The sequence below is a fragment of the Pseudomonas sp. IT-P395 genome (assembly GCF_949767675.1).
Taxonomy (GTDB): domain Bacteria; phylum Pseudomonadota; class Gammaproteobacteria; order Pseudomonadales; family Pseudomonadaceae; genus Aquipseudomonas.
Genome location: NZ_CATKPW010000044.1, coordinates 284,856 through 342,526, shown reverse-complemented (window position 1 = coordinate 342,526; position 57,671 = coordinate 284,856). Strand labels below are relative to the sequence as shown.

The window sequence follows — 57,671 nt, the reverse complement described above, 5'->3', positions numbered from 1 at the left end:
GCGGTTCGATTACCGTCGATGAGCGGACCAACAACATCATCGCCTACCAGACCCAGGATCGCCTCGACGAACTGCGGCGAATCGTGGCACAGCTGGATATCCCGGTGCGTCAGGTAATGATCGAGGCGCGAATTGTCGAGGCCAACGTCGATTACGATAAAAGTCTGGGTGTGCGCTGGGGCGGGTCGATTCAGAACAAGGGCAACTGGAACGCCTCCGGAGTCAACGGTTCGTCGACCACCATTGGTACACCCGGCAGCACCAGCACCAACTCACCGTTCGTCGACATGGGTACCGTGGGCAATACTTCAGGGATTGGCATTGCCTTCATCACTGACAATGTCCTGCTCGATCTTGAGCTGACAGCGATGGAGAAAACCGGCAACGGTGAAATCGTCTCGCAACCGAAAGTGGTCACCTCCGACAAGGAAACCGCCAAAATCCTCAAAGGCACTGAAATTCCGTATCAGGAAGCCAGCTCCAGTGGTGCGACTTCGGTGTCGTTCAAGGAAGCCTCGCTATCGCTGGAAGTGACGCCGCAGATCACCCCCGACAACCGCATCATCATGGAGGTCAAGGTCACCAAGGACGAGCCGGATTACCTGAACAAAGTGCAGGATGTGCCGCCAATCAAGAAAAACGAGGTCAACGCCAAGGTGCTGGTCAACGACGGCGAAACCATCGTGATTGGCGGTGTTTTCTCAAATACTCAAAGCAAGGTTGTAGATAAGGTGCCATTTCTTGGCGATGTGCCGTATCTTGGCCGCCTTTTCCGGCGTGATGTGGTTTCGGAGAAAAAATCCGAGCTGCTGGTATTTCTCACACCACGTATCATGAATAACCAGGCGATTGCTGTGAGTCGTTGATTCTGTGCGAAATTTGATTCTTGTAGGACCGATGGGCGCTGGCAAAAGCACCATCGGCCGGTTGCTGGCCAAAGAGCTGCGCCTGCCGTTCAAAGATTCCGACAAGGAAATTGAACTGCGCACGGGCGCCAATATCCCGTGGATCTTCGACAAGGAAGGCGAGCCCGGCTTTCGTGACCGTGAGCAGGCGATGATTGCCGAGCTGTGCGCGTTCGACGGCGTGGTCTTGGCGACCGGCGGTGGCGCCGTCATGCGCGATGCCAATCGCAAAGCCCTGCATGAGGGTGGGCGAGTGGTGTATCTGCACGCCTCCGTCGAACAGCAAGTCGGCCGCACGGCGCGCGACCGCAATCGGCCGTTGCTGCGCACCGCCAATCCGGAGAAAACCCTGCGCGACCTGCTGGCGATCCGCGATCCGCTCTATCGGGAAATCGCCGATCTGGTGGTGGAAACCGACGAACGGCCGCCACGCATGGTGGTGCTCGACATTCTTGATCGTCTGGCGCAGCTTCCACCCCGTTAAAGCATCGTTCGAAATGCGCTATCCTCGGCGTCCTGTCACAGCCCGTCGAGGTTGTGGCGGATGGCGTGCGAGCGGCGTCATACCCGCTGTAGGCCGCAGACAACCAATAATTCAGGGCAGGACGCCTGCTTCCATCTTCACTGTGGGGACACATGCAGACACTCAAGGTCGATCTAGGCGAGCGCAGCTACCCGATTCATATTGGCGAAGGTTTGTTGGATCAGCCCGAGTTGCTGGCTCCGCACATCCATGGGCGGCAAGTGGCAATCATCTCCAACGAGACCGTTGCGCCGCTCTATCTTGAACGTCTGACCCGCAGCCTCGCGCAGTTCTCGGTGATCTCCGTGGTGCTGCCGGACGGCGAAGCCTTCAAGAACTGGGAAACCCTGCAACTGATCTTCGACGGTCTGCTGACCGCCCGTCATGATCGCCGCACCACCGTGATCGCCTTGGGCGGCGGTGTGATCGGCGACATGGCCGGTTTCGCCGCATCCTGCTATCAGCGCGGCGTCGACTTCATCCAGATTCCAACCACTTTGCTTTCTCAGGTCGATTCATCGGTGGGCGGCAAGACCGGTATCAACCATCCGCTGGGCAAGAACATGGTCGGCGCGTTCTATCAGCCGAACGTGGTGCTGATCGATACGGCGTCCCTGAAAACCCTGCCAGAGCGCGAACTGTCTGCCGGCCTGGCGGAAGTCATCAAGTACGGGCTGATCTGCGACGAGCCGTTCCTGACCTGGCTCGAAGACAACGTCGACGCCCTGCGCGCGCTGGACCAGAAAGCCCTGACTTACGCCATCGAGCGCTCCTGCGCAGCCAAGGCTGCGGTGGTCGGCGCCGATGAGAAGGAAACCGGTGTGCGCGCCACGCTCAACCTTGGCCACACCTTTGGTCACGCCATCGAGACCCACATGGGCTATGGTGTCTGGTTGCATGGGGAAGCGGTCGCAGCTGGCACGGTGATGGCGCTGGAGATGTCTGCGCGTCTGGGCTGGATCAGTGATGAGGAGCGCGATCGCGGTATCCGCCTGTTCCAGCGCGCCGGTCTGCCGGTGGTGCCACCGACTGAAATGACCGAGGCCGATTTTCTTCAACACATGGCAATCGACAAAAAAGTGATCGACGGTCGTCTGCGCCTGGTGCTGCTGCGCCGGATGGGCGAAGCGGTAGTGACCGACGATTATCCGAAAGAGGTTCTACAGGCCACGCTGGGAGCGGATTACCGCGCCCTGGCTCAGCTTAAAGGTTAATAAGATTCCGATGACTAGTTTGCATGCCGACGAGGCGTTCCTCGGCCATTTCCAGTTAAGTCACGACCCGTTCGCGCCACGCGTGCCGGGCTTCAAGTTCTTCCCGGCCCAGCGCAAACCGGTGCTGGGGCAGTTGCATCATCTGGCGCGTTACAGCCAGTTGCTACTGGTGGTCACTGGCCCGCAAGGCAGCGGCAAGACGCTGCTGCGCCAGGCGCTGGTCGCCAGCACCAACAAGCAGTCGGTGCAGAGCGTGGTGGTTTCCGCCCGTGGCGCCGGTGATGCCGCTGGCGTGCTGCGCCAAGTGGCGCAGGCACTGAACGTCGCTCAGGCCGATGTTGGCGCGATTCTGGAACAAGTGGTGCAACTCGCGTTGACCGGTCAGGAAGTCTATCTGTTGGTGGATGACGCCGAGCAGCTCGATGAATCCGCCCTCGAAGCGCTGATGGCGCTGGGTGCCGGCGCACCGGAAGGTCGCCCGCACGTGTTCCTGTTCGGTGAGTCGTCGCTGATCGCTCAGCTTGAGGCTTTGCACCTTGAGGAAGAGCGCTTTCACGTCATCGAGTTGCAGCCTTACACCGAAGAAGAGACTCGCGAATATCTCGACCAACGGCTCGAAGGTGCCGGCCGGGGTGTCGAACTTTTCACCGCAGATCAGATCTCTGATATTCACGAAAGTGCCGAGGGTTGGCCGGGCAACATCAACCAGGTCGCTCGCGATGCTCTGATCGAAGTCATGATTGCCAGCCGCTCAGCGGTCAAGCGTCCAAGTATGGGGTTCAACATGCCGAAGAAACACGTATTGGCCATTTCCGCCGTCGTTGTGGTCGCGGTCGCTGCCGCCTGGCTGATGCCGGGTCGCAACAAGGCGCCGACCACCGGTGCACCGGCCAATGAGCAGGCACAGTTGCCATTGGGCCAGGGCCCAGCCAATGGCGGCGCGCCGAACGTCGAGTTCGCCGGTAATACACAGCCGATGCCGTTGCCGCTGGTCGGCAACTCGCAACCGGTCATGCGCGGCCCGTTGGCCGAAGCGGCCGGCGGTATTACCGAAGGCGACGATGGTGTGCCACTGGAAGGTTCCAGCAATACCCCGCCGACCGTAACCACTTCCGCACCGCCTGCGGGCGTTCCGGCCGGTCCCGCGCCGACACCGGTTCCGTTGCCAGCCGCCAAGCCCACCCCGGCGCCGACGCAAGTTGCCACCGCCAAGCCTGCTCCAGCCGCGCCAGTCGCCAAACCGGCTCCAGCGCCAGCCAAGCCAGTCGCCGCTGCCAAACCGGCCGAGAAGCCGGTGACCGTTGCCAAAGCCGCCGGTGGCAGCTGGTACGCCGGTCAGCCGACCGGCAACTACGTGGTGCAGATCCTCGGCACCAGCTCTGAAGCGGCGGCGCAAACTTTCGTCAAAGAGCAGGGCGGCGAGTACCGTTATTTCAGGAAAGTGCTCAACGGCAAGCCTCTCTATGTGATCACCTATGGCAACTTCGCCAATCGTGATGCAGCCGTTTCTGCCATCAAGGCCTTGCCAGCGAAGGTTCAGGCTGGTAAACCTTGGCCTCGCACTGTCGCCAGCGTCCAACAGGAACTGGCAACAACTCGCTGAAGATTCGGCGGCCTTACCCAGGCCGCCTCTCCAAGCACCTCAAAATTTCTGCAAGTGCGCGCCGTCTCTACAGACCGCGTGCCTTGTGGTGTCTGCGTTACAGTAGTCTTTGAGTCGTTGCGGTCAAAATTAAAAAAGTTTTGACTAGCACAGCAGATCGCTTTAAACCTTTCACAAATGCGACATGAATTTGCGACATTTCGTCGTCAAATTTGTGAGCCTCTGTGTCGCTGTGTACAATGACCACCCTTTTGCCCCCGCCAAGCCGGCGTACGTTCGGCGCAGGACGCAAGTGGTTGAATTGAAAAGAAATTTGCCTCGAAAAGAGGCAGCCTGGTGAGAAAGTGTCTATGAAAGCAGGTCTGTACCAACCAGATGAATTCAAGGATAACTGCGGTTTCGGCCTGATAGCCCATATGCAGGGCGAGCCCAGTCATACCCTTTTGCAAACGGCCATCGAGGCCCTGACCTGCATGACCCACCGCGGTGGGATTAATGCCGACGGCAAGACCGGTGACGGTTGCGGTCTGCTGATTCAAAAACCTGACGCGTTCCTGCGAGCCATTGCCCAGGAAACCTTCAGCGTCGAGTTGCCCAAGCAATACGCGGTGGGCATGGTTTTCTTCAACCAGGATCCGGTCAAGGCCGAAGCCGCTCGCGAGAACATGAACCGCGAGATCCTCGCTGAAGGCCTGCAACTGATCGGCTGGCGTAAAGTGCCAATCGACACCAGCGTCCTCGGCCGCCTCGCTCTCGAGCGCCTGCCGCAGATCGAGCAGGTGTACATCGGCGGCGAAGGCCTGAGCGATCAGGACATGGCCGTGAAGCTGTTCAGTGCCCGTCGCCGTTCGTCGGTATCCAACGCCGTCGACTCCGACCACTACATCTGCAGCTTTTCGCACAAAACCATCATCTATAAAGGCCTGATGATGCCGGCCGATCTGGCCGCGTTTTATCCTGACCTGAGTGACGAGCGCCTGCAAACCGCGATCTGCGTGTTCCACCAGCGCTTCTCCACCAACACCCTGCCGAAATGGCCGCTGGCGCAGCCATTCCGCTTTCTCGCCCACAACGGCGAGATCAACACCATTACCGGTAACCGTAACTGGGCGCAGGCCCGTCGGACCAAGTTCAGCAACGATCTGATGGATCTGGAAGAGCTCGGCCCGCTGGTCAACCGTGTCGGTTCCGACTCCTCGAGCATGGACAACATGCTCGAGCTGATGGTCACCGGTGGTATCGACCTGTTCCGTGGCGTGCGGATGATCATTCCGCCGGCGTGGCAGAACGTCGAAACCATGGACCCGGATCTGCGTGCGTTCTACGAGTACAACTCGATGCACATGGAACCGTGGGACGGCCCGGCCGGCGTGGTCATGACCGACGGTCGCTACGCGGTGTGCCTGCTTGACCGTAACGGTCTGCGCCCGGCGCGCTGGGTCACCACCACCAACGGTTTCATTACCCTCGCGTCGGAAATCGGCGTGTGGGATTACAAGCCGGAAGACGTGATTGCCAAAGGCCGTGTCGGCCCTGGGCAGATCTTCGCGGTGGACACCGAAACCGGGCAGATCCTCGACACCGATGCGATCGACAACCGTCTGAAATCCCGTCATCCGTACAAGCAATGGCTGCGCAAGAATGCCCTGCGCATTCAGGCGACCATGGAAGACAACGACCACGGTTCGGCGTTTTACGACGTCGATCAGCTCAAGCAATACATGAAGATGTATCAGGTCACGTTCGAAGAGCGCGATCAGGTCCTGCGTCCGCTTGGCGAGCAAGGCTACGAAGCCGTTGGCTCGATGGGCGACGACACGCCGATGGCCGTGCTGTCCCAGCGTGTGCGCACGCCGTACGACTATTTCCGTCAGCAGTTCGCGCAGGTCACCAACCCGCCGATCGACCCGCTGCGTGAAGCGATCGTGATGTCGCTGGAAATCTGCCTCGGTGCCGAGCGCAACATTTTCCAGGAGTCGCCGGAACACGCCTCGCGCGTGATCCTCAGCTCGCCAGTGATCTCGCCGGCCAAGTGGCGCTCGCTGATGAACCTCGACCGCCCGGGTTTCGAACGGCAGATCATCGACCTCAACTACGACGAAAGCGTTGGCCTCGAAGCGGCCATCCGCAACGTTGCCGATCAGGCTGAAGAAGCCGTGCGCGCCGGTCGTACCCAGATCGTTCTGAGCGACCGTCATATCGCCCCAGGCAAGCTGCCGATCCACGCCTCGCTGGCGACCGGTGCCGTGCACCACCGGCTGACCGAAAAAGGCCTGCGCTGCGATTCCAACATCCTTGTTGAAACCGCTACCGCCCGTGACCCGCATCACTTTGCGGTGCTGATCGGTTTCGGCGCCTCGGCGGTCTATCCGTTCCTGGCCTACGAAGTGCTGGGCGACCTGATCCGTACCGGTGAAGTGCTGGGCGACCTCTATGAAGTGTTCAAGAACTACCGCAAAGGCATCACCAAAGGTCTGCTGAAGATCTTGTCGAAAATGGGCATCTCGACCATCGCTTCGTACCGCGGTGCGCAGTTGTTCGAAGCCATCGGCCTGTCCGAAGAAGTCTGCGACCTGAGCTTCCGTGGCGTGCCGAGCCGCATCAAGGGTGCGCGTTTCGTCGACATCGAAGCCGAGCAGAAAGCGCTGGCCAGCGAAGCCTGGAGTCCGCGCAAGCCGATCCAGCAGGGCGGTCTGCTGAAGTTCGTCCACGGTGGCGAATATCACGCGTACAACCCGGACGTGGTCAACACCCTGCAAGCCGCCGTGCAGCAGGGCGACTACGCCAAGTTCAAGGAATACACCTCACTGGTGGACAACCGTCCGGTGTCGATGATCCGCGACCTGTTCAAGGTCAAGACCCTCGATACGCCGCTGGACATCAGTGAAATCGAGCCGCTGGAATCGGTGCTCAAGCGCTTCGACTCCGCCGGTATCTCGCTGGGCGCACTGTCGCCGGAAGCTCACGAAGCCCTGGCTGAAGCCATGAACCGCCTCGGTGCGCGTTCCAACTCCGGCGAAGGTGGTGAAGATCCGGCGCGTTACGGCACCATCAAGAGCTCGAAAATCAAGCAGGTCGCGACTGGCCGTTTCGGCGTAACCCCGGAATACCTGGTCAACGCTGAAGTGCTGCAGATCAAGGTCGCACAGGGCGCCAAGCCGGGCGAGGGCGGGCAACTGCCGGGCGGTAAAGTCAACGGGCTGATCGCCAAGCTGCGTTACGCAGTGCCGGGCGTAACCCTGATTTCGCCACCGCCGCACCACGACATCTATTCGATCGAAGACTTGTCGCAGCTGATTTTCGACTTGAAACAGGTCAACCCGAAGGCGCTGGTTTCGGTGAAACTGGTTGCAGAAGCAGGCGTCGGCACCATCGCCGCCGGTGTGGCCAAGGCCTACGCGGACTTGATCACCATCTCCGGCTACGACGGTGGCACCGGTGCTTCGCCGCTGACTTCGATCAAATACGCTGGCGCACCGTGGGAACTCGGCCTCGCTGAAACCCACCAGACCCTGCGCGGCAACGACCTGCGCGGCAAAGTCCGGGTGCAGACTGACGGCGGCCTGAAAACCGGCCTCGACGTGATCAAGGCAGCGATTCTCGGCGCTGAAAGCTTCGGCTTCGGTACTGCGCCAATGATCGCGCTGGGCTGCAAATACCTGCGTATCTGCCACCTGAACAACTGCGCCACCGGCGTTGCGACGCAGAACGAGAAGCTGCGCAAGGATCACTACATCGGTACCGTCGACATGGTGGTGAATTTCTTCACCTACGTCGCCGAGGAAACCCGTGAGTGGCTGGCCAAGCTCGGCGTACGCTCCCTCGAAGAGTTGATCGGTCGCACCGATCTGCTGGAAATCCTCGAAGGCCAGACCGCCAAGCAAAACCACCTGGACCTGACGCCGCTGTTGGGCAGCGATCACATCCCGGCGGACAAACCGCAGTTCTGCGGCGTTGAGCGCAACCCACCATTCGACCAGGGCCTGCTGGCCGAGAAAATGGTCGAGATGGCTTCGTCGGCGATCAACGACATGAGCGGCGCCGAGTTCGATCTGGATATCTGCAACTGCGACCGTTCGATCGGCGCGCGGATCTCCGGCGAAATCGCCCGCAAGCATGGCAACCAAGGGATGGCGAAAGCGCCGATCACCTTCCGCTTCAAAGGCACTGCCGGTCAGAGCTTCGGCGTGTGGAACGCCGGCGGTCTGAACATGTACCTCGAAGGCGATGCCAACGACTACGTCGGCAAAGGCATGACCGGTGGCAAGCTGACCATCGTGCCGCCGAAGGGCAGCGTTTACAAAACTCAGGAAAGCGCCATCATCGGCAACACCTGTCTGTACGGCGCCACTGGCGGCAAGTTGTTCGCCGCCGGCACCGCAGGCGAGCGTTTCGCCGTGCGTAACTCCGGTGCCCACACGGTTGTGGAAGGCACTGGCGATCACTGCTGTGAGTACATGACCGGTGGTTTCGTCTGCGTGCTGGGCAAGACCGGTTACAACTTCGGCTCTGGCATGACCGGTGGTTTCGCCTACGTGCTCGATCAGGACAACACCTTCGTTGACCGGGTCAACCACGAACTGGTGGAAATCCAGCGGATCAGCGGCGAGGCGATGGAAGCCTATCGCAGCCACCTGCAAAACGTGCTGAACGAGTACGTCGCGGAAACCGACAGCGAGTGGGGTCGTGAACTCGCCGAAAACCTCGATGACTACCTGCGCCGTTTCTGGCTGGTCAAGCCCAAGGCTGCCAACCTGAAATCGTTGCTTTCCAGCACTCGTGCCAACCCGCAGTGATATGCGCCTGAAGAGTTTGATGAGGTTTTAACAATGGCTGAACGTCTGAATAACGACTTCCAGTTCATCGATGTCGGGCGCAAAGATCCGAAGAAGAAACTGTTGCGTCAACGCAAGAAAGAGTTCGTCGAAATCTACGAACCGTTCAAACCCCAGCAGTCGGCCGATCAGGCTCACCGCTGCCTGGGTTGCGGCAACCCGTATTGCGAATGGAAGTGCCCGGTACACAACTTCATTCCCAACTGGTTGAAGCTGGTGGCCGAGGGCAACATCCTTCAGGCCGCCGAGCTGTCGCACCAGACCAACACCCTGCCGGAAGTCTGCGGCCGGGTGTGCCCGCAGGATCGTCTGTGCGAGGGTGCCTGCACCCTTAACGACGGCTTCGGCGCGGTGACCATCGGATCGGTCGAGAAGTACATCACCGACACCGCGTTCGCCATGGGCTGGCGCCCGGACATGTCCAAGGTCAAACCGACCGGCAAACGTGTCGCGATCATCGGTGCGGGCCCGGCGGGCCTGGGTTGTGCCGACGTGTTGGTACGCGGCGGCGTGACCCCGGTGGTGTTCGACAAGAACCCGGAAATCGGCGGTCTGCTGACCTTCGGCATCCCCGAGTTCAAGCTGGAAAAGACCGTGCTGAGCAATCGTCGCGAAGTCTTCACCGGCATGGGCATCGAGTTCCGTCTCAACACCGAAGTCGGCAAAGACGTGACCATGGAACAACTGCTCGCCGAATACGATGCGGTGTTCATGGGCATGGGCACCTACACCTACATGAAGGGCGGTTTTGCCGGTGAGGATCTGCCGGGCGTGTATGACGCACTGGATTTCCTGATCGCCAACGTCAATCGCAACCTGGGCTTTGAAAAGTCGCCGGAAGATTTCGTCGACATGAAAGGCAAGAAGGTTGTGGTGCTGGGCGGCGGTGACACGGCGATGGACTGCAACCGCACGTCGATCCGTCAGGGCGCCAAGTCGGTGACCTGCGCTTATCGTCGTGACGAAGCGAACATGCCCGGCTCGCGCAAAGAGGTGAAGAACGCCAAGGAAGAAGGCGTGAAATTCCTCTACAACCGCCAGCCGATCGCTATCGTCGGTGAGGACAAGGTCGAAGGCGTCAAAGTGGTCGAGACCCGTCTCGGCGAACCGGACGCCCGTGGCCGTCGCAGCCCCGAGCCGATCCCGGGTTCCGAAGAGATTATCCCGGCCGATGCCGTGGTTATCGCTTTCGGCTTCCGCCCGAGCCCGGCGCCGTGGTTCGAGCAGTTCGAGATCCAGACCGACAGCCAGGGCCGCGTTGTTGCGCCTGAGCAAGGTCAGTACAAGCACCAGACCAGCAATCCGAAAATCTTTGCCGGTGGCGACATGGTGCGCGGTTCCGACCTGGTGGTGACGGCGATCTTCGAAGGCCGCAATGCTGCCGAAGGGATCCTCGATTACTTGGGCGTCTAAACCCGTCTAGCTGACTGCAATGCAATACCTGTGGGAGCTGGCTTGCCAGCGATAGCATCACCTCGGTCAATCTGACAAAACGAGGTGTCTGCATCGCTCGCAAGCCAGCTCCCACAGTGCTTTGTGTTGCTGCAAAAATCTGCATTCCAACGCAATAAATTGACCCGATAGACAAAAGGCTGACCTGCATCCGTGCCTTTTGCGTCGCGCTCTGAGAAAATGCCCGCACTTTTTTTCCGGATGCCGACATGACTGCCCTGAAGAACGACCGTTTCCTCCGCGCCCTGCTCAAGCAACCCGTAGACGTCACCCCTGTGTGGATGATGCGTCAGGCCGGTCGCTATCTGCCGGAATACCGCGCCAGCCGCGCCCAGGCCGGTGATTTCATGAGCCTGTGCATGAATCCGGAATTCGCCTGCGAAGTCACCATGCAACCGCTCGACCGCTATCCACAACTGGACGCGGCGATCCTGTTTTCCGACATCCTCACCATCCCCGATGCCATGGGCCAGGGCCTGTACTTCGAGACCGGTGAAGGTCCGCGCTTCAAGAAAGTCGTCAGCACCCTCGCCGATATCGAAGCGTTGCCGATCCCTGATCCGCACAAAGACCTCGGTTACGTGATGGACGCGGTCAGCACCATCCGTCGCGAACTGAACGGTCGCGTGCCGCTGATCGGTTTCTCCGGCAGCCCGTGGACACTGGCCACCTACATGGTTGAAGGCGGCTCGTCGAAGGACTTCCGCAAGACCAAGGCGATGCTCTACGACAACCCGCGAGCCATGCACCTGCTGCTGGATAAGCTGGCGCAGTCGGTGACCTCGTACCTCAACGGCCAGATCATGGCCGGCGCGCAAGCGGTGCAGATCTTCGATACCTGGGGCGGCAACCTGTCGGCAGCGGCGTATCAGGAGTTCTCGCTGGCTTACATGAAAAAAATCGTCAGCGGCCTGATCCGCGAGCACGACGGTCGTAAGGTGCCGGTGATCCTTTTCACCAAGAACGGCGGCCTGTGGCTGGAAAGCATTGCCGAGGCGGGCGCCGACGCCTTGGGTCTGGACTGGACCTGCGACATCGGCAACGCCCGCGCCCGCGTTGGCGACAAAGTTGCCCTGCAAGGCAACATGGACCCGACCGTGCTTTACGCCAAACCGGAAGCGATCCGCACTGAAGTCGGGCGCATTCTGGCCAGCTATGGCAAGGGCAGCGGCCACGTGTTCAACCTCGGCCATGGCATCACCCCTGAGGTTGATCCGGAGCATGCGGGTGCGTTCCTGCGTGCGGTGCATGAGCTGTCGGCGCAGTATCACGAGTGATCGCCACACAATAAAAAACGCCCGGCTAAATGCCGGGCGTTTTTGTTTCCGCGATCCAACGTCGGAAACAGATCAATTGTAGGAGTGAGCCTGCTCGCGATAGCGGTGTGTCAGTTCGACCGATGTGTTGGCTGACACACCGCTATCGCGAGCAGGCTCACTCCTACAGGGGTTTTGTGTCAGGCCTTAACACCCTGCAACGGTGGCAACTTCGCCAGCTTCAACGCCACCAACAACGCCACGAGCAACAACGCGCCGATAAACAAGCCGATCCCGTTCCAGCCACCCAGATGCCAGAACACCCCGCCCGCCGTCCCGGCAATGCTCGACCCGGCGTAATAGCTGAACAGGTACAACGATGAGGCCTGCCCCTTGGCCTTCGTCGCCCGCCGACCAATCCAGCTGCTCGCCACCGAATGCGCGCCAAAGAAGCCAAAGGTGAAAATCAACATGCCGACAATCACCAGCAACAGCGGCGTAAACATCGTCAAGGCAAGGCCGGCAAACATCAGCGCAATGGTCGCCCACAGCACTTTGCGTCGCCCCAGCTTATCCGCCAGCGAACCAATCTTCGCCGAGCTGTAGATCCCCGACAGGTACACCACCGACAGCAAGCCAACGAACACCTGATCGAGGTTGTACGGCGCGGCCAGCAAGCGATAACCGATGTAGTTGAACAGCGTGACAAACGCGCCCATCAACACGAACGCTTCAAGAAACAGCAACGGCAGACCGGCATCGCGAAAATGCATGGTGAAACCATCGAGCAGACTGCGCGGGTGCAGTGAGCGTGAGCGGAAGTTGCGCGATTCGGGAAGGATTTTCCAGAACACCGCTGCGGCAATCATCGCCAGACCGCCGATCACCAGCATCGCCGTGTGCCAGCTGACAAAATCGATCAGCACACCGGTGATCAAGCGCCCGCTCATCCCGCCAATCGCGTTGCCGCCGATGTATAAACCCATCGCCAAGCCAATGTGTTGCGGATGAATTTCTTCACTCAAATACGTCATTGCCACCGCCGCAAGTCCGCTCAGCGACAGCCCGATCAGCGCACGCATGATCAGCACGCCTTGCCAACTCGGCATCATCGCACTGGCCATGGTGCACAGCGCCGCTGCGAACAGCGCAGTCACCATCACCGGTTTGCGCCCGATCCGATCAGAGATCGGCCCGGTGATCAGCAGGCCGATGGCGAGCATGCCGGTGGCCACCGAGAGGATCAGGCTGCTCTGCGCGGCGTTGATTCCGTACTCGTGGGACAACAGCGGCATCATCGGCTGCACGCAATAGAGCAGGGCAAACGTCGCGAAGCCGCCGCTGAACAGCGCCAGCACCGTGCGCATGAACATCGGCGTGCCTTTTTCGATGTAGATCTCTTGCAGCTCGGCGACGACATCGTCGGCCGCAGCAGGCGGGACTTCATGGGCTAGGGGCGCGACAGCAGTTTTCACTTCAGACCTCGGAGGGCACGGCCATGCAGGCAATGAAAAAATCATATAGCTGGCTAATGTTTCTATCCAATATATTGTTCGACCTGTTTGATAGCTTTAACGACCTAATGGGGTTTCCATGGAATTGCGTCATCTGCGCTACTTCATCGCCGTTGCCGAAGAACTGCACTTCGGCCGCGCCGCACAGGTGCTTGGCATCTCCCAGCCGCCGCTGAGCCAGCAGATTCAGGCGCTGGAGCAAGAGGTCGGCGCGCGGCTGTTCGAACGCACCAATCGCCGGGTCGAGCTGAGTGAGGCCGGGCGATTGTTTCTGGAGGAGGCGCGGCTGGTGCTGGCGCAGGTCGATAAGGCGGCGGATGTCGCCCGGCGTGCGCAACTCGGTGAACTGGGCGAGTTGAAGATTGGTTTCACCTCGTCGGCGCCGTTCAACTCGACGATTCCACAGGCGATCTTTTCCTTCCGTCAGCGTTTTCCGGCGGTGCATCTCAACCTTCGCGAGATGAGTAGCACGCAAGTCGCCGAGGGTTTGGTGGATGAGTCGATCGAGGTCGGTATCATGCGCCCGCTGGGTTTGCCGGATTCGCTCAGCGTGGTGGAGTTGATGCGTGAGCCGCTGGTCGCGGTGCTTGGTTCCAAGCATCCACTGGCGCAGGGCAGTGAAGAAGGGCTGTTTCTCTCGGCGCTGGCGCTGGAGCCGTTCGTGTTCTTTCCGCGCAGCTACGGCAGCGGGCTGTATGCGCAATTGCTGAGTCTGGCGCGTGATGCCGGGTTCAGCCCGCACTTCGCCCAAGAGGCGGGCGAGGCGATGACCATTATCGGTCTGGTCGCAGCGGGGCTGGGGGTTTCGGTGCTGCCGGCGTCCTATCAGCGGATGCGCATCGACGGCGTGGTCTACCGACCGTTGCTCGATCCGGAAGCGGTGTCTGCGGTGTGGCTGGTGCAGCGCAAGGATCAGAAGTCACCGATGGCCAAGGCGTTTGTCGAACTGCTCACACGCAAGGTTGAACCATCAAAGGTGTGATTGCTGCGCAATCAAATCGCGAGCAGGCTCGCTCCCACAGGGAACGCATTCCAAGGTGGGAGCGAGCCTTCTCGCAAAGATGTCAGTCCAAGCCCCCAACCTTTCAGGGCAACCGCACCAAATCCCCCTTCAGTGCTACTCGCGTGACAAATATCCCCGCCCGGCACTCGTAGGTATTCAAATCCTTGCGCACATGCTGGTCGTAGTAACTGACGATATTCACTACCGCATTCGCCCCGACCCGCTTGGCATCAGCCTGTAACTTAATCAGATTTGACTGCAACACCCACTCGCAGGAATCGTGGTCACTCTTGTTGAAACCGTTGGTTTTCAGATCACTGACCACCCCACGCCGCAACAACTGCTGCGTGCCCTGCGGCCCATTGCCGAGCAGATAGAACTTCACACTGCCATCCAGCCGCCCGGCGCGAATCGCGTCCGACAGCACGGTTTCGAAGGGCATGTACATCAGGTTGGTGGCGTGGCTGGCGCTGGGCAGTAGCGCGAAAAGCGCAGCGGCGATCAGGGCTTTCACTTGCATGGTCATCTCCTTGACGGTGAAAGAGAACCGCGAGTGCTCGACCGACCGGGCCCGCCGTTCTGACAGGCGTATCGATGGCCTGCATGAGCGAGTGTAGATGCTGTGTGGCGAGTGTTCAGCTTGTGGAGCCGTGTTCACCACATTTGCGGTTACGAACTGTTTTAGCGAGTGTTTGTTTTCTTGCGCAGAATCGATTTCTTTAAGTGAGTGCCATGGATGCCACTTCGATACCAGCCCAAGGAAGGTAGTGTTCTGATCTGCGACTTCAGAGGTTATGAAGTACCTGAGATGGTCAAGGTCAGACCCGTTGTCGTGATACGAAAACACAGAACCAACAGTATGTTGGTGACGGTCGTACCGCTCAGTACCACTGCACCGGATTGTTTACTTGATCACCATTTCGAACTCTCCAGCCATCTTCAAGGCGCCAGCCCGATCTGTTGGGCGAAGTGCGATATGGTGGCCACTGTCAGCCTTTCCCGACTGGACCGGATCAAAAGCAGAGATCGTGAAGGACGGCGCGTCTATTTGATCTCACACCTTGAAACAGAAGAGTTCTGCGCCGTTAAAGCCGCAGTCAGGCGGGCGCTTGGGCTGTAATGGCAACAGAAGTGGCGCAGTGAGGCCAAACGCCAGCCGTTGTCCTGATTGATGATTCGGGCAATACTGCGAGCGTTCCCGCAAGGGGCTTGTGAGACTCTGAGGATCCTGGGCGACCAGCCATCGCAGAGCCGGACAGGTGATCGGCGATGACAAGCCAACCTGTTTGTGAAAGGGCGCCGAATGGCGCCCTTTGTCGTTTCTACAATCCCATCAATCCACGTGCGCCAAGTCCCCGCGCAATGCCACGCTCGACACCACCAGCCCGGCACGGCACTGGAATTTCTCGGTGTCTTTGTACAGATCGCGCTGGTCGACGCTGGCGATGTTGATCACCGCATTGGCGTCGGCTTTTTTCGCAGCGTTCTGCAGGGTGGCCAGGGCCGATTGCAGCGCCCAGAAGCAGGCGTCTTCGTCGGATTTGTTCGAGCCGTTGGTCTTGCGGCTGCTGCTCACGGTGTCGAGTTTGCGCACTTGCTTGGGCAGGGTTTCGCCGGCCAGGTAGAACTTCACGCTGCCGTCGAGCAGGCCGGCGTCGGTGGCGCGTTTGACGCCTTCGCGGAAGCTCAGGTAGGTCGGCTCGTCGGCGCCCTGTTTAACGATGCCCAGATCGTTGACGAACTCGATGTCGGGGTTGATCGACAGCTCTTTGAGCACGTTGTCGCGCAGGCGGTTGACCCAGCGGTTGTAGTTACCGTGGATCTTGCCGTCCTTGGCGTCGAGGCCGTAGCTGCTGCGGTAGTCGATTTCGAACGAAGTCGGGGTGAACGGGATGTCGACTTCGGCGTGATGGCGACCGCGTACAGTGATTGCCGCTTTGATCATGCCCGGACGTACCGACTGCACGACCCACTGGCGGTCATTGAGCGCGGTGACGATCGCGCGGCTCATCTGTTGCTGCGTGAAGCCGAGGTTGGACGAGAACTCTTCCCTGGCGTTGTAAACCGGTTTGCTGGTGCAACCGCCGAGCACAAAAAACAGTGCCAACAGAGCGGCGATGCGGTGAAACTGAGTCATTCCCTTCACTCCAAAAGGTGTTGCGGTCAGTGCCAGCGGCGGAAAATCAACGAGGTGTTGACGCCACCAAAAGCGAAATTGTTGTTCATCACGTAGTCGTGATGCATCTGGCGGAATTCACCGCGCAGGTAATCGAGCTTGCCGCAGTGCGGATCGACCTCGTCGAGGTTGAACGTGTGCACGTACAGATCGCGGTTCATCATCTCGATGCTGAACCATGACTCCAGCGCACCGCAGGCGCCGAGGGTGTGGCCGAGGAAGCTCTTCTGCGAGCTGATCGGCATGTGTTCACCGAACAAACTGCTGGTCGCCAGTGTTTCGGCAATGTCGCCCTGTTCTGTAGCGGTGCCGTGGCCATTTACATAACCGATGGCTTCCGTCGCGAGTCCGGCGTCTTCCAGCGCCAGTTCCATGGCGCGGCGCATGGTTACTTGCTCCGGGCGCGTGGTGTGCTGGCCGTCGGCGTTGCTGCCGAAACCGACAATCTCGGCGTGGATGTGCGCACCGCGCGCCAAAGCATGTTCCAGCTCTTCAAGCACCAGCATGCCGCCGCCTTCACCGATCACCAGACCATCGCGGCCCTTGTCGTACGGGCGTGGGCTGGTCTGCGGCGCATCGTTTTTCAGGCTGGTGGCGTAGAGTGCGTCGAAGACCATGGCTTCGGTCGGGCACAGTTCTTCGGCGCCGCCGGCGAGCATCAGGGGCAGGCGGCCGAACTTGATCGCCTCGTAGGCGTAACCGATGCCCTGGCTGCCGCTGGTGCAGGCGCTGGACGTCGGGATCAAACGCCCGGTGAGGCCAAAGAAGATGCTGATGTTGGCGGCGGTGGTGTGCGGCATCATCCGCACATAGGAGTTGGCGTTGAGGCCTTCGGCCACCGAGTTGAGCAGCATGTTGCCGAACGCTTTGATCTCGTCGGTGCTGCCAGTGGACGAACCACAAGCCACGCCCATGCGCCCATCCTTGATCGATTCGTCACCGAGAAGACCGGCGTCAGCCAGGGCGTTTTCCGCCGCACGAACCGCCAGCCGCGATACCCGGCCCATGCTGCGCAATTGCTTGCGGGTCCAGTGCGCAGGTACTTCGAAGTCATCGATCGGCCCGGCCAGGCGCGTGTTGAGTTCGCTGAAGCGATCCCACTCGTCCATGCGGCGAATTCCGCTGCGGTTGGCCGCGAAGTTGCCGGCGATGGTCTCCCAGTCGCTGCCCAGCGAGGTGATGCCGGCCATGCCGGTGACGACGACGCGCTTCATCAGCACAAGCCTCCGTTGACCGCCAGGACCTGGCGGGTGATGTACGAGGCTTCCGCCGACATCAGGAAATTCACTGCACTGGCGACCTCTTCCGGGGTACCCATGCGTTGCGCGGGGATCATCTTCATCAATTCTTCCACCGGCACGTTTTCGTCGAGCATCGCCGTGTCGATCAGGCCCGGCGCGACGCAGTTAACGGTGATTTTGCGCTTGCCCAGCTCGATCGCCAACGCCTTTGCCGCACCGATAACGCCGGCCTTGGAGGCGCTGTAGTTGACCTGGCCACGATTGCCGATCAGCCCCGACACCGAGGTGATGCAAACAATGCGACCGGCGGCACGGCGGCGGATCATCGGCATCATCACCGGGTGCAGAACGTTGTAGAAACCGTCGAGGTTAGTGCGCAGGACCACGTCCCAATCGTCGTCGCTCAGCGCTGGAAACGCGCCGTCGCGGGTCAGCCCGGCGTTCAACACCACGCCGTAATAGGCGCCGTGAGTTTCCACGTCAGCTTCAAGGATGGCCTTGCAGGTTTCCCGGTCGGCAACGTCGAATTGCAGAATCCGCGCCTTGCGCCCCAGCGCTTCGATTTGCGCCTGAACGCCTTGCGCCTCAGTCACGCCGCTGCGGCAATGCAGGACGATATCGTGCCCGGCCTGCGCCAGACGCAAGGCAATGGCCCGGCCGATGCCACGGCTGGAGCCGGTGACCAGTACGGATTCAGTCATCGTTCGACTCCTGTGTCTGTTGCAGATATTGATTGACCTGAGGCGGACGGAACACATTCAGGCGCGCGCTGGCATGAATGCCATCGCCATTGATATGGCATTCGAAGACACCCATGCCGTTGTCGTCTTCCAGCGAGCGCAGACCATGAATGGTCAGATCGGTGCCGGCGGGAAACGCTTCGACGTTGCACTCGAACTTGCGTGTGCCGAGCAGAAAGCCCAACTCCACCGGATTGCCTTTCTGCTTTGCGTGGCAACCGGCAAAAGCGGCGACGCTTTGCGCCATCAGCTCGATGCCGACCCAGGCTGGCAGGCTGCCGTCGGGCAGATTGAACAAGCCATCGGGCTTGACCGTGAGGCAGGTGAAAATCTGCTCATCGTCAAAGCTTGAGATGCTGTCGATCAGAATCATGTCGCCCGCATGGGGCAGCAGTTCGGCGAGCGGCCAGGCCGTCATGGGGCGTCTCCGATAATCAGGCTGACGTTGTTGCCGCCGAAGGCAAACGAGTTGCTCATCAGGTAGCGGGGTGCAATGGACGTCAGGCGCTCGCTCGCGGTCACCCACTGCAGCGACGGCAGCGCGGGATCGGCCTGCGCATCCCAGACGTGCGGCGGCAAGGCGTGAGCGGGGTTGTCGGCGCTCAGGCTCAGCCAGCAGAACGCCGCTTCCAGCGCACCGGCCGCGCCGAGGGTATGGCCGGTCATCGGTTTGGTCGAGGAGCAGGCGACGCCCTCAGGGAACAGCGTCGCAACCGCCAGACTTTCCATCGCGTCGTTGTGTTGGGTGGCGGTGCCGTGCAGGTTCAGGTAGCTGATCTGCGCTGCTTGCAGATGAGCGCGGCTCAAGGCTTTCTGCATTGCTTGCAGGGCACCGCGCCCGGTCGGCTCGGGGGCGGAAATGTGATGCGCGTCGGAACTGGCACCGGCGCCGAGCAAGGCAATGGCCGGGCCTTCGCCCTGTTGTTTGCTCATGACGAACAGCACAGCTGCTTCGCCGATATTGATGCCGCTGCGGTTGGCCGAGAACGGATTGCAGCGCTCGTCGGATATCGCTTCGAGTGACGAGAAACCGTTGAGGGTCAGTTTGCACAGGCTGTCGACGCCGCCACACAGCACCGCGTCGCACAGGCCCAGATCGAGCAGACGCTGAGCGCTCATCAATGCGCGGGCGCTGGAGGTGCACGCCGTGGAAATCACATAGGCCGGGCCGCTCAGTTGCAGCCAGTCGGCGAGGAAATTGGCCGGGGCGCCGAGCTCCTGTTGGCGGTAGTCGTATTCCGCCGGGAAACGCTGCTCGCGGATGTAGTGCGCCAGACCACGGCTGGCCTCGTCGATGCCCGAAGTGCTGGTGCCGAGGACCACGCCGATGCGCTCGCGGCCATAAGTCTGGATCGCCTGGTCGATCTCATTGCGAATCTGCAATGCCGCTTCCAGCAACAGCTGGTTATTGCGGCTGCGCTGATCGGCGAGTTCTGCCGGGATCGGCGCCAGTTCACCCTGGACGGCAGCGACCGGCAACTCACGCTCCGCCACCCAGCCGGACTCGCGGCGCATGCCTGAGCAGTCGCCGGCGAACAGGTTGCGCGCGACGGCATGTTTGTCGCGGCCCAGTGCGCAAATCACGCCGAGGGCATTCAGGTAAGCGGTCATGGTGTCGGTTCACCCAGCGGAGAAACGCGGTAGTGCGGGCCTTGGGGCAGGTTCAATTCGAAGCTCAACGGTTGTGAATAACGGATATCCCAGCGCGCCGGCAGAGCGCGTTGCTGTCCCTGTTGTTGCGCGGCGGGGTAATTTCGCAGCAGTTCGCCGGACGGGGTCAGGGCGAATAACAGCGCAGCAAACAATTCGCGGGCTTCCGGGTTCGGCGGCAACAGCCCATCGGCCTGCCAGTGGCCGTCGATCAGTTGCTGACGCGCTTGCGGAATACCCAGCGGATCCATCATCGACCAGCGGATGCCCGGGCCTTCGCGCTGGATCACCAGCAGCCAGTCCTGGCGTTGTTCGGCTTGATTGCGTTCAATGTGCAATTGCAGCGGCAGCGGGAGTGTCGGATTGCCCGCCGGCAACGGCGCCTGGCTGGCGCAGGCACTCAGGAGGACAAATACCACCAACATTAGCCACACCACAAACCTTGTGGGAGCTGGCTTGCCAGCGATGGCGCTGGCACATCGAGCATTTTTGTTGACTGACACACCGCTATCGCTGGCAAGCCAGCTCCCACAGGGTTTCGGGTGTGCAGGTCGATAGCTGTGCATCAGAAAGTACCTTGCAGCGGCTTGCGCGCTACCACGTTGACCAGCGTTTCCTCACGCTGCCCAAACGGTTTTGGTTTGCGTAAGCCAAACCGTTCCAGCAAGCCAAAATCCTTCGACCGGCTCCACCACAGATACGGGTACGAGACATTCTTCTCGGCAAACTCGAAACCCTGCCCGCGAATCATCTGCAGATACTGCGCCGCACTCTTTTGCACGTGCATCGGATGGCGGAACAACCAGCGGATCACCCAAGTATCAATGTAAGCCTCGGTGGACTCGGCGAACAGCAGATAGCCACCCGGTTTCAGCACCCGGTAAAACTCGGCCAAAGCCTTTTCCTGCTCGACCAGATGATGAAAGGTCTGGTGGCAGAACAGCAGATCAACGCTGGCGTCCGGCACATTGAGCGTCGCGCAGTCACTGCCGATCAGCTCTACATCGAGGCCCAGACGCGTCGCTTCTTCAGCGCTCAACTCCAGGCTGTGCGGATCGGCGTCAACACCGATCAAACGCTGTGGCGCGAAGGTCTGGCGCAGATGACCGAACGACTTGCCCTGTCCGCAACCAGCGTCCAGCAACACCGGATGTTCCGGCAGCGCTTCACTGAACAAACCACGCAAATCATTGATCGCCACCCGCAACACGTGGTGCTGCCAGGTGTGGCTGCGCAGGAACCAGAAACCAAAGCGGGTTTCCTCGACGTAGCTGTCGCTCAAGTAGTTCATGTGGCGTCCTTTGCACAGAGTTCGGAAATCATCTTCAAGCGGCGACGCGCTTCGCTGACGAACGGATTGCGCTCATCCCAGGCGTAGCCGGCGAGGATCGAGCAGATCATCCGACGGATTTCCGCCTGACTGTCTTCATAAAAAATCACGTCTTGAAACGTGCCGGCATACCAGCCCTCGACGTAGCAGCGGAAGGTGTCGACGCCGCGCTTGAGCGGCTCGGCGAATTCGCTTTGCCAGTCGACCGTTTCACCTTGTAACTGACGGTGCAGCACGGCGGCGGCCATGCTCGCCGAGCGCATGGCGATGGTCACGCCGGAGGAGAACACCGGGTCGAGAAATTCTGCCGCGTTGCCGAGCAGGGCGAAGCCCGCCCCGTGCAGGGTTTTCACATTGGCGGCGTAACCGCCGAGGGTGCGCGCCGGGGTGTCCCACACAGCCTTGTCGAGTACGCCGGCAAGGCTTGGGGTTTCGGCGATGAAGCTGCGCAGGCAGGCATCCAGATCGCTGTCGCGGCCCTTGAAGTGCTCTTCGGCCGCGACCACACCCACCGAGCAGCGTCCGTTGCTGAACGGGATCGTCCAGAACCAGACATCGCGATGTTCCGGATGCGTGGTGACGAGGATTTTCTCGCGGTCGAGTGTCGGGTTGTCGATGTGATCTTCAACGTGGGTGAACACCGCCTGACGCACCGGGAAATTCGACGGTGCTTCGAGGTCCAGCAGTCGCGATAACACGCGACCGTAGCCGCTGGCATCGAGGACGAAATCCGCTTCGACGCGATACTCGCTGCCGTCCTCGCGGCGCACGTCGAGCAACGGTTTTGTCCGGTCGAAATCGACGCTGACGATGGCATCGCCGTAGCGGATTTCCGCGCCTTGCAGCGCCGCTTGATCGGCCAGCAGTTTGTCGAAATCGGCGCGTTGCACCTGAAACGTGGTCGGTTTGCCGCCGGTAAAGGTGTCACCGAAATCGAAGGCGCTGTAACGCTCGCCCCAGGCGAATGCGGCGCCGGTCTTGCGCTGGAATCCGGCGGCGTTGACGGCGTCGAGCATGCCCGCCTCTTCGACGAAATCCAGGCAATGGCTGAGCAGGCTTTCGCCGATCGAAAAGCGCGGAAAATGCTGGCGCTCGATCACCAGTACATCGTGGCCCTTGCGCTTGAGCAGCGCAGCGGCGATGGCGCCGGACGGGCCGGCACCGATGATCACGACCTGACGGGATTCCATTTCAACGATTGGCACGTGAACTCCGGGGCAGGTGGGATTTGATATCCAGCGGCGCGCGATGCAGGCCGATAAGGGCCGGTAGCAGCGTCGCGATCAGGCCCATCAGCATCAGCGCGAAGTACAGCGCCGGGGTGATGAGTTGTTGTTGCAAGAGCAAATTGAGAAAGACGATTTCGCTCAGGCCGCGAATGTTCAGCAGCACGCTTTCGCGCCAACGGCTGGCGCCTTCGAACGAAGCGCCGGCCCAGCCGAGGCCGAGCCAGTTGCCAAGCAGTTTACTGGCAATCGGCAACAGCAGCAGCGCCGCCCATTGCAGCGGACCAAGGCTGGCGAGGGCACTGTGCACGTCGATCTGGACGATGCCGAACGTCAGAATCAGCGGGATCGCCAGCCACGTCTGCAAACGGTTCATCCAGCGCGCCGGCAACGGCAGCACCAGCGGCACTTTCAGCGCGGCCATGCACAGCAAATAGCCAATGCCGAAGATCAGCGCGTTGAGTTTGTAATGCTCGGCCATCACCAGCAACGCGAAGAAACCGAGGCTGTAGGTCAGTGGTCGGCGTACGCCGATGACGCGCAACAACAACGGCACACAGGCCAGGCCCAGCGGCAACAACAGACTGCTCAGGTGCAGACTGCCTTGGGCGAGCCCGAACAATGTCCAACAGGTCAGATCAATGAGGATCGCGGTCTGCACCAACCGGCGAGTGGCGGCCGGCGGATATTCGATGTGGCGCAGATACAGGTACAGCACCGGGATCGCGGTAATCGCGAACACCAGACCGATGGCCAGCGAGTTGAGCCACGGTTGCGTCGGCAGCAGCCAATACGCAGCGGCAAGACCACAGGCGAACGGCACGAGGAAACTCGGCACGGCGATTTTCACGCTCTGCCGATCCAGTTTCAGATCGATCACATCACTGAGAATGTGTCCGAGCAGCAGGGCAAAACTCAGGCTGTAGAGGTTTTTCAGCCAGTCTGGCGCGATCAGTTCGGCGCCACTGAGCTGCCAGCCCGGTTCGATCCAGAAGTACATCAGCAGCGGCAAGCCGAAGCTCGCCAGCAGCAACTGGCTGACAATCGGGATCAGGCCGAAATGGCGGCCAATACGAGTGGCCACGGCGAACAGCGCCATGGCCAGCAGCCAGAAAACGACGACCATCATGCCGCTGGCTCCGCGACGGCTGCCGTGTGTTCGTGGCGCCCGGCCCACGGTGCCAGCATGAAGCTGAACGCCAGACCGAGGCTCACCGACAGACCGAAGTTGCTCACCGCCGGCGTGCTGGAAACCGCCAGCAAACCAAACGACAGCCACGTCGTCACAGCCGCCAGCAAGGTGCCGAGCAGGCTCACCGCCGCGCCGCCGACTTGTTCACGCATGAGAATCGCGTAATCAACGCTGATCGCCGTCACCAGCAACAGGCCGAACAGGCTGAACAGGGTCAGCGGCTGACCGAGCCAGCCAAGGCTGGCCAGACTGCATAAAGCGGCGAGCAACGGCAGAGCGACGATGCGCAGCGCGCCGCCGAGACCGAACGGCAGCATCAGCACCAGCACGATCAGCGCGCAGGAGGCGAGTTTCAGTTCGGCAGCGCTGATTTGCGTCGCGGCAAAAACTTCGTTCAATTCCCCGAGGCGATCGACCAACACCACCCCTGGCAAATCCAGTGCCTGTACCCGCAGCAGCGCCGGGTTATTCAATCCTTGCAGACTGGTCATCGCCGCCACGCCGTCTTCCGTCGGACCGAGCCAGAGCGTGCGATAAGGCTCGCCGAGCGGGCCGGCCAATGCTGCGTCGATGTCCTCGGCAGGCACGGTCTGCAACTGTTGCAGTTCGTTTTGCAACGCGGCGAGCGGCACGCCGAGGTCGAGCAGTGGCTGCCAGTATTGCGGCAGTTTGTTCAGCGCCTGGCGCACTTGCTCTTGCTGGTTCGGCGGGCTCACCAATTGATCGAGGGCCAGATAGCCTTGCAGCTTGTCGAGGTTGACCAGTTGCTCCAGACGTTCGCTCAACGCGGCCTGACGTTCGAGCAATTGCTGCTGATTGTCGGCGCGCACGAGGAAAAACTGGCTGGTCGGCTGATAGCCGGTGATGCGCGCGATGGTCTGCGCTTCATCGGTCAGGCGTTGCGGCGCGCCGACCCACTGGCGAATGTCATTCTTGCTTTGCAACTGCACCAGACCGCCCACACAGAAGGCGAGCAGCAATGCCAGCAACACCGGCGTGCGTACGCGTTCGAGGAGTTTTTCGCGCAGCGCAACCATGCGCTCGGCCAGATGCAGCGGCCATTGCGCGGGGCGCAGTTCGACGTTTTTCAGCAACGCCGGCAACAGGCACACCGCCGACAGATAGGCACCGAGCAAGCCGGCGGCGGAGAACACCGCGATTTGCGTCAGCGCCGGGAACGGCGTCCACGCCAGCGCGAGATAGCCGATGGCGCTGGTGATCAGGCTCAGGGTCAGCCCGGACAGCGTCAGGCGCAACGCCGGCCAACTGCGCCACGGCTTCAGGCTCCAGCTCTTCGACAGATAATGCAGCGGATAATCCACGGCCACGCCGATCAGGCTGGAGCCGAGCACCAATGTCATCACATGCATATGGCCGAACAGCGCGACACAAGCCACCGCCCCGAACAACATGCCGACCAGCACCGGCACGAACGCCAGCAGCACGCGCCAGCGACGGAAAGCGAGCAACAGCAGCAACAGAATACCGATCGTGGCACCGCCGCCGACCCAGGTCATTTCGCGAGTGGCTTGCTGCTGACCGTTAGCCGCGTACAGCAAACCGCTGGCGGCGAGCAGTTGCACGTCGGATTTCGCCGCCTGTTCACGGCTATGTTGCAGCAGCGCGGCTACTTGCAGCGGCAGGTTCATGTCGAACGCGTTGCCGGTGGTGCGTGCCCGCAGCAGCACCCAGCTCTTGCCGTCGGCAGCGGCGATCAGCGCGCCGCTGCCGATGTCCAGTTGCACTGCACCGTGCTGCGGCTGGCTGTTCTGAATGCGCCCGGTCAGGCCAAGCCAGTCATCCTGACTCGGCACCAGACTGAAACCGCTGAACGGGTCGAACAGGGCTTGTACGCGTTGCTGAATGAAGGCGTCGGGGTGTTCGATCAGCAATTGCCGATCATCCGCCGAGAGCATCGCCAGTCGCCCTTGCAGCAGTTGTGTGCGCAGCGCTGGCAGGTCTGCTTGCAGGTTCCACTGCACCTTTTCGAACAACCCGCTGGCCTGCCATTGCTCACCCAGGGTTTGCGCCATGGTGACGGCTTGCTGGCGATCGGCGTGGCCGACCAGCACCAGCATCTCGCGGTTAAGTGGTTCTTGCATGCGCTGCTCGGCGCGCTGTTCAAGGGCGTCCGGGTGAGTGCCGGGCACCAGTTCCATCAGGTTCGCCGACAGCGGCGCACCGTCGCGCCATTGCCAACCGGCCAGCGCGACAAAGGCCAGCAGCAGGATCAGAAACAGCCAGGGCAGCCTGCGTTCACTCGGCAAAGTCATGTTGCTCCGCGTCGCTCAACGGTTGGCTGGCGTTGCTGTCCTGCATGCGCAGCACGGTGCTGTCGCCTTGGGTTTCCAGCAGTTCGATGGTCTGCACCAGCGCGCCGCCGTCGATGTTGATCTGGTTGAACACCTGCTTGAGCAGCAGCGAGCGCGGGGTCAGCGTGAGTTTCCACTGCTGTGCATCGCCGCTCAGCGCCAGTTCGAAGTCGCGTTGCAGGCCACTGCTGTCGCCTTGCAGCACGGCGAGAAACAAGCGGTTCTGCTCGGCACCGGCGCTCTTGTTCGGCAGCAACTGCCAGCCATTGCCGTCACGCCGGGCGATGCCCTTGGCGGTGATGCGGTAGTCCTGTTGCAGCGGGGTTTTCAGCAACCAGAGCAGGCCGTGGTTTTTTGCCAGAACGAAGCTGCCCTTGCTGATCAGCGGCTGGGGCAGGGCGCGCAGGTGTTTTTCCTGAATGAACTGGCCGTGGATCACGTCCGGCTTCGCCAGTTGTTCGCTCAGTTGTTGCAGGTCGAAAGCATTGGCCAGCGCTGACAGCGTCAGCAGCGCCAATACGCTCAGGCTTTTAACCCAAACATTCATCGCAGCATCCTTTCTACGGCGTCGGTGAAGACCTTCGGTGAGGCCAGCTGCATCTCGCGACTGCTGACTTCGACGGCGACTTGCACCGAGCTGGCGCGGGTCAGGCGTTCGCCGCTGTGCAGGTCAGTGATCAGATAATTGATCTTCAGACGGTTTTCCCACTCAACCAGGCTGGCGCGTACATTCAGGCGCTGACCAAACACCGCGCCGCGCACATAGCGCAGTTGCAGGTCGATGATTGGCCAGGCGTAACCCGACTCGACCATCTGCGTGTAGTTGTGGCCGATCTTGTCCAGCAGCGCGCAGCGCGCCACTTCGAGGTATTTGACGTAATGCCCATGCCAGACCACGTGCATGGTATCGACGTCGAAAAACGGCACGAGGATCTCGGTGTCGGCGTGAAGCACTCCGGCGCTACGCATGCAACCTCCAGTGTTGCGCGGCGATGCGTTGCAGGCACAGGCGCAATTCGCCTTCCAGTGCGCGGTCTTCGATGACTGGCGGGAAGTCCTTGGCCAGTTCCTCGTGCATCGCCGCCAGCGACGGCGGCAACGGTCGCGCGTCTTCGGCCTGAGCGCGCAGCCACACGCCTTGATTGGCGGCGAGCAGGGTGGCGGCGGCGACCTGTTCGGTCAGCTCCAGCACGCGGATCGCATCGCGGGCGGCGATGGTTCCCATGCTGACTTTGTCTTGGTTGTGACACTCGGTGGAGCGCGAGAAGACGCTGGCGGGCATGGTGTTTTTCAGCGCTTCGGCGGTCCAGGCGCTGGTGCCGATCTGCACGGCTTTGAAGCCGTGGTTAATCATCGCCCGATCCGCTGGCGCGCCGGAGAGATTGCTCGGCAGACCGTGGTTGTAACGTTCGTCGACCAGCAAGGCGAGTTGCCGGTCCAGCAGGTCAGCAACGTTGGCCACGAGGTTTTTCAGGCTGTCCATGGCGAACGCGATATGCCCGCCGTAGAAGTGCCCACCGTGCAACACGCGCTCGGCTTCGGCGTCGATGATCGGGTTATCGTTGGCGCTGTTCAGTTCGGTTTCGATGAACGAACGCAGCCAGTTCAGGCTGTCGGCCAACACCCCGAGCACATGCGGGGCGCAGCGCAGCGAATAGCGATCCTGCAATCGATGCAGCGGCGCAGTCGGCGCGTCGATCGCCAGATCCTTGCGCAGCCACGCGGCAACCTGCATTTGTCCCGGATGCGGTTTGGCGGCGAACAGGCGCTCGTCAAAGTGCTCCGGGTTGCCTTGCAGCGCGACCACGTTGAGCGCGGTGATGCGCGTGGCCAGTTGCAGCAGATAGTCGGCGCGGGCGAAAGCGAGGCAGGCAAGACCGGTCATCACCGCAGTGCCGTTCATCAGTGCCAGTGCTTCTTTCGGGCGCAGCACCAAAGGTGTCCAGCCCAGTTCGCGATGCACATCGGCCGCCTGACGGCGCTCGCCACGGAACATCACTTCACGCTCGCCGGACAGTGTTGCGGCAACGTAGGACAGCGGCGTCAGATCGCCGCTGGCGCCGACCGAACCTTCTTCGGGAATCAGTGGGAGGATGTCGTATTCGAGAAACGCGTGCAGACGCTCCAGCAGTTCCACACGCACCCCGGAGACGCCGTGACACAGCGACTGCAACCGTGCCGCGAGCACCGCGCGTGTGGCTTGGGCATCGAGCAGTTTGCCTAACCCGCAGCCGTGGAAGGTGTAGAGGTGACGCGGCAACGCTTCGACGTGATGCAACGGCACCGCGACCACGCAGGAGTCGCCGTAACCGGTGGTGACGCCGTAGATCACGCCTTCCTTGTCCAGCAGCGAATCGAGGAACCGCGCGCCCTTGGCGATGCGTTCGCGATAGTCGGCGTCGCTCTGCAACTGCACGGGTGCCTGACGGTTGGCCAAGGCCAGCACGTCTTCGATGCGCAAAGGGCGTTCGCCGAAGGTTACCGGCTCATGGGTTGGCGTGGTCATCGGTCTTCCAGAAAGGGTAAAAGTTGAACCATTGTTGCGGCGCTTCGAGGCAATAGTGACTCAGGCGCTGCGCATAGCGGGTGGCCCACTGATGAATGACCTGCTCGCGCTCGCTGCGCTTCCATACCACGGCGTCGGCGAAGGGCTCGAGGGTCAGGCGATAGTGACCGTCCGGTTGCTTGAGGCACATCAGCAGGTTGACCGGGCATTTCAGCAGACCGGCGAGCAGCCACGGCCCTTGCGGGAACGGCGCCGGATGGCCGAGAAAGTCCACGGTGACGCTGCGCCCGCCATGCAGCGGCACGCGGTCGCCGGCAATCGCCAGCCACTCGCCGCGCTCCAGCCGTTCGTGCAGTTGCAGCATGATTACCGGGTCGAGTTCGCTGACCTGAATCAGGCGCAGATTGGTCGCCCCGGCTTCACCGAGCAGGCGGTTGAATTGCTCGGCGTGCTTGGTGTGTACCAGCACGTTCATGGTGACCTTTTCGCCGATCTCCGCCAGTGCGCGGCACACTTCCAGATTGCCCAGGTGCGCGCCGACCAGCAGTTGCCCGCGACTGCCGCGCAACTGATTGCGCAGTAGCGCCGGGTCGATGATTTCGATTTGTTCGATACGCAGTTTGCCGTTCCATACGTCGAGCTTGTCGAGCATCGAATCGGCGAACGCCATGAACTGACCGAACACCCGCCAATGAGTAGGGCGCAACGCGTCGCGCTGACTCCATGCGGCCAGGCGCCGCTGGTATTGCCAGGCGCTGTGTCGCGCGGTGCGGCCAAACAGGAAAAAGTACAGGACGATGCCGTACAGCAACGGGCTGAGCAGGCGTCGTCCCAAGACCTTGGCGGCGAACGCGGTGAATTTCATCAGCAGGAAGCTGCCGCGCTCTTCGCGGTCAGCCCAGTGCTTTTTGTCGGCTTCGCCGGTCATGTTCGCCACCGCCGCCAGAGGATCACCGGGAAGCGCAGCAACATGCCGAGAAACAGCCGTGTGTGCATGCTGGAAATCAGCGCGTTGTCGTGGAACAAGCGGAAGTGCGACACACCGTCCAGCGGGTAGTGCACGCTGGTTTGCAGCCAGCGCATCGGCTGATTGCGCCACGACAGGCGCACGAGAATGTCCGAGTCGAAATCCATGCGCTTGCCGACTTTTGCCGAGTCGATCACCGCCAGCGTCGGCGCCAGCGGATAGACGCGGAAACCACACATCGAATCGCGGATCTGCAGCGACAGCGTGTTGATCCAGACCATCACGTGGGTCAGATAGCGCGCATACAAACGGCCTTTCGGCACACTCTCGTCGAACAGCGGATAACCGCAGATCATCGCCTCGGGATGTGCGCGGGACTCGTCGACGAAACGGGCAACATCGTGCAAGTCGTGCTGACCGTCGGCATCGACCTGCAGCGCATGGCTGAAACCCAATAGCGAGGCTTCGCGCAAACCGGTCATGACCGCGCCACCCTTGCCCTGATTGGCGGTCAGGCGCACCAGGTGCACGTTGTCGCGTTCCGCCAAACCGTCGAGCACCTTGGCACAGGACTGGGTGCTGGCGTCATCCACCAGAATGCACGGCAAGCCTTGCGCGAGCAGGGCGTCGACCACGGTGCCGATCGCGGTTTCGTGGTTATAAACCGGGATCACTGCACAAGGATTATGCATGCCGGTGATTCCTGTGGGAGCGAGCCTGCTCGCGATTGAGTGCGCAGCACTCACGAAGGTCAACCATGCTCTGCACCCAAAAGGATCCGCCCACTGGAGCAGGTCGCCGTGTCATTGCGATAAGCGAAATACAACTTGCCGCGCTCCAGATCAAACCGCAGATGCAGCTGAATTTCATCTCCGGGCCGCACCAATTGCTGGAATTTCAGCACTTCCATACCGGCAAACGGGCCGGTCAGGTTGAGCAATTGGCGACCCAGGTTCAACGCCCATTCCACCTGCACCACGCCGGGCAATACCGGCGCCTTGGGGAAGTGGCCGCTGAAGTAGGCAAGGTCCGGTGGCACGCTCAGTTGCAGGCTCCACTCGCCAGCGCTTTCGACTTGTTCCAGCACCTCGGGCGCTTTCGGTCGCGGCGCCATCAACAGCGCTTCGATATCGACCTGCGGCAGCTTGCCTTGGCTGTTCAACGGCAATTGCCGCACCAGCCGCCAGCGTCGCGGCAAAGCCAGCGCTTCGCAGTGTTGGCGCAAATGCTGGCGCAGGGTTTCGGTCAGGTTGCGGCGGCCGTGTTCCCGCAAGGCAAACAGGCCGGCCTCGCTAAGCACCAGCAGTGCACCGAGGGAGGCGCGATTTTCCTGCACCACGCCGAGACGTGCTTCGGCGACCCAGTCATGGGTCACCAGCGCTTGTTCGAGCATGGGCAGAGAAATGCGTTTTTCTTCGAGTTTGACGATCCGGTCCAACCGCCCCAACAGTTCGAAACGACCATCGGCGGCGATGCGCGCTGCATCAGCGGTGTGCTCGACGTGTCCGGCAGGCAGGTAAGGTGAAGCGATCAGTAGAGCGCCGTCGTTATCCTGGCTCAGTTCGACACCGGCGAACGGTTGCCACAGTTGTTCACCCTGACGCCAGGCAATGCCGCCGGTTTCCGAGCTGCCGAGAATTTCCGTCGGCCACTGCTGCAAGCGCTGTTGCAGACTCTGCGCGGCCTCAAGCGGCAACGCCCCACCGGAGGAAAACACCCGGCGTACGGCGCTCAGGGCTGGCCAGTCGAGGTTGTCGCCCATGCGTTTGAGCAGCGCCGGGCTGGCGACCCAGGCGAAGGCCGGGTATTCGCGGCTGGCGCGCTGCATATCTTCCGGGAAGGCCAGTTGCTGTCGCACAAAAGCGCGCCCGGCGCACAGCGGCCACAGCACGCGAAACAGCAAACCGTAGATGTGTTGGGTGGCGACGCTGCCGATGATGCAGGCCTCACCGAGGTCCGTGCCCCACAGTTGCTCCAGCGCTTCAACTTCGTTGGCCAGTTGGCACAGGGTCTTGTCGATGCGCTTGGGCTCGCCGCTGGAGCCGGACGTGCACAGGCTCAGACGGCACTGGTCGAGATCCAGTTCGGCGCCGGGCAATGGCGGCTGATTAAAGTCGCTCAGTTGCGCGTCATCGGCATGATCCGTCAGCCACAGATCGACGTCAGCGGACCAACGCTGGCGGGTTTGCGCTTGCAGGTCCGAGGGCAGCAGCACACTGACGCCGGCACGCCATGCGCCCAGCAAAGCGATGGCCAGTTCGGCGGCGTCCTCAAGATGCACAGCCAGGCGCTTCACGCCCTGCGCTTGCAGACCGGCGGCAATGCTCAGCGCCTGTTCGCACAGGTGCGCGTGATCGAGGGCCGGTGCGTGGCTGATGGCCCGCGCCGGCACAGGCTTGAGCAACAGCTGCTCAAGTTTTATCCAATTCATGTGCGGCCTCTTACCCGTTGTCGTATCAGCCATTCAATGGCAAACATCAGGCCGATCAATCCATAGGAGATCAGGCCGGTGTACAACATCCACCAATTCAGCGGCGCCCACAGGGTCAGGAGGGCGGCGCACAAACCGTTGCAGAAGAAAAACACGCTCCAGGCCACCGTGACCTTTCGCGTATAGCGAATCGCAATGTCCGGCAACTCTGGCTCACGCAAGCGCGCCAGGCGCTCGACCATCGGCGGACCGAATTTCAGGCTCAGGCTGAACAGCACCAGCATGAAACCGCTGATCAGCACCGGATACCAGCGCAGCAACAGCGGGCTGTCGAACAGCGCCAGCAGCAGGCAGAACACAATGGCCACGCCAGCCATCCACAGGCTGCCGGGCTTGCGCTCGCCGGTCAGCGCCCGTGCCAGCCAGAGACTGCCCAACAGCAGGCCGAACTGCCACGGAGCAAAATGCTCCATGCCGAAATACACCGCAAAGGGATACAGCAGACCGGCCAGCAGCAGGCCGAGGCCGATCAGTCGGCTCATGCGGCCGGTTGAACCAGACGGTAGACCGCCTCGACCACGTCACCGACCGTGCGTACCGATTTGAATTCTTCGGCGGCAATTTTCTTGCCGGTCTGGCGCTTGATGTGATCGATCAGGTCGACCGCATCGATGCTGTCGATTTCCAGATCCTGATACAGATTGGACTCCAGGCTCACACGGGCAGGATCCAGTTCGAACAGCTCGACCAAGGCATCGCGCAGGGTGTTGAAAATATCGTCACGAGTTTGCATGGTCCGGTCTCAAGCTGCCTGTTTTGCCGTGACGAACGCCGCAAGGCTGGCCACGTTGGTGAAATGGTTACGGGTGTCTTTGGCGTCGGCGTCGATCTTGATGCCGTATTTCTTCTGGATGGCCAGGCCCAGTTCCAGCGCGTCGACGGAATCCAGGCCGAGGCCTTCGCCGAACAGCGTCTGCTCGTCGCCAATGTCGTCGACGCTGATGTCTTCGAGGCCGAGGGCATCGATGATCAGCAGTTTGATGTCACGGTGCAGATCGCTCATCTTCGGCGAGCTCCTTAATGAAATAGGTGTGCAAATAATCGTTGAGCTTGCGCGAGGCTTGCGGTGCGGGTCCCTGCGCGGCGAAAGTCTGTGGGTCTATATCGGCCCCGACGCGAAAACTGAAGTGCACGCGGCGGCGGGGGATCCGATACCAGGGTTCGGCTTTGGTCAGTGTGGTCGGGCTGACCTTGATGACCACCGGCGTGAGGATTTTCGCACCGCGCAGGGCAATTGCCGCAGCGCCCCGATGGAAGGCTGGCGCCTGCCCCGGCTGGGTGCGCGTGCCTTCCGGGAAAATGATCAGGGTCTGGCCGTTTTGCAAGGATTGGGCGGCCGCATCGAGCATGTCCATGCTGCCGTCGTTGCTGATGTATTCAGTGCTGCGCAACGGGCCACGGGTGAAAGGGTTTTCCCACAGGCTTTTCTTCACCACGCAATTGGCCTGGCGCACCAGACCGATCAGGAACACCACGTCGATCAGCGAAGGATGGTTGGCAATGATCATCTGCCCGGGTCGGCCGAGACGTTCGGCGCCCTGAATGTCATAGGTCAGCACGCCGGTCCGGGCCATGAACCGCACGAAGAACCAGAACAGCCGACTGACGGTCTCCCTCGCGCGTTGGCGATGCGAGACGGCGTCACCGGGCAGGCAACCCAACAACGGAAACACCAGCACACGCAGGCACAGCCCGCCTAGCCCGAACAGGGCAAAGCTTGCGGCGGTGGCCAGCAGGCGCCAGTAATAGGCATCGCGGTTTTTTTCGGTCACGGGTTGCGTTGCCAGGTCCATACACGATTTTTCCAGGCATGTTGGCAAAGGGGTTGCTGGCCGAGCAGGGTGCGCAACAGATTAAGCGCGTGAGGCCAGTGCGCTTTTGACCGTGTTTCTGTGGCGCTGTTCAGGGTCAGCCGCCAGTCGGTACCGGGGGTGAGCAAAAGACCGAGTGCGTAGGGAAACGGCACATCATCGATCCACGCCGAATAGGCTTCGGGCGGTTGTTCTTCGGTGATCACCAGCAGCACTGCCGGAGCGCCTTCGTTGAGCAGGGCAGCGGCTTCCAGCATGCCGTGCTCAAGGCCGTCGCCAGCAGCGGCGAGGGCGGTCATTTCGCTGGTTTCACCGCGCATGATCGACCACAGGCCGATGATCGCGTTGTGCACCGACAGGCTGAACTGCGTCGGTGACAGCGGCTGTTCGTTGGCCAGATCGCTGAGGATCTCGTAGGTACGCGGGGTTTCGCCGTGACGCGAAACAAACACCAGCGGCAGATTCTCCCGTCCGTCGGCGAGGGGCCAGCCAACGCTGAACGCCATGCGTGCCAGTCGGCTGAGGCGACGGCGCTGCATGGCCGGCAAAAACGACACATCGGGCGCGGCATCACTGCGCTGGAGCACGACCGGTTGTCGGCTCCAGGCCTGCCAGGCGTCCACGCCGTCGAGGCCTGGGGCCCACGCGCGCCATTGGGCGATGTTGAAGTTGATCACGGACATTCATCCCGCCCCTGCGGGCTTTTGTTGACGCATTGAGTCGCCCAAGCCGCGGCAGGCTTGACGTGGCGCAGGGCGCCGAGTGGCGCGCATTATCCCGGTGAGAGGAGTGTGTAGCAAATGCTGGTTACATTTTGCGCAATGAAATGTACCGAATGGTTCGCAAGAAAACTGTCACTTGGCCATTATCCAGGTTGTCGGCGGCTTGTCTGTCGGGTATCTCGGCGATCAATGGCGGTTTTTACCCTAGCTGTCCGTGGATTTTTGCTCCTGACTCTGTAGTCCGCGTCCATGAAGGTAGCGAAGCAACGTCGCGCACATCTACACTCGGTCATTCTTTGATACACGGAGGTTTGGTCATGCGGCGCGTGGTGTTCAATCAGAAAGGTGGCGTAGGCAAGTCGAGCATTGCCTGCAATCTGGCGGCGGTCAGCGCCAGCGAGGGTTATCGCACGCTGTTGGTCGATCTCGATGCCCAGGCCAACTCCACTCAGTATCTGACCGGGCTCACCGGCGACGACATCCCGATGGGTATTGCCGACTTCTTCAAGCAGACCCTGTCTTCCGGCCCGTTCTCGAAAAAGAATCAGGCGGACATCTACGAAACCCCGTTCGACAACCTGCACATCATCACCGCGACTGCCGAGCTGGCCGATTTGCAGCCCAAGCTTGAGGCCAAGCACAAGATCAACAAGCTGCGTAAGTTGCTCGACGAGTTATCCGAGGATTACGACCGGATTTACCTCGATACGCCGCCAGCGCTGAATTTCTACGCGGTATCGGCGCTGATTGCCGCTGATCGCGTGTTGATTCCTTTTGATTGCGACAGCTTCTCCCGTCAGGCTCTGTACGGCCTGATCGCGGAAATCGAAGAGTTGAAGGACGACCACAACGAAGGTCTGGAAGTCGAAGGCATCGTGGTCAACCAGTTCCAGGCCCGGGCCAGCCTGCCGCAGCAGATTCTCGATGAGCTGATTGCCGAAGGTTTGCCGGTACTGCCGGTGTATCTGACCAGTTCGGTGCGCATGCGCGAATCGCACCAGGCCAGCATGCCGCTGATCCACCTCGATCCCCGGCACAAGCTGACCCAGCAATTCGTCGAACTGCACAATTTGCTCGAAGATCACTGATCTCTTGAGCTACGCAGATCCCCTGTAGGAGTGAGCCTGCTCGCGATAGCTTCCTTTCAGTCACTCAAGTGTTGGCTGACAGGACGCTATCGCGAGCAGGCTCACTCCTACATTGTTTGACGGTGTGTCAGATACCCTGACTACGCAGCCACGCGATCAACTGCGGCAACGGAAATGCGCCACTCTGCCGCGCCACTTCCTTGCCGTTCTTGAACAGAATCAAACTCGGAATCGAGCGAATCCCCAACTGCGCCGACAACTGCTGATGGGCCTCGCTATCAAGCTTGGCCAAGCGGCACTTGCCCGCCAACTGCGCTGCCGCCTGCTCGAACACCGGCGCAAACGACTTGCACGGCCCACACCATTCCGCCCAGACATCCACCAGCAACGGCAGATCCCCCTTGATCTGGCTGGCGTAATCGCCTTGCTTGAGTTCGAAGGGTTTGTTCAGCAGCACAGCGGATTTGCAGCGTCCGCACTTGGGCTGGTCCGCAAGGCGCTCGGCGGGGATGCGGTTGAGGCCGTTGCAGGAGGGGCAGGGGATGAGGAGTGGTTCGGACATGATGGGCTCTCAGGCAGGAAGTCTATGAGACTGATCTGGAGGCAAAGTCGCGATTATCAAGGAATTGATCTGTAGGTCATTACCTTCCTCAGTTGAGGAAAGGGCCTACGCACGTCTGCGCGGAGGCTGACTATCTGTATTTTATCTAATCGGTCATCTTGTGCAGATCTGAGCGAAATACCATTCCTATGACCGCCAAGACAGTTAAACGCCTTCCACTCTCGGAGCTTTTGAAGGGCTCTGAATATCTAAAATTCTTAAATGCCCAAACGGTTTTTTCTCTCGCCGGGAGCTCTGTTGGATTTGAGAATGTTTGGATTGATTCCGGCGCGGACCAAAACCCGGGTTTGTTTCCTCGCTCGCTGCATCGGCCAGAAAACGAAGACGACTACGATGCTTTGGTATTGGCAGTCGACGAACTGCTGGAAATTACCGGCGATGATGAGTCGCACCCGTTGATGAGCCTGGTCGACATCATCGGTGACTGGATCGAAGAATTGGATCACACCCATCACCCCATGGCCCAGGCAAGTGGCGAAGAGGTTCTCGGTTACATGATGCGTGAACACGGCCTGACTCAGAGCGACTTGCCGGGTGTTGGTACTCAGTCGGTTGTGTCGGAGATTTTGAACGGCAAGCGCAAGCTTAACTTGCGCCAGATTCGTTGGTTGGCAGAGCGCTTCAATGTGCCAATCGATGTGTTTACCTGATGTTGGTTCAGGAAGAACAACTGATCTCCAAATGCTTGCCCCACTCCGGCGGTCGCTCGGCATAACCCTCCATCCCCGGCTGCTCTTCAAACGGCTTGCTCAGCACCCCATGCAGCCGGCGTACTTCTGAGTAATCCCCTTGCTCAGCCGCATCGATAGCCTTTTGCGCCAGATAATTGCGCAGAATGTACAGCGGATTGACTGCATGCATCCGCGCGCGGCGCTGTTCCTGATCAGCATCGCCATCGCGGGCAACCCGGGCGACGTAGCGTTCGCCCCAGGCGTCGAAACCCTTGATGTCGACGAAGTCATCACGTAGGCGGGAAACGGCCTGTTCGGCGGATTCTTCACCGAGACGGCGGAAGAACAGCGTGTAGTCGACGCCGCTGTTCTGCATCAGTTGCAGCAGGTCTTCCAGCAACTTCTGGTCGTCTTCCTCGGCGGTGGTGAATCCGAAGCGGCGGCGCATCAGGTCGAGGTAGTGCGCCTGGAACAATGGCAGGTACAAGCCGAGGGTTTCGCGCAGAGCTTCGACACTGATGAACGGCGTCAACGCCTGCGCCAGCGCGCTGAGGTTCCACTGGCCGACCGGCACCTGATTGCTGAACGAGTAACGCCCCTGATCATCCGAATGGTTGCAGATGAAGTTGGCGTCGAAATCGTCGAGGAAGGCGAACGGCCCGAAGTCGAAAGTGATGCCGAGGATCGACATGTTGTCGGTGTTCATCACGCCGTGGCAGAAACCGTAGGCCTGCCATTTGGCAATCAGTTCGGCGTTGCGTTCGACGATTTCGCGGAACATCGCCAGATACGGTTCAGGTTGTTCCCGGCATTCGGGGAAGTGCATCGCCAACACGTGTTCGCCGAGCTGCTTCTGCTGCTCGGGGCGCTTGGTGTAATAGAAGTATTCGAAGTGGCCGAAGCGGATGTGGCTCGGCGCCAGACGCAGGACCATCGCTGCGCGTTCCTGCTTTTCGCGCCAGACCGGGGTGTCGGAACCGATCACGCACGCCGCGCGCGACGAAGGAATGTTCAACGCGAACAAGGCTTCGGAGGCAAGGAACTCGCGGATCGACGAACGCAGCACCGCACGGCCATCGCCCATGCGCGAAAACGGCGTCTGCCCGGCACCCTTCAGGTGCAAATCCCAATGCTCGCCGGCAGTGTTGTAGACCTCCCCGAGCAGCAGCCCGCGACCATCGCCGAGTTGTGGCGTGTAACCGCCGAACTGATGCCCGGAATAGATCATCGCCCGCGGCTCGGCATCGGCCCATAGCTTGTGGCCGCCAAACAGTTCGGCAAATTCGTTGGTTTCGGCGGTCGTCGGATCGAGATCGAGCAATGCCAGGGCCGCCGGGCTCGCCACGACCAGACGCGGATTGTCGATCGGCTCGGGCAGCACGTGGGCGGAGAACGCATCGCCCAGGCGGGCGAAGCGATTGTCGAAGGTCAGTTCGTCGAGGGCTTTCAAGGGCCGGCTCCAGCAGAATGTCCGAGCATTCTGCTGGGATTAGACCGGTTAGTCGAGTTTGGCCGGCGGCGGCTCTTGCAACGGTTTCTGATCGTCGGCAATCGGCACGATGGTTTTCGTTTCCGGCTCGATCGGCACCATCTTGTATTCCTGTCCGTGCAGGTTCTTCAGATAAACCTCCATCTGGCGGAACGAGATGTTGATGTGCTGCTTCTTGAACTCGCGGTTGATAAAGCGGTTGACCTCATCGAGCACCGGGTTGCGGTCACCGAGGTCGCGCACGTGCATGCGCAACTCGTGGTCGAGGGTGCTTTCACCGAAGTTGAGGAAGTACACATGCGGCTCGGGTTCCTTGAGCACGCGCGGGTTCTCGCGGGCAGCCTTGAGCAGCAGTTCCTTGACCAGATCGAGATCGGAGCCGTAGTCGACGCCGAGTTTCAGCGTGACGCGGGTGATGGTGTCGGTCAGCGACCAGTTGATCAATTGCCCGGTGATGAACGTCTTGTTCGGGACAATGATGTCCTTGCGGTCGAAGTCGGTGATGGTCGTGGCGCGGATGCGGATCTTGCTCACCGTGCCTGAGAGGTTGCCGATGGTGATGGTGTCACCGATCCGCACCGGGCGTTCGAAGAGGATCATGATGCCGGAGATGAAGTTTGCAAAAATCTCCTGCATGCCGAAACCGAGGCCGACCGACAGCGCCGCCACCAGCCATTGCAACTTGTCCCAACTCACGCCCAGCGTCGACAGGGTCGAGACGAAGCCAACGCCGGCAATCACATACGATAGCAGCGTCGTGGTCGCATAAGCACTGCCCTGCGCGAGATTGAGCTTGGACAGCACGAACACTTCGAGCAGGCCCGGCAAGTTGCGCGCCAGAGCAAAGGTGATGCCGATGATGATCAGCGCACCAAGCATGTCGCCGATGCTGATCGGCACCATGCTCATGTTGGCGCCGGTGCCGCTGGTGTATTCGTAGAGGGTGATGTTGTCGAGGTACGAGAACACCGAGATCAGGTCCGACCAGACCCAGTACAGCGCGGCGATGAAGCCGCCGAGCAGGGCCAGGCGGATCAGGCGCAAGGACTGTTCGTTGACCTTTTCGATATCCAGCGTTGGCTCTTCGATCACCGCTTCGCCGTCGCCGGCTTCTTTCGCCGCCTGACGTTTAGCCAGGGCGCGCTGGTAGGCCAGGCGCCGCGCTGCAACGCTCAGGCCACGGACGAAGGTGGCTTCGATCACCAGCCAGAACATCAGCAGGTACAGGGTGTTGATCAGTCGGTCACTGAGTTTCAAGGCGGTGTAGTAGTAGCCGAAACATACAGCGACAAAAAGCGCGATCGGCAGCAGGGTGAACATCACGCCGACGGCTTTGCGGAACAGCGAGGCGTTTTCGTGGGCCGGGCTGCTGATCAGCAAGCGACTGAGCAGCCATGCCATCAACGCGTAGCAGGTCAGCACCACTGGCATGCCGAGTACATCGTCGGCGAGCGCCGCCGGTTGCAATTCGGCGACCGCCACCACGGCCACCAGCGCCATGACCACCAGCCCGAGCCGGCGTACCCAGCCCTGAAGGAATTCGACCTGGGGTTTTTCCCAGCGAAAGTGCAATTCGGCCACACCGCCGGGCGCAAGGATTCGATAGGCGGTGTAGAACACCAGCCACGCCTGACCCATCTGCAGGAGCGCTGCGCCCATGTTGGCGTTCTGGCCGCGCGCGTCGATCTGCAAGGCCAGTCCGCACAAGGCGAGGCCCAGCGCCACCGGCATCGCCAGCAGAATATTGATCAGAATGGCCTGCGGTGTGTGCCACTGGCTGTCGCGTTTGAAATGGCCGATGTCCTGGTGAACCTTGTTCAGGCGACCGTAGAGACTTTTGCGGCGCCACAGCAGTGCGCCGATCAGCAATGCCAGAGGCAGAAACAGCAGTGGTCGCTGGGTCAGGCCGTCGGTCAGCTCGCTCAGGCTGGAGGCCCACGGCAGTGTGTCAACCTGACGTTTCAACCGCTCCGGTACACCCCGCATCCACTCCAGATCCAGAGGCTTGTTGCTGGGAATCCAGAACATTTGCTCATCGAGGGTCGCACGCAGGCTCTGCGCGGTGCTCAGCAGTTGTTTCTGGTTGAGTTGCAGGGTGATCGATTCGTTGAGCATCGAGCTCAATTCGCGGTTCAGGCGCTCCAGCAGATCGACGCGGGTGTTGGCCAGATCCAGCAGGCTTTTACGCAACTGCGGGGTGACTTGTTCCGGCGGCTGAGTGGCCAGCAGGCTGTCGACATAGGACGCCGGATTGCTCAACAGTTCACGCTGCTGGCTGACGTCGAACTGATACAGGCGAATGTCGGCGATCTGATCCGCCAGATCACGATCGACCTTGAGTCGTGGCAGGGCTTGTTTCTGTTTGTAGAGAATCTTCGACAGCAACAGGCTGCCCTTGAGCACGTTGATCTGCTCATCGAGGGCCGCATCGCTCTGGGTCAGGGAGTCGAGTTGCTGCTTGGTCTGCAGGTTCTGCTGGGTGACTTCGTTGAGGCGGTCGGTGCTTTTGAGCAGATAGTCGGAGAGCTTGAGGTTGGCTGAGCTCTCAGTGGCGAGCAAGCTGCTGCTGCCGGCCTTTTGCGCTTCGATCGACTGCTGGGTCACGGTTTCCTGCGACTGCGCCAGACGTTTCTGATTGATCAGCGTCTGCAGTTCCTGGATCTCGCGGTCGAGGCGGTCGGACTTCTCCGAGAGCAGGTCATGCTGGGCGTTGCCCAGATCCTGCAACTGGCTGTTGCCGGCCAGCTCCTGGCGGCGTAAAGGGATCAGCGCGTTCAGCGCTGCGAGTTCCGCGTTCAACTGATCACGTTGCTCGCTGCTGACGGTCTTGCCGGCGTCCTTGCCGGACTTGAGGATGTTGTTGATCTGCTGGATGCGCGTCTGGCTGGCGGAAATTTCCGCCTGGGCGCGCTCGGGACGGGTCTGGGCAGTGATGATCAGACTGTTGGCGTCGGCCAGCGCTTTTTGCAGATCGCTTTGCTGGGTCGAGCGATCCGTCAGGATCTGCTCCAGCTGTTGGATCGACTCCTTGGGAAAACGCTGTGCCACCGGCACGACCGCCGTGGCCTTTAGGCGCGTCAGTTCGCGAGTGTTTTCGATCGTCTGCTTCGGCGCCGTGGCTAGCTGCTGTTTGAGGTCGATCAGCTTTTGTGCGTAATCACGCTGATTGTTCAGTTGAGTCAGCGTGCTCTGCAAGATGGTTTGCAGGGCCTTTTTATCGGCATCTGGCAGTTTGCTGTCGGCCAGCTTGTCGAGACTGGCCTGCACGGCGTCGCTGGACGGTGGTTCGGCGGCGTACAGCGGGCCGACAGTGAGACTCAGGCCCAGCAGGGCCGCGGCGAAAAAGGAGCGCAGGGTAGGCATAGAGACCGGTCAAGCAAGTGAGAGTGGACGCAGTTTAGAGGAAGAGCCCGGGGCCCGGGCGACTTCCTTCGGGGAATCTGACGCCCACTTTGCCGATCTTGTTCCCGTCCATGACCGCAACCGTCCAGTGGGTGTTGTTCCACTCCACCTGGTCGCCGACGATGGGTGCGCCACCGACTTTGTGGGCGATGAAGGCGCCCAGGGTCATGTCCGGATCAATACCCTCGGCCGGCAGGCCATAGAGTGCGGCAACCGCTTTAAGCTGGGCGTCTCCTTCAAGCACGAAATCACCGAAGAAGCGCAGATCGAGACCGCGCTGCGGCGCTTGGCTGAACAGTTTTCCGAGGGCGCCGAGGTTGTGTTCATGGCCGATAACACACAGTAAATCATCGACTTCCAGCACCGTACTACCCGACGGATGGAGCAGTTGCTGGCCACGAAACAAGGCGGCGATACGTGTGCCTTCGGGCATTTTCAGTTCGCGCAGGGGCGAACCGATGCACCATTTCTCCGCACCGAGCTTGTAAACGAACAGCTCCCATTCGCTGGTGACGTGGACTTCCAGCGCCGCCCGGGAAATCGGCGCAGGCTCCGGCGGTACCGTGACTTTCAGCAGCTTGGCGACCCACGGCAGGCTCGTGCCCTGCACCAGCAGCGACACCAGCACGATAAAGAACGCGAGGTTGAAGTACAGCTGCGCATTCGGCAGCCCGGCCATCAGCGGGAACACCGCGAGAATGATCGGTACCGCGCCGCGCAGGCCAACCCAGGAAATAAAGGCTTTTTCGCGACCGTGGAAGGCCTTGAACGGTAGCAGGCCGACCATCACCGACAGCGGCCGCGCAAACAGAATCATCCACAGCGCCAGACCGAGAGCGGGCAGGGCGATCGGCAGCAAATCGTGCGGCGTCACCAGCAGGCCGAGCACCAGGAACATGCCGATTTGCGCCAGCCAGGCCATGCCGTCGAGCATATGCAGAATGCCGTGGCGGCTGCGCACCGGGCGGTTGCCGATGACCAGACCGCACAGATAAACGGCGAGGAAGCCGCTGCCGTGCAGGGCGTTGGTCAGGGCGAACACCACCAGACCGCCAGCGATCACCAGAATCGGATACAGGCCGGCGGCCAGATTGATCCGGTTGACCAGTTGCAGCATCAGCCAGCCGCCACCGAGACCGATCACGCCGCCGATGCCGAACTCGCGGATCAGATGGGTCAACAGGCTCCAGTGCAGGCCGGTCTGGCCGCTGGCGAGCATGTCGATCAAGGTCACGGTGAGAAACACCGCCATCGGGTCGTTGCTGCCGGATTCGATTTCCAGGCTGGCCGTCACCCGTTCGTTCAGGCCTTTACCACCAAGCAACGAGAACACCGCTGCGGCGTCGGTTGAGCCAACGATGGCGCCGATCAGCAGGCCTTGAATCAGATTGAGGTCGAACAGCCATGCCGCTGCCATGCCGGTCAGGCCAGTGGTAATCAACACCCCGACCGTGGCCAGCGATAACGCCGGCCATAGCGCCACGCGGAAACTCGACACCCTCGTGCGCAAACCGCCGTCGAGGAGGATCACCGCCAGTGCGAGGTTGCCGACCAGATAGGCCGTCGGGTAGTTATCGAAAATGATCCCGCCGCCATCGACCCCGGCGGCCATGCCGACTGCAAGAATAATGACCAGAATCGGGATGCCGAGACGGGAGGAGAGGGAGCTGACGAGAATGCTTGCGCCTACCAGCAACGCGCCGATCAAGAACAGGCTGTTGATGGTCGTCGCATTCAAAGGCAGTACTCCAGAAGCGTAAAGACGGGCACAAACTGACCATGCAGTCTGCGTGCCAGCGATTCTAACCTGTTGAAATGTGATGCTGTCAAAAAGGTTTTTCAGTGTGGCATCAGGTTTTGTGTTCGGCGGGCGATTGCTGCCCTCACCCTAACCCTCTCCCGGAGGGAGAGGGAACTGATCGAGGTGTTTGTGCGAGCTACATCGACCTGAAATTTCGAGTCGAACTCAGACTTTGAAATGCATAACGATCTGCTCCTTTTCCCCCTCTCCCTCTGGGAGAGGGGACTGATCGAGGTGTTTGTGCGAGGTACGCCGACCTGAAATTCCGAGTCGAGCTCAGACTTTGAAAAGCATGAAGATCTGCTCCCTTTCCCCCTCTCCCCCTGGGAGAGGGAACTGATCGAGGTGTTTGTGCGAGCTACATCGACCTGAAATTCCGAGTCGAACTCAGACTTTGAAAAGCATGAGGATCTGCTCCCTTTCCCCCTCTCCCTCTGGGAGAGGGCTGGGGTGAGGGGCTTTTGACCTTAATCTCAAAATTTACAGGCTGAACCGCCCAACCATGTTGTTCAAATCCAGCGCCAACCGCGACAGCTCATTGCTCGCCGCACTGGTCTGATTCGCGCCAGTCGCCGATTGCACCGACAAATCACGAATATTCACCAGATTGCGATCCACTTCCCGCGCCACTTGTGCCTGCTCTTCAGCGGCGCTGGCGATCACCAGGTTGCGCTCGTTGATCTCGACGATGGCGGTGTTGATGGTGTCCAGCGACATGCCGGCACCACGGGCGATGTTCAGGGTCGACTCGGCACGCTCGGTGCTGTTGCGCATCGAATCCACGGCGTGTTCGGTGCCGCTCTGAATGCTGCCGATCATCCGCTCGATTTCGCTGGTCGACTGCTGAGTGCGATGCGCCAAGGCACGTACTTCATCCGCCACCACCGCAAAACCACGGCCGGCTTCACCGGCGCGTGCCGCTTCAATCGCTGCGTTCAGTGCCAGCAGGTTGGTCTGATCGGCCAGACCACGAATCACATCCAGCACTTTGCCAATGTCGCGGGATTCATTGGCCAGATCGCCGATCAACGACGCAGTGCTTTGCACATCGGCGCTCATGCGTTCGATGGCGCTGACCGTTTCCTGGACCAGATCACGACCATCACCGGCCGAGGTGGTGGCATTCTTCGAGGCTTCCGAAGTGCTCACGGCGTTGCGCGCGACTTCTTCCACAGCGCTGGTCATTTCATTGACCGCAGTGGCCGCCTGTTCAATTTCGTTGTTCTGCTGAGTCAGGCCACGCGCGCTTTCGTCGGTGACGCTGTTCAGTTCTTCCGCTGCCGAAGCCAACTGAGTCGCCGAGCCGGAAATACGCTGCAGGGTGTCACGTAGCTTCGATTGCATCTTGGCCATGGCTGCCAGCAGGCGGCCAGCTTCGTCTTCACCGTCAACGTGGATCGGCTGGGTCAGGTTGCCTTCGGCGATGGTTTCCGCAGCTTCCAATGCGTTGGAGATCGGCTTGGTGATGCTGACGGTCAGCAGCCATGCGAAGAGAAATGTCAGGCCAGTGGCGATCACCAACAGCGTGACCACAAGGTTGAAAGACATCGAAAACTGATCGCTCGCGCCTTTATCCGTCTCGGCGATTTGCTGAGTGTTGATCTCCAGCAAACGCGCGAGGGCGGTGTTCACCGCTTCCGAGTTGCTCAGCAAGTCCGAGTTGAGCATCTGCCGCAGTTCATCGATCTGATTGTTGCGCGACAGGGTTTTCATCCGGTCTTCGAGCTGGCGGTACTGCGCGAGCAACTGTATGTATTGATCATAAGCCGCGCGTTCTTGCGGGCCGTCGATCAACGGCTCGTAGGCGCGCTGGGCGTCGGCGATCTGCTTGTTGCGCAACTCGAACAGTTCGACAGTCTTTTGTTGAACGTCCGGTTCACGGTTGATCAGCAACCGATACGACAAAACACGCAGGCGCAGGGTCAGTTGGGTGAACTCGTCGAGGGCCTTGATCGAAGGCACACTGGCCGTGGCGATGTCTTCGCCTGCTGCGCGGATTTTGCTCATCTGATTAAGCGCAAACACGCCGAGAACCAGCATCAGGCCGCCGATCAGGGCGAAGCCGGTAAACGCCCGTGGGGCGATATTCATATTGCGAAGGGACATGGGGCGGATACCAAGAGAGGGCCGCGTCCATGCGGGCTGAGACTGCTGTATGGATGACTTATCGGTCATGCGACTAAAGTCTTGAGGTGCTGTGCGTATTTGTCGCAGAAGGGCTTGGGCGACGAAGTGCAGGAACCAGATCGGCAGATCACAGTCTTTAAAACTCGCGAGAACGGTCGGCCGCCAGGAAAATCAAGGCTTTGCGCCGGTTTAACCCTGGCATCCGTGATGACTTTTCTTTATCGTACGCGCCCTTTGAAAAACGCTTGGAAGATCAAAATGTTGGAAGCATCCCTCAGCCAATTGGAACAGCTCGTCAGCGACCTGGTGCAACAGAACCAGACCCTCGCGCAAACCAACCAGACCCTGTCCACGGAACTGGCCCAGGCCAAGGATGAAAACGAAAGCCTGCAACTGAACCTGATGGAGCAGGAAGAAAAGCACGGCGCCACCGCCGCCCGCATTCAAGCCCTGGTTGATCGCGTCAACGCAGGTCCGGTCAGCGCATGAACCACCACACAGCAGGGGTAAAAGTCGTCTCCATTCTCGGGGAGGACTATTCGATCAAGGCACCGGCCGGGGAAGAACAGACCCTGCTGGACGCGGCCATGATGCTCAAGGCAGCGCTGGACGACACCAAGCGCAAATACCCGACACTGATCGGTGACCGCTTGCTGGTGCTGGCGGCGATGAATCTGTGCTCGCAGCAGATCGAAATGAAGAAGCAACACCAGGAAGAACTCGACCGTTACCAAGAGCAAGTCAGCGCCACGGTCGACACTATTGCCAAGACCATTAGTCAGGGTTGAAGCGCGTTTTGCAGCGCCTCGGTACTTCGAGGCGCTCATATATGAACGGCTCTGTGTTTATTGAGTTTTAGTCACTGGTTGCCAGTAAACCTTCCTCGACCATTCTCCATTGGTTTGCTTCGTAAACTCTCCGTGGGACACCCTATAGGTCGTCTTATCGATCGTCACCTCATCTCCGTGTGAAAGCAGGTTTATATATTCTGATCCTGCGATCGGCTGAGTTGTACTGAACGTCGCGCCTGAGAACGTGGTGATCGTAGCTTTGTAATGGATTACGGGGAAAACCATGACTTCGGTAAAGTGTTTTCGGGTGATCATCGATAGCATGCTGGATCCGTCGACAAAGTCGCCGATCTGCGCTGATTTCACAAACGTATCGTTGTCAGACATTGTCTGTACAAAGCTTTCCGCTGGACTTGTATCAGCCATGATCTTTCTCCTGCTAGTACAGCATGAGTCTGTGAAGCGAATGCTTGGGCACAGACAGGGAAACTGCAATCTATGCCAGGCGATGCGACCTGTAACCTGTCAGAGTTGACAGTGTTCTCGCCATGAAAACGGCCCGCTTTTTGCTGGTCGAAGATCACTGCATCAAGGTTTGTCTCTTGTTTGCGTGATTTTTGTATACATCTGGCGCGACAGTTGCAGTGTTTCAGCCTCTTATTCTTTGGGGGTGCTCCATGCAGTTGTGGCGACGCAGTATTCAATGGCAGCTGATTCTCAGCATGGGCACCGCCCTGCTGGTCAGTATCCTGATCGTGGTTGGCATTTATACCCTGGTGGTCAACCGCCTCGCCCAGAGTTATCTGGTCGAACAAGCTCTGCCGTCGAGCATCGAAGCGACGCGCAACGATATCGAACGGATCCTTGTGCAACCGCTGACAGCGGCCAAGGATATTGCTAGTAATACGATGGTCCGTGACTGGCTCGCCTCAGGCGAAGACAGCAGCAAAACGGCTGGCTTCGCGCAGTATCTGGAAGGCATCCGCGCCGAACATAAAGCTTTCACCGCTTTGATCATCGGCACCGAATCCAATCATTACATCACCGAAAAAGGCCTGGATCGCACCCTCAGTCGCTCCAAACCGGCTGACGCGTGGTTCTATTCCTTCCTCGACAGCAATCAGCCGCGCACCCTCAATATCGACAACGACGGCGCCACCGGGGAATTGGCGCTGTTCATCGATCTGAAGGTCGAGCAGGCCGGCAAAGTGGTCGGCGTTGCCGGGCTAGGCTTGAGTATGAAAGAGCTGTCGGAGCTGATTCACAACTTCAGCTTTGGTGAGCGCGGCAAGGTCTATCTCGTGCGCTCCGACGGTTTGATCCAGGTGCATCCCGAAGCGCAGTTCAGCGGCAAACGCACCTTGAACGAGCAGATCGGCGCCAATGCGGCGCAGGCCGTCATGGGCCAGAAAACGGCGATCAGCAGCAGCTTCCAGAGGGATGGCGAAGACTTCCTCGCCTTCAGCCTGCCGTTGCGCGATTTGGGCTGGACTCTGGTGGCCGAAGTGCCGCATTCGCAGATCTATGCCGAAGCCCGTAAAGCGATGTGGATGAGCGGCGGTATCGGTCTGGCCGTAGCGCTGGTGTGCCTCGCTTTGGTGGTGTGGCTGGCGCAAGGGCTGGTGCGGCCGATTCGTCAGGTAACAGCGGCGCTGGTAGCAATCGGTAGCGGCGGTGGAGATTTGACCCACCGGTTAGATTCCAGTCGCGCCGACGAGCTGGGCGATCTCGCCCGAGGCTTCAATCGTTTCCTCGACAGCCAGCGCGGGATGATCGCTGAGGTACTGACCACCAGCGAGCGTTTGCGCACTGCTGTGGGGCAAGTGGCGAAAGTCGTCGAGAACACCGCTGAACGTTCTGGCCGTCAGCAGGAAATGACCGACATGGTCGCAACTGCGGTTCACGAGATGGGCCTGACCGTGCAGGAGATTGCGCAGAACGCTGGTAACGCGGCACTCGCTTCGCAAACTGCGCGGGATGAGGCGATGCAGGCGCGGGAAGTGGTCGGCGGCTCGATTCGGCATATTGAAAGCATGTCCGATGAGATTGGCGTCGCGGCTGGCGCGGTGGGTGAATTGGCGCACCAAGTGGCGTCGATCGATTCTGTATTGGCGGTAATTCGCGGGGTGTCCGAGCAGACCAATCTGTTGGCGCTCAATGCCGCCATCGAAGCGGCGCGCGCCGGTGATATGGGGCGCGGCTTCGCGGTTGTTGCTGACGAAGTGCGCACTTTGGCGCGCAGGACGCAGGCCTCCACCGACGAAATCCAGCAGATGATCGGCAGCCTCAAGCAAGGCGCGGAAAACGCCGTGTCGTCGATGCGCACGGGGCAGGCGGCAACTGGCACCGGGGTTGAATCGAGCCAGCGCACCGGGGCATCGCTGACAGCGATTACCGGGCAGGTCGAGCGCATCAGTGACATGAACCATCAGGTGGCGACGGCGACGGAGGAGCAGTCGGCGGTGACTGAGGAGATCAACCGCAATGTGCAGGGGATTTCCGATCTGGCGCGGGCGACGGCGGGGGAGGTTCGGGCCTGTCGTGAGGATTGTCAGATGTTGCAGAGGCTGGCGGATGATCTGGCGCGGCAGATGGGTGGGTTCAAGTTGAGTTGAGTGTTGAGCCAGAAAAGCCCCTCACCCTAGCCCTCTCCCAGAGGGAGAGGGGACTGACCGTGGAAAATTCAGGAGGTACGCCGACCTGAAAGTACTGTACTGAATCCATAGTCGATGCGGTTTTTCAGGTCGATGTATAGCGTCAGACACCTCGGTCGGCCCCCTCTCCCTTTGGGAGAGGGCTGGGGTGAGGGTTGGCTTTTAGAACCACGCATCCTGCATCGCCAGACACGTATCATCCCGCGCCTCCAGCAACGCCAGTTCATGGTGACAACCCGGCACTTCCCACGTCAGAAAATACCGCGCCGCCTGCAACTTGCCTTTATAGAAGTCAGCATCCGCCGCATTACCCTTGGCCAACCCTTCCTCGGCACGAATCGCCTGCTCCAGCCAGCGCCAGCCAATCACCGTGTGGCCGAACACCTTCAGGTACAGCGCCGAATTCGCCAGGCTGCTATTGACCTTGCCCTGTGCCAGATCGGTCAACAAACCGATGGTCACCGTTTGCAGGCGCGCGACCAGTTTCTCTAACGGCTCACGCAACGCGGTCAGCGATTCATGCGCCGTTGCGCGCTCTGCCGTGGTGGCGATCAGACGAATCAATTGCTTCAGTCCCGCGCCACCGTTCTGCGCCAATTTACGCCCGAGCAAGTCCAGCGATTGAATGCCATGGGTGCCTTCATGAATCGGGTTCAAGCGGTTATCGCGGTAATACTGCTCCACCGGATATTCGCGGGTGTAACCGTGACCGCCAAGAATCTGGATCGCCAGTTCGTTGGCCTTGAGGCAGAACTCCGACGGCCAGGATTTGACGATCGGTGTCAGCAGATCCAGCAACTCATGCGCCTGCTTGCGCTCGGCTTCGGATTCAAGCGTCGTGGTGTCATCGAATAGCCGCGCTGCATAGAGGCCGAGGTCAAATGCACCTTCGACGTAGGACTTTTGCGTCAACAGCATACGTCTGACATCGGCGTGCTGAATGATCGCCACCGGTGCTGTGGTCGGATCCTTACTGTCCGGCACGCGACCCTGTGGCCGCTCGCGGGCGTACTCCAGCGAGTACAGGTAACCGGCATAACCGAGCATCACCGCGCCCATGCCGACGCCGATCCGCGCCTCGTTCATCATCTGGAACATGTAGCTCAAGCCGTGGTGCGGTTTTCCCACCAGATAACCAACACACTCACCGTTATCGCCGAAGTTCAACGCTGTGGAGGTGGTGCCGCGCCAGCCCATCTTGTGAAACAGCCCGGCCAGCAGAACATCGTTACGCTGGCCGAGGCTGCCGTCATCGTTGACCAGAAACTTCGGCACGATGAACAGCGAGATACCTTTAACGCCCGCAGGTGCGTCGGGCAGCTTGGCCAGGACCATGTGCACGATGTTTTCCGAGAGCGGGTGATCGCCGCCGGAAATGAAAATCTTGTTGCCCTTCAGGCGATAAGTGCCGTCGGACGCCGGCTCGGCGCGCGTACGAATATCCGACAGCGATGATCCTGCGTGGGGCTCGGTCAGGGCCATGGTGCCGAAGAAGCGGCCATCGATCATCGGTTGCAGAAAGCGTTGTTTCTGTTCGTCCGTGCCAAAGCTCTCAATCAGGTTCGCCGCGCCCATGGTCAGGAACGGGTAGGACGTTGAAGCCGCGTTGGCTGACTGGAAATGCGCGAAGCAGGCTTGCGACAGCAGTGTAGGAAGCTGCATGCCGCCGGCGTCGAAACTTCTCGCGGCGTTGAGGAATCCGGCTTCAAGGAAGGCATCCACCGCTGGTTTCACTTCAGGAATCAGAATCGCCTTGCCATCTTCGTAGCGCGGTTCGTTCTCGTCGCCCTTGCGGTTGTGCGGGGCGAAGTACTTCTCGGCGATGTTGCGCGCGGTGCCGATGGCGGCGTCGAAGGTCTCGCGGTTGTGCTCGGCAAAGCGCTCACGCCGGGTCAGGCCCTCGGCATCAAGGACTTCATACAGCTCGAAAGCCAGATTGCGGGAACTGAGCAGCGTCTCGGACATGGCGGCCTACCTGAAATTGGGGTTGGGCCGAGTCTAGGCGTGCTGATAAAGGCTGAACAGGATGATTGATGGGCGTGATACAGAAGCAAAAGATCGCAGCCTTCGGCAGCTCCTACACCAATTCCTGTAGGATCTGCCGAAGGCTGCGATCTTTTGATCTTTTGTAGGAGTGAGCCTGCTCGCGATAGCGGTCTGTCAGTCAAACAAATGTGTCTGATAGATCGCTATCGCGAGCAGGCTCACTTCTACAGGGGATTTCATTCCAGGCGACCGTTGCGGTCGCCTGGAGTTACAGCGGTTTAGCCGATCGTCATCAGGCTGGCATTACCACCCGCCGCCGCAGTGTTAACACTCAACGCCCGCTCAATCACCAGGCGCTCCAGGGCAATGTTGGTCTCGCCCTGGGACAAGCCCTGAACCCCAACAATCGCGCCGGCACGCTTGGCGATCTGCTGGCAAACGCCGCGCAACTGGTCGGAATGGCCGTGATGCAGAACCGCATCGAACACCACCTCGTCTTTGTTCCAGTCGGCAACCAGCTTGATCCGCGCCTGAATCTCCTTCGGCAGGCGTGCGAACAAGGCCTTGCTGATGTCGGACTCCGGCCATACCGCCGAACCGCCTACCGCCAGCACCGCCGCCAGTTGCGTCAGCAGATCACCTTCAACCTCCGCCAGGCACAACACGTGCTCACGCGGCAGGATCGCGTAGCTGTTTTTCTCACCGGTCGGGCCGGCCAGTACGCGGGTGATGCCGCTCTGCGATTGCGCAGCGTACTGCACGCACAGGGTGCTCAGGTCGGCGTATTTGTTGCTTTCAGCCCACGCTTTCAGAGCGTTCAGCGGTTTGCTCATGGTATCGCGCAAACGAACGTCCGGGGCGATAACGGCATCACCGCGAGCGAAGGATTGTTCGATGGCATCCGTAGGACGCGTCGCCAGCAAACGGTACAGGTACAGCGGGCCACCGGCTTTCGGGCCAGTACCCGACAGGCCTTCGCCGCCGAATGGCTGCACGCCAACCACGGCACCGACGATGTTACGGTTAACGTAGACGTTACCGGCGTTGACGTTGTCGATCACCTTGGCGATGGTCTCGTCGATGCGCGTGTGCACGCCCAGCGTCAGACCATAACCGGAAGCGTTGATCTGGCCGATCAGTTGATCGATCTCTTTGCGCTTGTAGCGCACCACGTGCAGCACCGGGCCGAAGATCTCGCGTTGCAGCTCGTCGAAGCTTTCCAGCTCGATCAGGGTCGGCATGACGAAGGTGCCGCGTTTGACTTCTTCGGTATCGGCGATCGCCACCTGGTACACATTGCGACCTTTGTCGCGCATGCCCTGGATGTGCTTGTCGATGCCAGCCTTGGCTTCGGCGTCGATCACCGGGCCGATGTCCACGGACAGGCGCTCCGGGTTGCCGAGACGGCTTTCCGCCATGGCACCTTTGAGCATTTCGATGACGCGATCGGCGGAATCTTCCTGCAGGCACAGGACCCGCAGTGCCGAGCAACGCTGACCGGCGCTGTCGAACGCCGACGACACCACGTCGATCACGACTTGTTCGGTCAGCGCCGAAGAGTCGACGATCATTGCGTTCTGGCCGCCGGTTTCGGCGATCAGCGGAATCGGACGGCCCTGGCTGTCGAGACGGCCAGCAATGTTGCGTTGCAGCAGGCGCGCGACTTCGGTGGAACCGGTGAACATCACGCCTTTGACGCGTTCATCGCCAACCAGACCGGCGCCGACGGTTTCACCGCGACCCGGCAGCAGTTGCAGCACGCCTTCCGGGATCCCGGCTTCGAGCAGCAAGCGTACGGCTTGAGCCGCGACCAGCGGAGTTTGTTCGGCAGGCTTGGCCAGTACCGGGTTACCGGCAGCCAGTGCCGCAGCAACCTGACCGCTGAAAATCGCCAGCGGGAAGTTCCACGGGCTGATGCACACCACCGGACCCAGTGGGCGATGGGCGTCATTGCTGAAATCGTTGCGCGCCTGCACTGCGTAATAACGCAGGAAGTCGACGGCTTCGCGGACTTCGGCGATGGCGTTGGCGAAGGTCTTGCCGGCTTCGCGAGCCAGCAGGCCCATCAGCGGCTGAATCTCGCCTTCCATCAAGTCAGCGGCACGTTCCAGAATCGCCGCGCGTTCGGCCGGCGGGGTGGCCTGCCAGATCGGTGCGGCGTTCAGTGCGCATTGAATGGCGTTGTCGACGTCTTCGACGGTGGCTTCTTGAACATGACCGACCACATCACGGTGATCGGCCGGGTTCAGAACGGCTGCCGGCGTTTCGTTGCTGGAGGCGCAACCGAGCATCGGCGCGGCTTTCCAGTCGTTGTGTGCGGTGGCGAGCAAGGCGCAGGACAGCGAAGCCAGACGATGTTCGTTGGCCATGTCGATGCCGCTGGAGTTGGCGCGTTCGGAACCATACAGATCACGCGGCAGCGGAATGCGCGGGTGCGGCAGGCCGAAACCACCTTCCACGGTTGCCATCTGCTCGATCTGCGCCACCGGATCGGCCACCAATTCCTGAATCGAAATCGACTGGTCGGCGATGCGGTTGACGAACGAAGTGTTGGCGCCGTTTTCCAGCAGGCGACGAACCAGATACGCCAGCAGGGTTTCGTGGGTGCCGACCGGTGCGTACACGCGGCACGGACGGTTCAGTTTGCCTTCGGAAACTTTGCCTACAACCTGCTCGTAGAGCGGTTCGCCCATGCCGTGCAGGCACTGGAATTCGTACTGGCCCGGGTAATAGTTCTGACCGGCAATGTGGTAAATGGCCGACAGGGTGTGGGCGTTGTGCGTGGCGAACTGCGGGTAGATGACTTCCGGCACCGACAGCAGTTTGCGTGCGCAAGCGATGTAGGAAACGTCGGTGTACACCTTGCGGGTATAGACCGGATAGCCTTCCAGGCCTTCGACCTGGGCGCGCTTGATTTCGCTGTCCCAGTACGCGCCTTTCACCAGACGGATCATCAGGCGATGACGGCTGCGACGGGCCAGATCGATCACGTAGTCGATCACGTACGGGCAACGCTTCTGATAAGCCTGGATGACGAAACCAATGCCGTTCCAGCCAGTCAGTTGCGGCTCGAAGCACAGGCGCTCTAGCAGATCCAGCGACAGTTCGAGACGGTCGGCTTCTTCGGCGTCGATGTTCAGGCCGATGTCGTATTGCTTGGCCAGCAGGGTCAGCGACAGCAGGCGCGGGTACAGCTCGTCCATCACACGCTCGTACTGCGCGCGGCTGTAACGCGGGTGCAGTGCCGACAGCTTGATGGAAATGCCCGGGCCTTCATAAATCCCACGGCCGTGGGAGGCTTTGCCGATCGAGTGAATGGCTTGTTCGTACGACGCCAGGTACTTCTGCGCGTCGTGCTCGGTCAGTGCCGCTTCACCGAGCATGTCGTAGGAGTAGCGGAAGCCCTTGGCTTCGAACTTGCTCGCGTTGGCCAGCGCTTCGGCGATGGTTTCGCCGGTGACGAACTGCTCGCCCATCAGGCGCATGGCCATGTCGACGCCCTTGCGGATCATCGGCTCGCCGCTCTTGCCGATGATGCGGCTCAGCGAAGAGGTCAGGCCGGCTTCGTTGTGCGTCGAGACCAGTTTGCCGGTCAGCAGCAGGCCCCAAGTGGCCGCGTTGACGAACAGCGAAGGGCTGTTGCCCAAGTGCGGATGCCAGTTGCCGGTGCTGATCTTGTCGCGGATCAGTGCATCGCGCGTGCCTTTGTCCGGGATACGCAGCAGCGCTTCGGCCAGGCACATCAGTGCTACGCCTTCCTGGGACGACAGGGAAAATTCCTGCAGCAGACCCTGAACAATGCCTGCACGACCGCCGGCACTTTTCTGGTTACGCAGTTTTTCCGCGATAGAAGCGGCGAGCTTGTTGGTGGCTTCAGCCATGGCGACCGGCAGGCGGGCCTGTTCGATCAGCATCGGCACCACTTCCGGCTCAGGGCGACGGTAAGCGGCGGTGATCGACGCGCGCAGTACCGACTGCGGCAGGATGCTCTCGGCAAATTCGAGGAAGCATTGGTGGGCGTGATCGGTGTGCACTTCGCCTGCCTCATCGGCGTCCTTGGCGGTCAAACCGTTCAGCTCGGTCAGGGTTGCACCACCCTCGAGTTTTTCCAGGTAATTGAAAATTGCCTGCTTGATCAGCCAGTGCGGTGTGCGATCAATCGAGGTCGCGGCCGCCTTCAGGCGCTCGCGGGTCGGGTCATCAAGTTTGACCCCAAGGGTGGTGGTAGCCATATTTTTATCCTCATGGTTGCCACAGTTGCGTGGCATCAGCTGGCCGCAAGATTAGCCGTGCGCTGAAAGAGGTGCAACCGGGTGCAACCCTTTTTTTGTCGGAATAATAGGCAGCTCGTCAGGAATTATTTTCTGGTACGAAAGTGCTGCTCCTGCTTGGTGCTTTTGCTTCTAGCAAAGGGCCATGACTGCCACAAAAGGGAGCAAAAACGGGGTGATCGTCGATAAATCCGACTAGGTGCAACTAATTCTCACGAAACTGGTTGCACCTTATTTGATTTGTTGCATAGCATTCGCGCCCAAGGTGCAACCGGGATTAACCCGGTGTACCGGCTGATGGCTTTCCTGGGGAAACATCAGTCCTAAATGCGCGGGATCCCGGATCGTCTGCCAAACGTCGTCGTTTGCGTGCGGTTCACCACCGCCGCTACATAAAAACAAAGCCAGGGCGTAACTCAATGAGCGTAAGCAATCCAACCCTGATCACGTTCGTGATCTACATCGCAGCAATGGTGCTGATCGGCTTGATGGCCTATCGCTCCACCAACAACCTTTCTGACTATATTCTCGGCGGTCGCAGCCTCGGCAGCGTCGTCACCGCGCTGTCCGCCGGTGCGTCCGACATGAGTGGCTGGTTGTTGATGGGCCTGCCGGGCGCCATCTATATGTCCGGTCTGTCCGAAAGCTGGATCGCCATCGGTCTGGTCATCGGTGCCTACCTGAACTGGCTGTTCGTTGCCGGCCGTCTGCGCGTGCAGACCGAGCACAACGGCGACGCCCTGACCCTGCCGGATTACTTCGCTAGCCGTTTTGAAGATAAAAGCGGTCTGCTGCGGATCATTTCGGCGATCGTGATTCTGGTGTTCTTCACCATCTACTGCGCTTCCGGCATCGTGGCCGGTGCCCGTCTGTTCGAAAGCACCTTCGGCATGTCCTACGAGACGGCGCTGTGGGCCGGTGCTGCGGCGACGATTGCTTACACCTTTATTGGTGGTTTCCTCGCGGTGAGCTGGACCGACACCGTACAAGCCACGCTGATGATTTTCGCGCTGATCCTCACGCCGATCATCGTCCTGCTGGCTACTGGTGGCGTCGATACCACGTTCCTGGCGATCGAGGCGCAAGATCCGAGCAACTTCGACATGCTCAAAGGCACCACCTTCATCGGCATTATCTCGCTGATGGGCTGGGGTCTGGGCTACTTCGGTCAGCCGCACATCCTCGCGCGTTTCATGGCGGCGGATTCGGTTAAGTCGATCGCCAAGGCGCGTCGCATTTCCATGACCTGGATGATCCTGTGCCTGGGCGGCACTGTGGCGGTGGGCTTCTTCGGTATCGCGTACTTCTCGGCGCACCCGGAAGTTGCCGGTCCCGTGACCGAGAACCACGAACGCGTGTTCATCGAACTGGCCAAACTGCTGTTCAACCCATGGATCGCCGGTGTGCTGTTGTCGGCCATTCTGGCTGCTGTGATGAGCACCCTGAGCTGCCAGTTGCTGGTGTGCTCGAGCGCCCTGACCGAAGACTTCTACAAAACCTTCCTGCGTAAATCCGCTTCTCAGGTTGAGCTGGTCTGGGTCGGCCGCGCCATGGTGCTGCTGGTTGCACTGATCGCGATCGCCTTGGCGGCCAACCCGGAAAACCGCGTACTGGGCCTGGTGTCCTACGCCTGGGCCGGTTTCGGTGCGGCGTTCGGTCCGGTTGTACTGATCTCGGTTATCTGGAAAGGCATGACTCGCGACGGCGCACTGGCCGGTATTCTGGTCGGCGCGATCACCGTGGTGGTCTGGAAGCATTTCGAACTGCTGGGTCTGTACGAAATCATCCCGGGCTTCATCTTCGCCAGCCTGGCCATCTACATCGTCAGCAAGATGGGCGAGCCGACCAGAGGCATGGTGCAGCGCTTCGAAGCGGCGGAAAAAGACTTCCACCTGAACAAGTAATTGTTCTGAGCTGAGGCTCATCCAGAAACGGCCCGTTTCCACAGGAGACGGGCCGTTTTTTTGTGCCTGTGATTTCTTGCCGACGCTGAAGAACCCTGTGGGAGCTGGCTTGCCAGCGATGAGGGCGGCACATTCAGAACATTCAGTAACTGACGCATCGCTATCGCTGGCAAGCCAGCTCCCACAGGGTTCTATG

The 57,671-nt window shown here is 60.4% G+C and carries 45 protein-coding genes and 2 pseudogenes (1 of these 47 only partly in view); 15 read left to right on the top strand and 32 right to left on the bottom strand.

The window, feature by feature from the left end; translation table 11 throughout:
• The 7 genes from pilQ to hemE form a co-directional block, all read left to right on the top strand.
• On the top strand, window positions 1-866 hold the final stretch of the coding sequence (gene pilQ, locus ACM6IN_RS21930) for a type IV pilus secretin PilQ (protein ID WP_414895025.1). The gene continues 1,213 nt to the left of window position 1, outside the view; the window shows 866 of its 2,079 coding nt (coding positions 1,214-2,079); its start codon lies off the left edge, out of view; the stop codon is at window positions 864-866.
• Between the two features lie 4 nt (window positions 867-870).
• Window positions 871-1,389, top strand: coding sequence for a shikimate kinase AroK (aroK, locus tag ACM6IN_RS21925; RefSeq protein ID WP_025110261.1), 519 nt, complete (start codon window positions 871-873; stop codon window positions 1,387-1,389).
• Window positions 1,390-1,541: 152 nt separating this feature from the next.
• Window positions 1,542-2,642: a 3-dehydroquinate synthase gene (aroB, locus tag ACM6IN_RS21920; RefSeq protein ID WP_007909430.1), complete on the top strand. Its 1,101-nt coding sequence runs from the start codon at window positions 1,542-1,544 to the stop codon at window positions 2,640-2,642.
• A 10-nt stretch (window positions 2,643-2,652) separates the two neighbouring features.
• Window positions 2,653-4,245 (top strand): AAA family ATPase, encoded by a 1,593-nt coding sequence (locus ACM6IN_RS21915; protein ID WP_414916697.1) that lies wholly within the window; start codon window positions 2,653-2,655, stop codon window positions 4,243-4,245.
• Window positions 4,246-4,595: 350 nt separating this feature from the next.
• A complete protein-coding gene (gene gltB, locus ACM6IN_RS21910) occupies window positions 4,596-9,041 on the top strand; it encodes a glutamate synthase large subunit (RefSeq protein ID WP_007909434.1) in 4,446 nt (1,481 codons plus the stop codon).
• Window positions 9,042-9,074: 33 nt separating this feature from the next.
• Window positions 9,075-10,493 (top strand): FAD-dependent oxidoreductase, encoded by a 1,419-nt coding sequence (locus ACM6IN_RS21905; RefSeq protein WP_007909438.1) that lies wholly within the window; start codon window positions 9,075-9,077, stop codon window positions 10,491-10,493.
• A gap of 248 nt (window positions 10,494-10,741) precedes the next feature.
• The gene (gene hemE / locus ACM6IN_RS21900; protein ID WP_414916696.1) at window positions 10,742-11,809 is read left to right on the top strand and encodes a uroporphyrinogen decarboxylase; all 1,068 of its coding nucleotides are present in this window, start codon (window positions 10,742-10,744) and stop codon (window positions 11,807-11,809) included.
• A gap of 179 nt (window positions 11,810-11,988) precedes the next feature.
• Here hemE and ACM6IN_RS21895 read toward each other — a convergent pair whose 3' ends face one another.
• On the bottom strand, window positions 11,989-13,263 hold the full coding sequence (locus tag ACM6IN_RS21895; RefSeq protein WP_414916695.1) for an MFS transporter: 1,275 nt from the start codon (window positions 13,261-13,263) through the stop codon (window positions 11,989-11,991).
• A gap of 118 nt (window positions 13,264-13,381) precedes the next feature.
• Between ACM6IN_RS21895 and ACM6IN_RS21890 the strand changes: the two genes are divergently transcribed.
• Window positions 13,382-14,284: a LysR family transcriptional regulator gene (locus ACM6IN_RS21890; protein WP_007909445.1), complete on the top strand. Its 903-nt coding sequence runs from the start codon at window positions 13,382-13,384 to the stop codon at window positions 14,282-14,284.
• A 103-nt stretch (window positions 14,285-14,387) separates the two neighbouring features.
• Here the strand turns inward: ACM6IN_RS21890 and ACM6IN_RS21885 are convergent, their stop codons facing one another.
• The gene (locus tag ACM6IN_RS21885) at window positions 14,388-14,825 is read right to left on the bottom strand and encodes a hypothetical protein (RefSeq protein WP_007909447.1); all 438 of its coding nucleotides are present in this window, start codon (window positions 14,823-14,825) and stop codon (window positions 14,388-14,390) included.
• Window positions 14,826-15,041: 216 nt separating this feature from the next.
• On the opposite strand from ACM6IN_RS21885, the gene ACM6IN_RS21880 reads away from it, so the two are divergent.
• Entirely contained in the window at window positions 15,042-15,425 is a 384-nt protein-coding gene (locus ACM6IN_RS21880) for a type II toxin-antitoxin system PemK/MazF family toxin (protein WP_042704943.1), read from the top strand.
• A gap of 213 nt (window positions 15,426-15,638) precedes the next feature.
• On the opposite strand, the gene ACM6IN_RS21875 is transcribed toward ACM6IN_RS21880, so the two are convergent.
• The 21 genes from ACM6IN_RS21875 to ACM6IN_RS21775 form a co-directional block, all read right to left on the bottom strand.
• The gene (locus ACM6IN_RS21875; protein WP_414916694.1) at window positions 15,639-16,442 is read right to left on the bottom strand and encodes a hypothetical protein; all 804 of its coding nucleotides are present in this window, start codon (window positions 16,440-16,442) and stop codon (window positions 15,639-15,641) included.
• Between the two features lie 26 nt (window positions 16,443-16,468).
• Window positions 16,469-17,695 carry a beta-ketoacyl-ACP synthase gene (locus ACM6IN_RS21870; protein WP_414916693.1) on the bottom strand — a complete coding sequence of 409 codons (1,227 nt, stop codon included), beginning with the start codon at window positions 17,693-17,695 and terminating at the stop codon, window positions 16,469-16,471.
• The gene (gene fabG, locus ACM6IN_RS21865; RefSeq protein ID WP_007909450.1) at window positions 17,695-18,423 is read right to left on the bottom strand and encodes a 3-oxoacyl-ACP reductase FabG; all 729 of its coding nucleotides are present in this window, start codon (window positions 18,421-18,423) and stop codon (window positions 17,695-17,697) included. The genes ACM6IN_RS21870 and fabG overlap by 1 nt, the downstream gene beginning before the upstream one ends.
• Window positions 18,416-18,880, bottom strand: a complete 465-nt coding sequence (locus ACM6IN_RS21860; RefSeq protein WP_414916692.1) for a hotdog family protein — start codon at window positions 18,878-18,880, stop codon at window positions 18,416-18,418. The genes fabG and ACM6IN_RS21860 overlap by 8 nt, the downstream gene beginning before the upstream one ends.
• A complete protein-coding gene (locus ACM6IN_RS21855) occupies window positions 18,877-20,073 on the bottom strand; it encodes a beta-ketoacyl-[acyl-carrier-protein] synthase family protein (RefSeq protein WP_007909452.1) in 1,197 nt (398 codons plus the stop codon). Before ACM6IN_RS21855 ends, ACM6IN_RS21860 begins: the two co-directional genes overlap by 4 nt.
• On the bottom strand, window positions 20,070-20,537 hold the full coding sequence (locus ACM6IN_RS21850; protein WP_095113444.1) for a hypothetical protein: 468 nt from the start codon (window positions 20,535-20,537) through the stop codon (window positions 20,070-20,072). The genes ACM6IN_RS21855 and ACM6IN_RS21850 overlap by 4 nt, the downstream gene beginning before the upstream one ends.
• A 140-nt stretch (window positions 20,538-20,677) precedes the next feature.
• Window positions 20,678-21,403, bottom strand: coding sequence for a class I SAM-dependent methyltransferase (locus ACM6IN_RS21845; RefSeq protein ID WP_123375579.1), 726 nt, complete (start codon window positions 21,401-21,403; stop codon window positions 20,678-20,680).
• Window positions 21,400-22,647, bottom strand: coding sequence for an NAD(P)/FAD-dependent oxidoreductase (locus tag ACM6IN_RS21840; protein ID WP_414916691.1), 1,248 nt, complete (start codon window positions 22,645-22,647; stop codon window positions 21,400-21,402). Before ACM6IN_RS21840 ends, ACM6IN_RS21845 begins: the two co-directional genes overlap by 4 nt.
• Window positions 22,634-23,797, bottom strand: coding sequence for a hypothetical protein (locus ACM6IN_RS21835; protein WP_007909476.1), 1,164 nt, complete (start codon window positions 23,795-23,797; stop codon window positions 22,634-22,636). The genes ACM6IN_RS21840 and ACM6IN_RS21835 overlap by 14 nt, the downstream gene beginning before the upstream one ends.
• Window positions 23,794-26,133, bottom strand: a complete 2,340-nt coding sequence (locus ACM6IN_RS21830) for an MMPL family transporter (protein WP_414916690.1) — start codon at window positions 26,131-26,133, stop codon at window positions 23,794-23,796. Before ACM6IN_RS21830 ends, ACM6IN_RS21835 begins: the two co-directional genes overlap by 4 nt.
• A complete protein-coding gene (locus ACM6IN_RS21825) occupies window positions 26,117-26,719 on the bottom strand; it encodes an outer membrane lipoprotein carrier protein LolA (protein ID WP_414916689.1) in 603 nt (200 codons plus the stop codon). The genes ACM6IN_RS21830 and ACM6IN_RS21825 overlap by 17 nt, the downstream gene beginning before the upstream one ends.
• Complete coding sequence (locus ACM6IN_RS21820; protein ID WP_007909482.1) at window positions 26,716-27,141, bottom strand: acyl-CoA thioesterase; 426 nt, start codon at window positions 27,139-27,141, stop codon at window positions 26,716-26,718. Before ACM6IN_RS21820 ends, ACM6IN_RS21825 begins: the two co-directional genes overlap by 4 nt.
• Window positions 27,134-28,678, bottom strand: a complete 1,545-nt coding sequence (locus ACM6IN_RS21815; RefSeq protein WP_077570462.1) for an HAL/PAL/TAL family ammonia-lyase — start codon at window positions 28,676-28,678, stop codon at window positions 27,134-27,136. Before ACM6IN_RS21815 ends, ACM6IN_RS21820 begins: the two co-directional genes overlap by 8 nt.
• Window positions 28,659-29,606, bottom strand: coding sequence for a glycosyl transferase (locus ACM6IN_RS21810; RefSeq protein WP_095113449.1), 948 nt, complete (start codon window positions 29,604-29,606; stop codon window positions 28,659-28,661). Before ACM6IN_RS21810 ends, ACM6IN_RS21815 begins: the two co-directional genes overlap by 20 nt.
• On the bottom strand, window positions 29,603-30,337 hold the full coding sequence (locus ACM6IN_RS21805) for a glycosyltransferase family 2 protein (protein ID WP_007909487.1): 735 nt from the start codon (window positions 30,335-30,337) through the stop codon (window positions 29,603-29,605). Before ACM6IN_RS21805 ends, ACM6IN_RS21810 begins: the two co-directional genes overlap by 4 nt.
• Before the next feature lie 59 nt (window positions 30,338-30,396).
• Window positions 30,397-32,076: an acyl-CoA synthetase family protein gene (locus tag ACM6IN_RS21800; protein WP_095113450.1), complete on the bottom strand. Its 1,680-nt coding sequence runs from the start codon at window positions 32,074-32,076 to the stop codon at window positions 30,397-30,399.
• Entirely contained in the window at window positions 32,073-32,618 is a 546-nt protein-coding gene (locus ACM6IN_RS21795) for a hypothetical protein (RefSeq protein ID WP_007909501.1), read from the bottom strand. Before ACM6IN_RS21795 ends, ACM6IN_RS21800 begins: the two co-directional genes overlap by 4 nt.
• Complete coding sequence (locus ACM6IN_RS21790; RefSeq protein WP_007909503.1) at window positions 32,615-32,869, bottom strand: acyl carrier protein; 255 nt, start codon at window positions 32,867-32,869, stop codon at window positions 32,615-32,617. Before ACM6IN_RS21790 ends, ACM6IN_RS21795 begins: the two co-directional genes overlap by 4 nt.
• A gap of 9 nt (window positions 32,870-32,878) precedes the next feature.
• Entirely contained in the window at window positions 32,879-33,139 is a 261-nt protein-coding gene (locus ACM6IN_RS21785; protein WP_007909506.1) for a phosphopantetheine-binding protein, read from the bottom strand.
• The gene (locus tag ACM6IN_RS21780) at window positions 33,120-33,929 is read right to left on the bottom strand and encodes a lysophospholipid acyltransferase family protein (RefSeq protein ID WP_007909508.1); all 810 of its coding nucleotides are present in this window, start codon (window positions 33,927-33,929) and stop codon (window positions 33,120-33,122) included. Before ACM6IN_RS21780 ends, ACM6IN_RS21785 begins: the two co-directional genes overlap by 20 nt.
• Window positions 33,905-34,630 carry a beta-ketoacyl synthase chain length factor gene (locus ACM6IN_RS21775; RefSeq protein WP_007909510.1) on the bottom strand — a complete coding sequence of 242 codons (726 nt, stop codon included), beginning with the start codon at window positions 34,628-34,630 and terminating at the stop codon, window positions 33,905-33,907. The genes ACM6IN_RS21780 and ACM6IN_RS21775 overlap by 25 nt, the downstream gene beginning before the upstream one ends.
• Window positions 34,631-34,986: 356 nt before the next feature.
• Here ACM6IN_RS21775 and ACM6IN_RS21770 point away from each other — a divergent pair, with 356 nt between their 5' ends.
• Window positions 34,987-35,757: a ParA family protein gene (locus ACM6IN_RS21770; RefSeq protein ID WP_034152927.1), complete on the top strand. Its 771-nt coding sequence runs from the start codon at window positions 34,987-34,989 to the stop codon at window positions 35,755-35,757.
• Window positions 35,758-35,884: 127 nt separating this feature from the next.
• Here the strand turns inward: ACM6IN_RS21770 and trxC are convergent, their stop codons facing one another.
• The gene (gene trxC / locus ACM6IN_RS21765; RefSeq protein WP_414916688.1) at window positions 35,885-36,319 is read right to left on the bottom strand and encodes a thioredoxin TrxC; all 435 of its coding nucleotides are present in this window, start codon (window positions 36,317-36,319) and stop codon (window positions 35,885-35,887) included.
• Window positions 36,320-36,636: 317 nt separating this feature from the next.
• On the opposite strand from trxC, the gene ACM6IN_RS21760 reads away from it, so the two are divergent.
• Window positions 36,637-37,029, top strand: coding sequence for a helix-turn-helix domain-containing protein (locus tag ACM6IN_RS21760; protein WP_177321051.1), 393 nt, complete (start codon window positions 36,637-36,639; stop codon window positions 37,027-37,029).
• A gap of 7 nt (window positions 37,030-37,036) precedes the next feature.
• Here ACM6IN_RS21760 and selO read toward each other — a convergent pair whose 3' ends face one another.
• The 5 genes and pseudogenes from selO to ACM6IN_RS21735 form a co-directional block, all read right to left on the bottom strand.
• A complete protein-coding gene (gene selO / locus ACM6IN_RS21755; protein WP_414916687.1) occupies window positions 37,037-38,500 on the bottom strand; it encodes a protein adenylyltransferase SelO in 1,464 nt (487 codons plus the stop codon).
• A gap of 48 nt (window positions 38,501-38,548) precedes the next feature.
• Complete coding sequence (mscK, locus tag ACM6IN_RS21750; RefSeq protein ID WP_007909519.1) at window positions 38,549-41,902, bottom strand: mechanosensitive channel MscK; 3,354 nt, start codon at window positions 41,900-41,902, stop codon at window positions 38,549-38,551.
• 34 nt (window positions 41,903-41,936) lie between these two features.
• Entirely contained in the window at window positions 41,937-43,679 is a 1,743-nt protein-coding gene (locus ACM6IN_RS21745) for a potassium/proton antiporter (protein ID WP_007909521.1), read from the bottom strand.
• A gap of 543 nt (window positions 43,680-44,222) precedes the next feature.
• A pseudogene (locus tag ACM6IN_RS21740) lies at window positions 44,223-44,822 on the bottom strand (methyl-accepting chemotaxis protein); the annotation flags it as partial.
• 303 nt (window positions 44,823-45,125) lie between these two features.
• Window positions 45,126-45,782, bottom strand: a pseudogene (locus ACM6IN_RS21735) (MCP four helix bundle domain-containing protein); the annotation flags it as partial.
• A gap of 345 nt (window positions 45,783-46,127) precedes the next feature.
• On the opposite strand from ACM6IN_RS21735, the gene ACM6IN_RS21730 reads away from it, so the two are divergent.
• Both ACM6IN_RS21730 and ACM6IN_RS21725 read left to right on the top strand, forming a co-directional pair.
• Entirely contained in the window at window positions 46,128-46,358 is a 231-nt protein-coding gene (locus ACM6IN_RS21730; protein WP_007909525.1) for a hypothetical protein, read from the top strand.
• Entirely contained in the window at window positions 46,355-46,657 is a 303-nt protein-coding gene (locus tag ACM6IN_RS21725; protein ID WP_414916686.1) for a cell division protein ZapA, read from the top strand. Before ACM6IN_RS21730 ends, ACM6IN_RS21725 begins: the two co-directional genes overlap by 4 nt.
• 57 nt (window positions 46,658-46,714) lie before the next feature.
• Here ACM6IN_RS21725 and ACM6IN_RS21720 read toward each other — a convergent pair whose 3' ends face one another.
• Entirely contained in the window at window positions 46,715-47,086 is a 372-nt protein-coding gene (locus tag ACM6IN_RS21720) for a hypothetical protein (protein ID WP_414916685.1), read from the bottom strand.
• A 251-nt stretch (window positions 47,087-47,337) separates the two neighbouring features.
• Here ACM6IN_RS21720 and ACM6IN_RS21715 point away from each other — a divergent pair, with 251 nt between their 5' ends.
• Window positions 47,338-49,275 carry a methyl-accepting chemotaxis protein gene (locus ACM6IN_RS21715; RefSeq protein WP_414916684.1) on the top strand — a complete coding sequence of 646 codons (1,938 nt, stop codon included), beginning with the start codon at window positions 47,338-47,340 and terminating at the stop codon, window positions 49,273-49,275.
• Between the two features lie 201 nt (window positions 49,276-49,476).
• Here the strand turns inward: ACM6IN_RS21715 and ACM6IN_RS21710 are convergent, their stop codons facing one another.
• Entirely contained in the window at window positions 49,477-51,279 is a 1,803-nt protein-coding gene (locus ACM6IN_RS21710) for an acyl-CoA dehydrogenase (protein WP_414916683.1), read from the bottom strand.
• A gap of 299 nt (window positions 51,280-51,578) precedes the next feature.
• Entirely contained in the window at window positions 51,579-55,532 is a 3,954-nt protein-coding gene (gene putA / locus ACM6IN_RS21705; protein ID WP_414916682.1) for a trifunctional transcriptional regulator/proline dehydrogenase/L-glutamate gamma-semialdehyde dehydrogenase, read from the bottom strand.
• Between the two features lie 458 nt (window positions 55,533-55,990).
• On the opposite strand from putA, the gene putP reads away from it, so the two are divergent.
• On the top strand, window positions 55,991-57,475 hold the full coding sequence (gene putP, locus ACM6IN_RS21700; RefSeq protein ID WP_414916681.1) for a sodium/proline symporter PutP: 1,485 nt from the start codon (window positions 55,991-55,993) through the stop codon (window positions 57,473-57,475).
• The last annotated feature ends 196 nt before the right edge of the window (window positions 57,476-57,671 follow it).

Excerpts from the sequence above, each read along its gene's own strand:
- aroB (WP_007909430.1), top strand. The coding sequence starts at position 1,542 with ATGCAGACACTCAAGGTCGATCTAGGCGAGCGCAGCTACCCGATTCAT.
- ACM6IN_RS21915 (WP_414916697.1), top strand. The coding sequence starts at position 2,653 with ATGACTAGTTTGCATGCCGACGAGGCGTTCCTCGGCCATTTCCAGTTA.
- gltB (WP_007909434.1), top strand. The coding sequence starts at position 4,596 with ATGAAAGCAGGTCTGTACCAACCAGATGAATTCAAGGATAACTGCGGT.
- ACM6IN_RS21905 (WP_007909438.1), top strand. The coding sequence starts at position 9,075 with ATGGCTGAACGTCTGAATAACGACTTCCAGTTCATCGATGTCGGGCGC.
- hemE (WP_414916696.1), top strand. The coding sequence starts at position 10,742 with ATGACTGCCCTGAAGAACGACCGTTTCCTCCGCGCCCTGCTCAAGCAA.
- ACM6IN_RS21890 (WP_007909445.1), top strand. The coding sequence starts at position 13,382 with ATGGAATTGCGTCATCTGCGCTACTTCATCGCCGTTGCCGAAGAACTG.
- ACM6IN_RS21885 (WP_007909447.1), bottom strand. The coding sequence starts at position 14,825 with ATGCAAGTGAAAGCCCTGATCGCCGCTGCGCTTTTCGCGCTACTGCCC.
- ACM6IN_RS21880 (WP_042704943.1), top strand. The coding sequence starts at position 15,042 with ATGCCACTTCGATACCAGCCCAAGGAAGGTAGTGTTCTGATCTGCGAC.
- ACM6IN_RS21875 (WP_414916694.1), bottom strand. The coding sequence starts at position 16,442 with ATGACTCAGTTTCACCGCATCGCCGCTCTGTTGGCACTGTTTTTTGTG.
- ACM6IN_RS21870 (WP_414916693.1), bottom strand. The coding sequence starts at position 17,695 with ATGAAGCGCGTCGTCGTCACCGGCATGGCCGGCATCACCTCGCTGGGC.
- fabG (WP_007909450.1), bottom strand. The coding sequence starts at position 18,423 with ATGACTGAATCCGTACTGGTCACCGGCTCCAGCCGTGGCATCGGCCGG.
- ACM6IN_RS21860 (WP_414916692.1), bottom strand. The coding sequence starts at position 18,880 with ATGACGGCCTGGCCGCTCGCCGAACTGCTGCCCCATGCGGGCGACATG.
- ACM6IN_RS21855 (WP_007909452.1), bottom strand. The coding sequence starts at position 20,073 with ATGACCGCTTACCTGAATGCCCTCGGCGTGATTTGCGCACTGGGCCGC.
- ACM6IN_RS21850 (WP_095113444.1), bottom strand. The coding sequence starts at position 20,537 with ATGTTGGTGGTATTTGTCCTCCTGAGTGCCTGCGCCAGCCAGGCGCCG.
- ACM6IN_RS21845 (WP_123375579.1), bottom strand. The coding sequence starts at position 21,403 with ATGAACTACTTGAGCGACAGCTACGTCGAGGAAACCCGCTTTGGTTTC.
- ACM6IN_RS21835 (WP_007909476.1), bottom strand. The coding sequence starts at position 23,797 with ATGATGGTCGTCGTTTTCTGGCTGCTGGCCATGGCGCTGTTCGCCGTG.
- ACM6IN_RS21830 (WP_414916690.1), bottom strand. The coding sequence starts at position 26,133 with ATGACTTTGCCGAGTGAACGCAGGCTGCCCTGGCTGTTTCTGATCCTG.
- ACM6IN_RS21825 (WP_414916689.1), bottom strand. The coding sequence starts at position 26,719 with ATGAATGTTTGGGTTAAAAGCCTGAGCGTATTGGCGCTGCTGACGCTG.
- ACM6IN_RS21820 (WP_007909482.1), bottom strand. The coding sequence starts at position 27,141 with ATGCGTAGCGCCGGAGTGCTTCACGCCGACACCGAGATCCTCGTGCCG.
- ACM6IN_RS21815 (WP_077570462.1), bottom strand. The coding sequence starts at position 28,678 with ATGACCACGCCAACCCATGAGCCGGTAACCTTCGGCGAACGCCCTTTG.
- ACM6IN_RS21810 (WP_095113449.1), bottom strand. The coding sequence starts at position 29,606 with ATGACCGGCGAAGCCGACAAAAAGCACTGGGCTGACCGCGAAGAGCGC.
- ACM6IN_RS21805 (WP_007909487.1), bottom strand. The coding sequence starts at position 30,337 with ATGCATAATCCTTGTGCAGTGATCCCGGTTTATAACCACGAAACCGCG.
- ACM6IN_RS21800 (WP_095113450.1), bottom strand. The coding sequence starts at position 32,076 with ATGAATTGGATAAAACTTGAGCAGCTGTTGCTCAAGCCTGTGCCGGCG.
- ACM6IN_RS21795 (WP_007909501.1), bottom strand. The coding sequence starts at position 32,618 with ATGAGCCGACTGATCGGCCTCGGCCTGCTGCTGGCCGGTCTGCTGTAT.
- ACM6IN_RS21790 (WP_007909503.1), bottom strand. The coding sequence starts at position 32,869 with ATGCAAACTCGTGACGATATTTTCAACACCCTGCGCGATGCCTTGGTC.
- ACM6IN_RS21785 (WP_007909506.1), bottom strand. The coding sequence starts at position 33,139 with ATGAGCGATCTGCACCGTGACATCAAACTGCTGATCATCGATGCCCTC.
- ACM6IN_RS21780 (WP_007909508.1), bottom strand. The coding sequence starts at position 33,929 with ATGGACCTGGCAACGCAACCCGTGACCGAAAAAAACCGCGATGCCTAT.
- ACM6IN_RS21775 (WP_007909510.1), bottom strand. The coding sequence starts at position 34,630 with ATGTCCGTGATCAACTTCAACATCGCCCAATGGCGCGCGTGGGCCCCA.
- ACM6IN_RS21770 (WP_034152927.1), top strand. The coding sequence starts at position 34,987 with ATGCGGCGCGTGGTGTTCAATCAGAAAGGTGGCGTAGGCAAGTCGAGC.
- trxC (WP_414916688.1), bottom strand. The coding sequence starts at position 36,319 with ATGTCCGAACCACTCCTCATCCCCTGCCCCTCCTGCAACGGCCTCAAC.
- mscK (WP_007909519.1), bottom strand. The coding sequence starts at position 41,902 with ATGCCTACCCTGCGCTCCTTTTTCGCCGCGGCCCTGCTGGGCCTGAGT.
- ACM6IN_RS21730 (WP_007909525.1), top strand. The coding sequence starts at position 46,128 with ATGTTGGAAGCATCCCTCAGCCAATTGGAACAGCTCGTCAGCGACCTG.
- ACM6IN_RS21725 (WP_414916686.1), top strand. The coding sequence starts at position 46,355 with ATGAACCACCACACAGCAGGGGTAAAAGTCGTCTCCATTCTCGGGGAG.
- ACM6IN_RS21720 (WP_414916685.1), bottom strand. The coding sequence starts at position 47,086 with ATGGCTGATACAAGTCCAGCGGAAAGCTTTGTACAGACAATGTCTGAC.
- ACM6IN_RS21715 (WP_414916684.1), top strand. The coding sequence starts at position 47,338 with ATGCAGTTGTGGCGACGCAGTATTCAATGGCAGCTGATTCTCAGCATG.
- ACM6IN_RS21710 (WP_414916683.1), bottom strand. The coding sequence starts at position 51,279 with ATGTCCGAGACGCTGCTCAGTTCCCGCAATCTGGCTTTCGAGCTGTAT.
- putA (WP_414916682.1), bottom strand. The coding sequence starts at position 55,532 with ATGGCTACCACCACCCTTGGGGTCAAACTTGATGACCCGACCCGCGAG.
- putP (WP_414916681.1), top strand. The coding sequence starts at position 55,991 with ATGAGCGTAAGCAATCCAACCCTGATCACGTTCGTGATCTACATCGCA.